Origin of the sequence: Streptococcus parasanguinis (assembly GCF_015556095.1) — a bacterium.
Taxonomy (GTDB): domain Bacteria; phylum Bacillota; class Bacilli; order Lactobacillales; family Streptococcaceae; genus Streptococcus; species Streptococcus parasanguinis_Q.
Map to the genome: position 1 here is coordinate 115,343 of NZ_JADNLT010000002.1, position 57,671 is coordinate 173,013.

Annotated in this window: 53 protein-coding genes (2 of these 53 running past the window's edge); 20 read left to right on the top strand and 33 right to left on the bottom strand. The window is 43.2% G+C overall.

Features of this window, described 5'->3' with window-relative positions:
- From dnaX to I2E70_RS03765, 7 genes are all read left to right on the top strand, one after another.
- On the top strand, positions 1-1,136 hold the 3' portion of the coding sequence (dnaX, locus tag I2E70_RS03735; RefSeq protein ID WP_195423511.1) for a DNA polymerase III subunit gamma/tau. 541 nt of this gene lie to the left of the window's left edge; the window shows 1,136 of its 1,677 coding nt (coding positions 542-1,677); its start codon lies beyond the left edge, outside the window; the stop codon is at positions 1,134-1,136.
- A gap of 38 nt (positions 1,137-1,174) precedes the next feature.
- A complete protein-coding gene (locus tag I2E70_RS03740) occupies positions 1,175-1,372 on the top strand; it encodes a DUF3272 family protein (RefSeq protein ID WP_049518722.1) in 198 nt (65 codons plus the stop codon).
- 206 nt (positions 1,373-1,578) lie between these two features.
- Positions 1,579-2,841: an ABC transporter permease gene (locus I2E70_RS03745; RefSeq protein WP_155169522.1), complete on the top strand. Its 1,263-nt coding sequence runs from the start codon at positions 1,579-1,581 to the stop codon at positions 2,839-2,841.
- A gap of 6 nt (positions 2,842-2,847) precedes the next feature.
- Positions 2,848-3,489 carry an ABC transporter ATP-binding protein gene (locus tag I2E70_RS03750; RefSeq protein WP_049472614.1) on the top strand — a complete coding sequence of 214 codons (642 nt, stop codon included), beginning with the start codon at positions 2,848-2,850 and terminating at the stop codon, positions 3,487-3,489.
- A gap of 12 nt (positions 3,490-3,501) precedes the next feature.
- A complete protein-coding gene (locus I2E70_RS03755) occupies positions 3,502-4,878 on the top strand; it encodes an ABC transporter permease (protein WP_070466196.1) in 1,377 nt (458 codons plus the stop codon).
- A 72-nt stretch (positions 4,879-4,950) separates the two neighbouring features.
- The gene (locus tag I2E70_RS03760; RefSeq protein ID WP_070466194.1) at positions 4,951-5,604 is read left to right on the top strand and encodes a response regulator transcription factor; all 654 of its coding nucleotides are present in this window, start codon (positions 4,951-4,953) and stop codon (positions 5,602-5,604) included.
- Entirely contained in the window at positions 5,601-6,926 is a 1,326-nt protein-coding gene (locus I2E70_RS03765; RefSeq protein ID WP_070466193.1) for a sensor histidine kinase, read from the top strand. Before I2E70_RS03760 ends, I2E70_RS03765 begins: the two co-directional genes overlap by 4 nt.
- A 184-nt stretch (positions 6,927-7,110) precedes the next feature.
- Here the strand turns inward: I2E70_RS03765 and I2E70_RS03770 are convergent, their stop codons facing one another.
- Positions 7,111-7,800 (bottom strand): ABC transporter ATP-binding protein, encoded by a 690-nt coding sequence (locus tag I2E70_RS03770; protein ID WP_070466191.1) that lies wholly within the window; start codon positions 7,798-7,800, stop codon positions 7,111-7,113.
- Between the two features lies 1 nt (position 7,801).
- Positions 7,802-8,905: an ABC transporter permease gene (locus I2E70_RS03775; protein ID WP_195423513.1), complete on the bottom strand. Its 1,104-nt coding sequence runs from the start codon at positions 8,903-8,905 to the stop codon at positions 7,802-7,804.
- A 641-nt stretch (positions 8,906-9,546) separates the two neighbouring features.
- Here I2E70_RS03775 and I2E70_RS03780 point away from each other — a divergent pair.
- Together I2E70_RS03780 and I2E70_RS03785 are read left to right on the top strand one after the other, a co-directional pair.
- Positions 9,547-9,795 (top strand): type II toxin-antitoxin system RelB/DinJ family antitoxin, encoded by a 249-nt coding sequence (locus I2E70_RS03780; protein WP_003007840.1) that lies wholly within the window; start codon positions 9,547-9,549, stop codon positions 9,793-9,795.
- Positions 9,792-10,091 carry a type II toxin-antitoxin system RelE family toxin gene (locus I2E70_RS03785; RefSeq protein ID WP_003007839.1) on the top strand — a complete coding sequence of 100 codons (300 nt, stop codon included), beginning with the start codon at positions 9,792-9,794 and terminating at the stop codon, positions 10,089-10,091. Before I2E70_RS03780 ends, I2E70_RS03785 begins: the two co-directional genes overlap by 4 nt.
- A gap of 1,655 nt (positions 10,092-11,746) precedes the next feature.
- Here the strand turns inward: I2E70_RS03785 and I2E70_RS03790 are convergent.
- Positions 11,747-13,003: an MFS transporter gene (locus I2E70_RS03790; protein WP_229060256.1), complete on the bottom strand. Its 1,257-nt coding sequence runs from the start codon at positions 13,001-13,003 to the stop codon at positions 11,747-11,749.
- Between the two features lie 729 nt (positions 13,004-13,732).
- Here I2E70_RS03790 and I2E70_RS03795 point away from each other — a divergent pair.
- The 4 genes from I2E70_RS03795 (at position 13,733) to I2E70_RS03810 (ending at position 17,454) form a co-directional block, all read left to right on the top strand.
- Complete coding sequence (locus tag I2E70_RS03795; RefSeq protein ID WP_195423515.1) at positions 13,733-14,353, top strand: tetratricopeptide repeat protein; 621 nt, start codon at positions 13,733-13,735, stop codon at positions 14,351-14,353.
- 249 nt (positions 14,354-14,602) lie between these two features.
- Positions 14,603-14,833 (top strand): hypothetical protein, encoded by a 231-nt coding sequence (locus tag I2E70_RS03800; protein WP_195423584.1) that lies wholly within the window; start codon positions 14,603-14,605, stop codon positions 14,831-14,833.
- 186 nt (positions 14,834-15,019) lie between these two features.
- Entirely contained in the window at positions 15,020-16,192 is a 1,173-nt protein-coding gene (locus tag I2E70_RS03805; protein ID WP_195423517.1) for a hydroxymethylglutaryl-CoA synthase, read from the top strand.
- Positions 16,192-17,454 carry a hydroxymethylglutaryl-CoA reductase, degradative gene (locus I2E70_RS03810; protein WP_049490609.1) on the top strand — a complete coding sequence of 421 codons (1,263 nt, stop codon included), beginning with the start codon at positions 16,192-16,194 and terminating at the stop codon, positions 17,452-17,454. Before I2E70_RS03805 ends, I2E70_RS03810 begins: the two co-directional genes overlap by 1 nt.
- Positions 17,455-17,501: 47 nt before the next feature.
- On the opposite strand, the gene I2E70_RS03815 is transcribed toward I2E70_RS03810, so the two are convergent.
- From I2E70_RS03815 to I2E70_RS03855, 9 genes are all read right to left on the bottom strand, one after another.
- On the bottom strand, positions 17,502-18,329 hold the full coding sequence (locus tag I2E70_RS03815) for a PrsW family glutamic-type intramembrane protease (RefSeq protein ID WP_101770618.1): 828 nt from the start codon (positions 18,327-18,329) through the stop codon (positions 17,502-17,504).
- Positions 18,322-19,983 (bottom strand): C69 family dipeptidase, encoded by a 1,662-nt coding sequence (locus I2E70_RS03820; RefSeq protein WP_031576305.1) that lies wholly within the window; start codon positions 19,981-19,983, stop codon positions 18,322-18,324. The genes I2E70_RS03815 and I2E70_RS03820 overlap by 8 nt, the downstream gene beginning before the upstream one ends.
- Before the next feature lie 412 nt (positions 19,984-20,395).
- Positions 20,396-21,400, bottom strand: a complete 1,005-nt coding sequence (gene fni / locus I2E70_RS03825; protein WP_195423519.1) for a type 2 isopentenyl-diphosphate Delta-isomerase — start codon at positions 21,398-21,400, stop codon at positions 20,396-20,398.
- Positions 21,397-22,404 carry a phosphomevalonate kinase gene (locus tag I2E70_RS03830; protein ID WP_049507528.1) on the bottom strand — a complete coding sequence of 336 codons (1,008 nt, stop codon included), beginning with the start codon at positions 22,402-22,404 and terminating at the stop codon, positions 21,397-21,399. Before I2E70_RS03830 ends, fni begins: the two co-directional genes overlap by 4 nt.
- Positions 22,394-23,344, bottom strand: a complete 951-nt coding sequence (mvaD, locus tag I2E70_RS03835) for a diphosphomevalonate decarboxylase (RefSeq protein ID WP_195423521.1) — start codon at positions 23,342-23,344, stop codon at positions 22,394-22,396. Before mvaD ends, I2E70_RS03830 begins: the two co-directional genes overlap by 11 nt.
- Positions 23,326-24,204 (bottom strand): mevalonate kinase, encoded by an 879-nt coding sequence (gene mvk / locus I2E70_RS03840; protein WP_195423523.1) that lies wholly within the window; start codon positions 24,202-24,204, stop codon positions 23,326-23,328. The genes mvaD and mvk overlap by 19 nt, the downstream gene beginning before the upstream one ends.
- 149 nt (positions 24,205-24,353) lie before the next feature.
- Positions 24,354-25,295 carry a serine hydrolase domain-containing protein gene (locus tag I2E70_RS03845; RefSeq protein ID WP_195423525.1) on the bottom strand — a complete coding sequence of 314 codons (942 nt, stop codon included), beginning with the start codon at positions 25,293-25,295 and terminating at the stop codon, positions 24,354-24,356.
- Between the two features lie 10 nt (positions 25,296-25,305).
- On the bottom strand, positions 25,306-26,073 hold the full coding sequence (locus I2E70_RS03850; protein ID WP_049507521.1) for a CppA N-terminal domain-containing protein: 768 nt from the start codon (positions 26,071-26,073) through the stop codon (positions 25,306-25,308).
- A 106-nt stretch (positions 26,074-26,179) separates the two neighbouring features.
- On the bottom strand, positions 26,180-27,457 hold the full coding sequence (locus I2E70_RS03855) for an HdeD family acid-resistance protein (protein WP_023919173.1): 1,278 nt from the start codon (positions 27,455-27,457) through the stop codon (positions 26,180-26,182).
- Positions 27,458-27,558: 101 nt separating this feature from the next.
- Here I2E70_RS03855 and I2E70_RS03860 point away from each other — a divergent pair, with 101 nt between their 5' ends.
- From I2E70_RS03860 to I2E70_RS03870, 3 genes are all read left to right on the top strand, one after another.
- On the top strand, positions 27,559-29,847 hold the full coding sequence (locus I2E70_RS03860; RefSeq protein ID WP_195423527.1) for a Xaa-Pro dipeptidyl-peptidase: 2,289 nt from the start codon (positions 27,559-27,561) through the stop codon (positions 29,845-29,847).
- A 104-nt stretch (positions 29,848-29,951) separates the two neighbouring features.
- Positions 29,952-30,446 (top strand): DUF536 domain-containing protein, encoded by a 495-nt coding sequence (locus I2E70_RS03865; RefSeq protein ID WP_125826623.1) that lies wholly within the window; start codon positions 29,952-29,954, stop codon positions 30,444-30,446.
- Positions 30,447-30,499: 53 nt separating this feature from the next.
- Positions 30,500-31,093 carry a 3'-5' exonuclease gene (locus I2E70_RS03870; protein ID WP_195423529.1) on the top strand — a complete coding sequence of 198 codons (594 nt, stop codon included), beginning with the start codon at positions 30,500-30,502 and terminating at the stop codon, positions 31,091-31,093.
- A gap of 205 nt (positions 31,094-31,298) precedes the next feature.
- On the opposite strand, the gene I2E70_RS03875 is transcribed toward I2E70_RS03870, so the two are convergent.
- From I2E70_RS03875 to I2E70_RS03885, 3 genes are all read right to left on the bottom strand, one after another.
- Positions 31,299-31,598, bottom strand: coding sequence for a YbaB/EbfC family nucleoid-associated protein (locus I2E70_RS03875; protein ID WP_195311629.1), 300 nt, complete (start codon positions 31,596-31,598; stop codon positions 31,299-31,301).
- Positions 31,599-31,779: 181 nt separating this feature from the next.
- On the bottom strand, positions 31,780-32,475 hold the full coding sequence (locus I2E70_RS03880; protein WP_003008843.1) for an LrgB family protein: 696 nt from the start codon (positions 32,473-32,475) through the stop codon (positions 31,780-31,782).
- Positions 32,468-32,848 carry a CidA/LrgA family protein gene (locus tag I2E70_RS03885; protein WP_041818372.1) on the bottom strand — a complete coding sequence of 127 codons (381 nt, stop codon included), beginning with the start codon at positions 32,846-32,848 and terminating at the stop codon, positions 32,468-32,470. The genes I2E70_RS03880 and I2E70_RS03885 overlap by 8 nt, the downstream gene beginning before the upstream one ends.
- A gap of 236 nt (positions 32,849-33,084) precedes the next feature.
- Here I2E70_RS03885 and I2E70_RS03890 point away from each other — a divergent pair, with 236 nt between their 5' ends.
- The gene (locus I2E70_RS03890; RefSeq protein ID WP_155124595.1) at positions 33,085-34,257 is read left to right on the top strand and encodes an NAD(P)/FAD-dependent oxidoreductase; all 1,173 of its coding nucleotides are present in this window, start codon (positions 33,085-33,087) and stop codon (positions 34,255-34,257) included.
- 121 nt (positions 34,258-34,378) lie between these two features.
- Complete coding sequence (gene gla, locus I2E70_RS03895; RefSeq protein WP_129824629.1) at positions 34,379-35,251, top strand: aquaglyceroporin Gla; 873 nt, start codon at positions 34,379-34,381, stop codon at positions 35,249-35,251.
- A gap of 44 nt (positions 35,252-35,295) precedes the next feature.
- Here the strand turns inward: gla and I2E70_RS03900 are convergent, their stop codons facing one another.
- The 6 genes from I2E70_RS03900 to tsaB form a co-directional block, all read right to left on the bottom strand.
- Positions 35,296-35,958 (bottom strand): hypothetical protein, encoded by a 663-nt coding sequence (locus I2E70_RS03900; protein WP_195423531.1) that lies wholly within the window; start codon positions 35,956-35,958, stop codon positions 35,296-35,298.
- Between the two features lie 102 nt (positions 35,959-36,060).
- Positions 36,061-36,387, bottom strand: coding sequence for an AzlD domain-containing protein (locus tag I2E70_RS03905; protein ID WP_195423533.1), 327 nt, complete (start codon positions 36,385-36,387; stop codon positions 36,061-36,063).
- The gene (locus I2E70_RS03910) at positions 36,374-37,069 is read right to left on the bottom strand and encodes an AzlC family ABC transporter permease (protein WP_195423534.1); all 696 of its coding nucleotides are present in this window, start codon (positions 37,067-37,069) and stop codon (positions 36,374-36,376) included. The genes I2E70_RS03905 and I2E70_RS03910 overlap by 14 nt, the downstream gene beginning before the upstream one ends.
- Before the next feature lie 169 nt (positions 37,070-37,238).
- Positions 37,239-38,249, bottom strand: a complete 1,011-nt coding sequence (gene tsaD, locus I2E70_RS03915; RefSeq protein ID WP_195423536.1) for a tRNA (adenosine(37)-N6)-threonylcarbamoyltransferase complex transferase subunit TsaD — start codon at positions 38,247-38,249, stop codon at positions 37,239-37,241.
- The gene (gene rimI / locus I2E70_RS03920) at positions 38,239-38,676 is read right to left on the bottom strand and encodes a ribosomal protein S18-alanine N-acetyltransferase (protein WP_195423538.1); all 438 of its coding nucleotides are present in this window, start codon (positions 38,674-38,676) and stop codon (positions 38,239-38,241) included. The genes tsaD and rimI overlap by 11 nt, the downstream gene beginning before the upstream one ends.
- Positions 38,673-39,356, bottom strand: a complete 684-nt coding sequence (tsaB, locus tag I2E70_RS03925) for a tRNA (adenosine(37)-N6)-threonylcarbamoyltransferase complex dimerization subunit type 1 TsaB (protein WP_195423540.1) — start codon at positions 39,354-39,356, stop codon at positions 38,673-38,675. Before tsaB ends, rimI begins: the two co-directional genes overlap by 4 nt.
- A 292-nt stretch (positions 39,357-39,648) precedes the next feature.
- Between tsaB and I2E70_RS03930 the strand changes: the two genes are divergently transcribed.
- Both I2E70_RS03930 and rnjA read left to right on the top strand, forming a co-directional pair.
- Entirely contained in the window at positions 39,649-39,879 is a 231-nt protein-coding gene (locus I2E70_RS03930; protein ID WP_003008866.1) for a DNA-directed RNA polymerase subunit epsilon, read from the top strand.
- A gap of 3 nt (positions 39,880-39,882) precedes the next feature.
- Positions 39,883-41,565: a ribonuclease J1 gene (gene rnjA / locus I2E70_RS03935; protein ID WP_003008868.1), complete on the top strand. Its 1,683-nt coding sequence runs from the start codon at positions 39,883-39,885 to the stop codon at positions 41,563-41,565.
- 253 nt (positions 41,566-41,818) lie between these two features.
- Here rnjA and glnA read toward each other — a convergent pair whose 3' ends face one another.
- The 12 genes from glnA to I2E70_RS03995 all read right to left on the bottom strand — a co-directional run.
- Complete coding sequence (glnA, locus tag I2E70_RS03940) at positions 41,819-43,165, bottom strand: type I glutamate--ammonia ligase (protein WP_155124590.1); 1,347 nt, start codon at positions 43,163-43,165, stop codon at positions 41,819-41,821.
- 39 nt (positions 43,166-43,204) lie between these two features.
- Positions 43,205-43,564, bottom strand: a complete 360-nt coding sequence (locus tag I2E70_RS03945) for a MerR family transcriptional regulator (protein WP_155124589.1) — start codon at positions 43,562-43,564, stop codon at positions 43,205-43,207.
- Positions 43,565-43,631: 67 nt separating this feature from the next.
- Positions 43,632-44,165 (bottom strand): FUSC family protein, encoded by a 534-nt coding sequence (locus I2E70_RS03950; protein WP_024055322.1) that lies wholly within the window; start codon positions 44,163-44,165, stop codon positions 43,632-43,634.
- Between the two features lie 264 nt (positions 44,166-44,429).
- Positions 44,430-45,629, bottom strand: a complete 1,200-nt coding sequence (locus I2E70_RS03955) for a phosphoglycerate kinase (protein WP_195423542.1) — start codon at positions 45,627-45,629, stop codon at positions 44,430-44,432.
- Positions 45,630-45,832: 203 nt separating this feature from the next.
- Entirely contained in the window at positions 45,833-50,623 is a 4,791-nt protein-coding gene (locus tag I2E70_RS03960) for an endo-beta-N-acetylglucosaminidase (RefSeq protein WP_195423544.1), read from the bottom strand.
- A gap of 234 nt (positions 50,624-50,857) precedes the next feature.
- Positions 50,858-51,868, bottom strand: a complete 1,011-nt coding sequence (gene gap, locus I2E70_RS03965) for a type I glyceraldehyde-3-phosphate dehydrogenase (protein ID WP_003003093.1) — start codon at positions 51,866-51,868, stop codon at positions 50,858-50,860.
- Positions 51,869-52,147: 279 nt separating this feature from the next.
- Positions 52,148-54,229: an elongation factor G gene (gene fusA, locus I2E70_RS03970; protein ID WP_003003071.1), complete on the bottom strand. Its 2,082-nt coding sequence runs from the start codon at positions 54,227-54,229 to the stop codon at positions 52,148-52,150.
- 303 nt (positions 54,230-54,532) lie between these two features.
- On the bottom strand, positions 54,533-55,003 hold the full coding sequence (gene rpsG / locus I2E70_RS03975; protein ID WP_003003105.1) for a 30S ribosomal protein S7: 471 nt from the start codon (positions 55,001-55,003) through the stop codon (positions 54,533-54,535).
- 19 nt (positions 55,004-55,022) lie between these two features.
- The gene (rpsL, locus tag I2E70_RS03980) at positions 55,023-55,436 is read right to left on the bottom strand and encodes a 30S ribosomal protein S12 (RefSeq protein WP_003003125.1); all 414 of its coding nucleotides are present in this window, start codon (positions 55,434-55,436) and stop codon (positions 55,023-55,025) included.
- Between the two features lie 205 nt (positions 55,437-55,641).
- Positions 55,642-56,214: a hypothetical protein gene (locus I2E70_RS03985; protein ID WP_049514802.1), complete on the bottom strand. Its 573-nt coding sequence runs from the start codon at positions 56,212-56,214 to the stop codon at positions 55,642-55,644.
- Between the two features lie 23 nt (positions 56,215-56,237).
- Positions 56,238-57,053 (bottom strand): pur operon repressor, encoded by an 816-nt coding sequence (purR, locus tag I2E70_RS03990; RefSeq protein ID WP_037599408.1) that lies wholly within the window; start codon positions 57,051-57,053, stop codon positions 56,238-56,240.
- 135 nt (positions 57,054-57,188) lie between these two features.
- A protein-coding gene (locus I2E70_RS03995; protein ID WP_049514801.1) for a 3'-5' exoribonuclease YhaM family protein crosses the window boundary here: on the bottom strand, positions 57,189-57,671 show its 3' portion. The gene runs 462 nt beyond the window's last position; 483 of the gene's 945 nt are visible here — the last part of the coding sequence; its start codon lies off the right edge, out of view; the stop codon is at positions 57,189-57,191.

The following is a 57,671-nucleotide window of genomic DNA, read 5'->3' on the forward strand; positions in this document are numbered from 1 at the left end:
ACATTGTCCAGCATTTGGGAAATATCCTAGCTACTGAAGGCATTGCCTATGAAGCAGATGCTGTCCAGATCATTGCTCGGCGCGCTGAAGGTGGGATGCGGGATGCCTTGTCCATTTTGGATCAAGCCCTGAGTCTGACTGCGGGTAGTGAGTTGACGACAGCAATCGCTGAAGAGATTACGGGCTCAATCAGCCTAGCTGCGCTCGATCAGTACGTAGCTGCCATCCTGGCTCATGATGCGACAGCGGCGCTGGATCAGCTGGCGATTATCTTTGATAACGGGAAGAATATGGCCCGTTTCGTTACGGACTTACTTCAATACCTGAGAGATCTATTGATTGTCCAGACAGGCGGAGAAAACACTCACGCTAGTGACTTGTTTGCGGTCAATCTTGAAGCTGATCAAGCCCGTCTTTTTGCCCTGATTGACCAGGCGACAACCAGTCTAGCGGATATCAAAAATAGTCTGCAACCGCGCATTTACACTGAAATGATGACCATTAAATTGGCTGAAAGCACGGGCCAAGTTTCTAACTCAGCAGCTGTGGAAGTTCCTTCCAATGTGCTAGCTCAGCTGGAAGACTTGAAAAAGGAAGTCGCTCAACTCAAGCAACAGTTAGCGCAATCAGGTAGCAGTCTTCCTGCTTCAAAACCGACAGTAGCTCGTCCAACCAAGTCGAGCAAGGGCTACCGTGCAGATCGAAACAAGGTCAACGCCATTTTACAAGAGGCGGTTGAAAATCCAGAGTTGGCACGGACCAACTTGATCCGTCTTCAGAACGCTTGGGGGGAAATTATCGAGAGCTTGGCAGGTGCGGATAAGGCCCTCTTAATCGGATCCCAGCCGGTCGCTGCCAATGAAAATCACGCTATTTTAGCCTTTGAGTCTGCCTTTAATGCTGAACAGACCATGAAGAGGGACAACCTCAATACCATGTTTGGAAATATCCTCAGCAATGCTGCGGGCTTCTCACCAGAGATTTTAGCGGTTTCGATGGAAGAATGGACCCAAATCCGGGCAGAGTTTTCGGCTAAGGCGCGTGGACAAAAAGCGGAAGTGGTAGAAAAAGAGGAAAGTGTCATCCCTGAGGAATTTCACTTTTTATCCGATAAAATCACCCTGCAAGACGATTAATACATGAATTTTTTACTGAATCATGGTAAAATAATTTTATGAATAGAAAACAATTTGCAGTGATAGCAGTCTTTACTGCTATGGAGACATACTTTTTCAATGAAGCGACCATGGCGGGTCAAATGCTCTTTGCATGTTTTTGGGCCCTCTTGATCTTGCGCAATCTCCAGACAGCCTATATGGTGGAGAAGATTGCTAGTGCCATTGAAAAAGAAATCAACAAGAAAAGAAAATAAAACCTTTGAAAAGGAATCCTTTTTCAAAGGTTTTTTCTATGGCTATAGATAAAGTAACTCTAAACGACTGTTCAGTTTTCCTAGATTTTTCTAGGAAATTTTTTCTATTTCATAAACATTTCACATTTCTTTTCTATAATAACTATAACAAATGATGAAAGCGTCCACATTGTATCGCCGTGGACCTTGAAATGGAGGGTAAGATCATGCTCTTACAACAGGCAATCGCCTATATTTCTCGGAAAAGAACGAGGAATCTGGTTCTCTTTCTGATTCTCCTCTTGATCCTCTCTTGCTTGTATTTCTGTTTTTCACTGATGCAAGTGGGTGAAAGGTTGGAGGACCATATCAAACAGTCGGCTGGGACCAGTTTTGCCCTGACCAGTAAGCAAGGGGCTACTCCCTTTGCTCTGAAGGAAGCTGAAAAGGTGCAGCAACTAGCTGGGGTGGGAGCTATGGTTCCTCAATATGAAAGTCCCGTTCGCATTCTTGGTAAAGAAGCGGTGACGGGACAGCAGTCGGTGGAGCGAGACGATTTGGGGCAGGAAGCCAAGCAAGCGCTAGGCGCTGTCTTTACCCAGAAGACAGACCAGCACCTGGATTTCCGGAGTAGCAGTTTCCAACTGGTGCAAGGCAAGCACTTATCCGACAAGGCTCGCGGCCAGATCTTGATCCACCAAGAGTTGGCTAAGAAGAACAAGCTAAAGGTCGGAGATTCCTTGACCTTATCCAGCTTTCAGATGGGGGAGACTCCCGCCAAAGAGCAAACCTTTAAAATCATAGGGATCTTTTCGGGTAAGAAACAGGAAAAATTCACAGGGATGACCTCTGATCTGAGTGAAAACCAAGTCTACCTCCCTTATGAGGATGCGACTAAGCTACTTGGTCTCAGTCAGCAAGAAGTGACCCAGGTCACCTTTGGCGTCAAAGATCCTGAGAAAATCGATGCCCTCTTGAAGCAAGTCAAAAGCTTGGATCTGGATTGGCAATCTCTACGCGTGGTCGAAGATCGCAAGGCCTTTGACCAGATGAAGGAATCCTCTCAGACCCTAGAAGGCCTGGTGCGGATCATGATGATCGTCCTCCTAGTGACGGGAGCCGGTGCCCTATCGCTCTTACTCAGTCTTTGGACACGGGAGCGGATCCACGAAATCGGGGTCCTCTTATCCATTGGGAAGAGCAAGGGCCGGATCTTTAGACAGTTCCTCTTGGAAGTGGTGCTGGTATCCTTACTAGCGGTGATCCCAGCCTTTCTCATCGGGCGGATGGTCAGCCATCGTTTCTTAGAGCAGTTTGTCGGACAGACCGGTCAACAGCAGACCCTAGAATTACTCAACCAAATCCCTCAAGGCCTTTCCTTAGGAATCGCCTATGCTAGCCTCTTGTGCTTGATCCTTCTGTCGCTCGGTGTAACGACCAGCATGATCTGGCGCAAGAGTCCAAAAGAAATATTAACAAAAATGAGTTAAGGAGAAATGACATATATGCTAGAACTCAAACATGTATCCTATAGTTACCAAAGCTACCAAGAAGAGATCTTCTCAGACGTGAACTATCAGTTCAAAAATGGGACTTTTTACAGCATTATCGGTCAGTCTGGAGCAGGGAAATCAACCCTCCTATCCCTCTTGGCTGGTCTGGACAATCCCAAGAAGGGACAGGTTCTCTTTGATGGGGAGGACATCCAGACCAAAGGGTCTAGCTACCACCGCAAGCACCATGTCTCCCTGGTCTTTCAGAATTACAATCTGATTGACTATTTGACGCCACTTGAAAATGTTCGCCTGGTCAACAAACAAGCTGGGAAAGACATTCTCTTGGAGTTGGGATTGGACGAAACGCAAATCAAACGCAATGTCCTACAACTATCCGGCGGGCAGCAACAACGGGTGGCCATTGCGCGTGCGCTTGTTTCAGAAGCACCTGTCATCTTAGCAGATGAGCCGACAGGAAACTTAGATGAACAGACAGCTGGTGATATCATTGCCATTTTGAAGAAGTTGGCCAAGGAACGCCAAAAATGTGTCATCGTCGTCACCCACAGTAAGGAAGTGGCAGAGGCCTCCGATGTGGTCTTGGAATTGAGTCGCCGTAGCCTCGTTGAGAAGAGTAAGTAAGGAGGGAATGTTATGTTGCGCAATGCTTTTGCTTATATCACACGTAAATGGCCCAAGTCCCTCTTGCTCTTTGCCATCATTCTCCTCATGGTGACCTTGAGCTTGATCGGACTCTCCATGAAGGGAGCGACCCAAAAAGCTTCGTCGGAAAGCCTGGGATCCATCACTAATAGCTTCTCCATGCAGATCAACCGCAGGACCAATCCAGGAACCCCACGGGGAGCTGGGAATCTCAGAGGAGAAGATATCGAAAAAATCAGCCAGGTAGAGGGGATCACTTCCTCCATCAGGCGGATCAATGCCATCGCAGATATCCTAGACCACGAGATCATTGAGACTGAAGAAACCCTGCAAAATCAATCTCCAGAGCGGGCCAAATACTTTAAAAACACCCTGATGGTGACGGGGGTCAATGACTCTTCTAAAGAAGATAAGTTTGTCTCTGGAGCCTACAAGCTGGTCCAAGGGGAGCACTTGACAGACAAGGACAAAAACCAAATCCTCATGCACGAAGATTTGGCGAAAAAGAATGGCCTCAAGGTAGGTGATAAGGTGCGTCTCAAGTCTAATCTCTACGATGCTGACAATGAAAAAGGGGCTAATGAAACTGTCGAAGTGACCATTAAGGGTCTGTTCTCAGGGAAGAACCAAGCTCCTCTAACCTACGCCCAAGAGTTGTATGAAGATACCCTCATTTCTGACCTGGATACAGCTGCCAAGCTCTACGGCAATACTGTTCAAACAGCTACCTATGAGGATGCGACCTTCTTTGCCAAGGGGGATCAGGACCTGGATCAATTGATCGAAAAAATCAAAGCACTCGACATTGACTGGAACCTCTATGACTTGGTTAAGAGCTCTTCCAACTACCCGGCCTTGCAAAAATCCATCAGCAGCATGTTCCAAGTGGCGGACTACTTGTTTATCGGTAGCCTCATCTTTGCTAGCTTGCTTCTCACCCTTCTCCTCGTCTTGTGGCTCAATGCCCGTCGCAGAGAAGTGGGTATCTTGCTAGCTCTGGGACACTCCAAGGTGCAGATTGCAGGGCAATTCGTGGCAGAATTGGTCATGATTTCCATCCCCGCCTTCCTCCTCTCCTATGGAGTTGCAGGACTTCTTGCCAAAACAGTCGGAGATACGGTACTCAAGAACGTAACCAGTGGCATTGCCAAACAAATGGCTCAAGAATCCTCTGCAGCCAACCTTGGTGGTGGAGCTGAGGCAGAAAGCTTCAGTAAGACCCTGACAGACCTCCATATGGACATCCAACCGAGCCAATTGTTGGTGATTGTTTTGGTTGGCGGCCTCCTCTTGATTCTCGTATCCATCCTTTCTTCTCAATGGCTCTTGCATAAGAAACCAAAAGATCTCTTGGTGGATGTCGAATAAGAGATTGTTTCCTAAAATAGAAATAGGGTATAATAGGAGGTAGAAGAAGTTTCTTAGATAAAAGGAAAGTGTATGAAGATACTAATCGTAGAAGATGAAGTCCTGATTCGCGAAGGGATGAGCGACTATCTCATGGAATGTGGCTATGAGGTCTTTGAAGCAGGTGATGGGCAGGAGGCCTTGGACCTCTTTCACAGAGAGGCGCCAGATCTGGTCTTGCTGGATATCCAGCTCCCTATCCTCAATGGCTTGGAAGTGCTCAAGACCATCCGCAAGACCAGCTCGGTTCCTGTCCTCATGCTGACGGCCTTCCATGATGAGGACTATAAGTTGACAGCCTTTGGAGAGTTGGCAGATGGCTACCTGGAAAAACCCTTTTCCTTGTCCCTCTTGAAGGTCCGTATCGAAGCTATTTTTAAAAAGCTCCAGCCTTCACGGATCTTCACCTATGGAGAGGCACGGGTGGATTTTGAGAGCTACACAGCCAGTCTAGCTGGGCAAGCCATCTCCATGAATGCCAAGGAGTTGGAAATCTTGGAATACTTGCTCCAGCATGAGGGTAAGGCCCGGACCCGCTCTCAGATCCTCGATGCCGTCTGGAAGGAGACAGAGGAGATTCCTTTTGACCGGGTGATCGATGTCTATATCAAGGAACTACGAAAAAAACTAGAGCTGGACTGTATCGTTACGGTGCGCAATGTCGGCTATAAATTGGAGAGACCATGACCAAACGGAGTATCTTTGCAAAGATCTTTCTGATCACCTTTGCCCTTTTTAGTGGCTTAGTCATCCTTCTACACGCTTCGGTTTACTTTATTTTCCCATCGACCTATATCGAGTCTCAGCGCCAGACGATTTTGAAGAAATCACAGGCCTTGGCCAAAAGTTTTCAAGGCCAGGAAGAAGGGACCATTGAGTCGGTCATTGACCTTTATTCCAAGACCAATGATATCAAGGTCTCGATCAAGGGCAAGGAAAAACAAAATGCCCTAGAGGTCAAGGATGACTTGCTCCTGAACCCGGATAGCCAGAACAATTCCCTGGTCATTGAGGAGCGAAAGATCCAGACTAAAGAGGGGAAGGACTTGACCTTGCAATTCTTAGCAACTGTCGATTCCCAAAAGGAAGCGCGGGACATCAGTCTGGGCTTTCTTCCCTATAGTCTCCTCGCTTCCTTTGTTCTGTCACTGATTGCCTCCTATCTCTATGCCCGCCTGATTTCTGCTCCGATCCTTGAGATCAAGCAGATGACCAAGCGGATGAAGCGACTGGATCGGACGGCCAGTCTTCCCATTCATTCGCAGGATGAGATCGGCGTCCTCAAGCAACAGATCAACGACCTCTATCACCATCTCCTAGAAGTGATCGACAATCTAGAGCAGCAGAAACAGGAAAATCTGAAGTTGGAGCAGATGAAGGTCGAATTCCTACGGGGGGCCTCGCATGAGCTCAAGACGCCGCTAGCCAGCTTGAAGATTATCCTAGAAAATATGCGGGATAAGATTGGCCGCTACAAGGATCGGGACCGCTACCTGTCGGTCTCCCTCGATATCGTCGATGAGATGAACCAGATCGTCCTAGAAATCCTGTCCCTGTCCTCTGTCCAAGAATTGGCCGGTAACAAGGAGTGGATCCAGCTGGATCAGGTCGTAGAGCAGATCCTCGACCAGTACAAGGTCTTGGCTCAATCCCGCGCGCTCACGATTGACAATCAGATCCCTGACAAAGCCGTCTATATGGACCCAGCGATTCTGAAATTGGTTCTCTCAAATGTCATCAGTAATGCCGTTAAGCATTCGGATGCGGGTGGAGAGATCCAGCTCCGTCTCGAAGAGGAAGGGACGCACTTGGCGATTGAAAATGCCAGCCAGGAAATGGTAGAGACCGCCGAGCTGCCAATGACCGCTAGCCGTCAGAAGAAGGAAGGAGGTCTGGGACTCTTCGTGGTCCAACACTTGCTAGACCATGAAGAACTGGCCTACCAATTTGATAAAACAGCTATGGGCTTGCGCTTCCGTATGGAGCTGCCCAAGGAGCCACAAGAATAAAAAGAGGCTGGGACAAAAGTCCTAGCCTCTCAATTATTTTTGGATTGTTTAGCAAGACGCAGTGGTTGAGTGGGCTCTACTACGCTGATTTCATCAGCTTTTACAGCCCTACTCAACTGTGCGGAGGTGGGACGACGAAATCGAATTCTAACGAATTACCGATTTCTGTCCCACTCTCTTGTATTTAATCAACCTTTTCTACCTTATGCAATTGGCCGTGTTTTAATTCATAAATGGTATCCACATAGGTCAGGATGGAGCGGTCATGGGTGACCATGATGGCGCTCTTGTTTTTGGATTTGACTTCTTTTTGGATCAATTGGGCGATTTCTTGCCCTCGATCTGGGTCTAGGCTAGCGGTTGGTTCATCGGCTAAGATGACCTGTGGATTTCCGATGAAGGCGCGAGCGATGGCTGCCCGTTGTTTTTGTCCACCCGACATCTGATTCGGGTATTGGTGGTAACAAGCTTCGATGCCAAGATCTGCCAACAAAGCCTTGACTTCCTCTTGGCGTTTTTTCTTGTCCTTTTCCCCTTTTAATTTGGCCACCAGTTCTAACTGGTCACCGATTTTCATATAGGAGAGGAGCTGGTGATCCTGAAAGATAAAGCCGAGCAATTCCAGCCGTTTTTGCGTCCACTGGCCTTGGTTGAGTCCAGTCAAGTCTTGGCCTGCGATGCGAATCCGCCCCTCATCCGCTGATAAAAGCAAGCCAGCGATGGCTAAAAGCGTGGACTTACCAGATCCTGAAGGGCCCAAGATGGCGACAAATTCATTGGGTTCGACGCTTAACTCTAGCTGGTTGAGGACATGGTGCATCTGGCTGCCATCGGCGTAGGATTTTCTGATATTTTCTAATGCGATAATGGCCATCTTATTCTCCATTTCCACCAATGACTTCGATTGGATCTACTTTTTTGATTTTGACAAGGGACAAGGCACCACACAAAATAGAGGTCAGGATAAAGCTAACCGAGATGATGAGATTGTCTTTCAGGGTCATAAAGGAAGGGACGCTATTGGGTAAAAATGGCGCCATCATAGTTGCCAAACCAAGCCCCAGCAGTACTCCGATGAGGGAGATGATGGTGAGCTGGGATAGTTGGACATAGGTAATCTGGCTCATGGACATGCCAATGGCCTTTAGGACACCAAACTGTTTCAACTTTTGCAGGGTCAGGATATAGAAGAAGACCCCAAGGATAGCAGAAGAAGCGAGTAAGAGCACCCAAGTGATCATCCGTAGCGTCAGGTTTTGAGCCTTGTAGCCAGGGATTTTATCGATCACCTGCTTCTTATCCGCCACCATCAAGTTGCTGGCTAGATCGCTAGAAGTGATGCTTTTCTTGGTCACAAGGGTTTGGGCTTGCCATTGATAGCTTGGATCTGTTTTTTGCCGCATGCCTGTGTAGGTATCCGAGCTGATAAAGCCAATCTCGCTATAACCGTATTTAGCATTTTTCGCGAAGGCCACGACCTTGAGTTTTTGCTTAGAAGTTTTGTCGATCACGTGATCGCCGACTTGGATCCCCTCATCCTCTTTGAAAGAACTGTCCAAAATGACCTCGTTTTTCTTTAAGTCGGAGATCTTGAGGTCTGCATCGTCTATGATTGGATTGAGGATTTCCTCTTCATTGTGATCGGTCGCGAAGTAGGTGATATCCAGAGTGTTGGAATCCTCTGATTTTGAGACGGTTGCCCGCTGGATGGACAAGCCAGAATAGTCCATCCCCTCTATCTTTTGGACCTCATCTACGTCTTTCGCCGTAATAGTTGAAAAGGGAATAATCCCTTCTGAATCTGTCGAAAGGATGTAGTGCAGGGCCCCATAGTTATCGATTTGGGCCGATACCGACCGGCCCAGTCCATTTGTCAGCCCGGACAAGAATACCACCATAAACATGAGAATGGTAATGAGGAGTTCAATCAGGATAAACTTCTTGGGTTGGTATTTCATTTCATTCCATGCGATTTTCATATTCGTTCTCATTTTAGCACGGAGGTGCTCAAGTAGCTTGGCACCTAAACATACTCTACCATCATACCACAAGTGGGGGGAGAATAGGGGGATGGTGTTTGGGGAGTATGAAGGAATCGGATTTGTTTCTCAATTATTAATTATTAATTGTTAATATATACAAAAAAGAGATATGCTATAGACAAACAAAAAAGCTTTGATTTCAAGGCTTTTTCCTGTTGATTTAGATGCCCCCTGCATGAAATCCTTCATTTTAGTGTAGAAGAAAATAGCAATAGAAGCTTGAAATTGAGGGGTTTTATTAAAATCTTTCTTCGAATAAAAGTGATTTGAAATACAACTTGGTACAAATAAACTTCAATTTTATGAACATATAAGTTTATAAAGTTTATAATTATATGTTTCCGAAAAACATATCTTTTTCAGAAAGTGGAACAATAAGCAAAAAAACAGCCCCAACGGTTGGGGCTGTTGGTGTTTCTGATGAAATATCTTAATCATTTCAATTTAAAATGTTCCAAAATAATTATTTCAACATTAATTTTTGATAATTTATACAAAAAAATTCTCAATGAGAAAAAATAGTTTGAAAAAATCTGTTTTTTTGTGTATAATGTACACAAAAAGATGAGGTGATTTAAATGGCTATTACAACTACAAAAGCAAGATTGAATCTAAGTATTGACTCTGAATTAAAACAGGAAGTTGGTGAGGTCTTGAAGGAGATTGGGCTTGACTATACTACAGCAATTAATTTATATTTCAATAAAATCAGACGTGATCGTAAAATTCCATTTGAACTTGAAGCACGAAAAAATTTAACTGTCGATGAATTTCTTGGTTCAAATTGGCGTGAAGGTTTGGAAAATGTAGAGGACGGTTGGGATTGAGTTATAAAGTTGAATTGATTCCTGAAGCGCAAGATGATTTTTATAAATTAGATAATAGTCAACGTCTTCATGTTAAAAAGTCACTTATCAAGTTAGAAAATCAAGGGATGCTTGCCGGAGAGGCTCTTCACGGTAATTTAGCAGGTTACAGGAAGTTAAAACACAAAAAATTGGGCCTGAGAATTGTTTTTCATGAAACTGTCAATGCAATTGAAATTATTGAAGTCATTGCTATTGGTAAGAGAAGTGATAACGAAATTTATACAATTTCTGAAAAACGTATAAAAAACAGATGAAGCTATTTTAACCAACCTGCATAAAAGAAAGAAACACCTACTAACATATTCAAGAAATTAAAAGTAAATGAGATAAGAAAACTGGAACTACTTTCACATATAAAAAATGGAATTTCATTCAAATTAAAGTATAATAAAATAAGAAAAAGTTGTTACTAAAGATAAAATTTTTAGAATAAAAAATTACCGTAACTAATTAATATTTATATAAGAAAGTGGATGATTCCAATGTGCAAACTATAATTATCAATTCTTAAGCTGTAAATAGTAATGCTTCAGGTCAAATTAAAGCAGAGTTGTTAGGAGCTGGTTTTAATTTTGGAGGTATTGTTGGAGGCAAAACTTATTATAGAGTCCCATTTAATCAAAACGGAACTATTAGTCTATACTAACTTAGGAGATAATCGATATTATGAATGAAAAAAATCGTACATATTTTATTTGTGCAAGTATTATTATTTCATCTATAATTTTAGGACTCTTTATTTATAACGGAATTTATAACGGATTTGACGTTTTGGGTCAATATATAAACGATGGCCTCAGGGTAATTAATAGTAATTTACCTAATATTTTTAGGTAGTTAATAGTAATAGAATTTAAATAAAAAACGGTAATTTAGTGAATGCTGATTGCCGTTTTTTGTTTGCTAATTCCAATAACCATTGATAGTGTAAAAAAGAATGTAAATGTTTAACAAAAGATTTGACAAATGGCTTGTACCGAAAAAGTCAGATTGGTTTTAGGAAATTATTCAAAGAAAATTAAAGTTACGTTGAAACATGATGATATTGGGGGGCATCAAATCTTTCTTCTTTTAAGTTTTACAAAACAACATTTCAATATGTTCTACTAATTGACGGCTATTTTTTAGAAAACAACCGTTGCCACCAGCTTTTTTAGTTTCTAACAATAATGTTTCATCGTGAGAGCTCCAATAAGCTGCAGCTGGCTGTTGCTTATCCAATCATGACGAAGTATTAAAAAAAGCTTCCAACACTATTAAAGCAATTAAAAGTGGGAAAACTTAATCCGTTTAGAAAGATAAACATTTGTCTTTTTTCACATTTTTGCATCGTCTAAATTAACTATTAAATAGTGAAAGGGGGTAGTAAATGGATAAAGTGATAAAAATCGTTGGCGTGTCTTAACGCTTTTATCGGTTGGCTTTTCGTCTTCTTCTATGAGACTGACCTAGTTTATAGTGTCACAGTGCCTCAGATATGAACGATAGCCTTCAAATAAAGATAATCAACAACAAAATAAACAAGAATAGGGAAAAGTCTTTAGGATCAAAAAACGCATAATATTAGGTTTTGAAGAACCTTGATACTATGCGTTTTATTGTGGGGAGATTTACTTTATTTTCTCCTGAAATTGAGTTTTTACCTAGTATCGTTTTACTTCCGATTAGAGATAACAAATTTATCAATGAATAGTAAGTGATATAATGCAAGTACAAATCCCCAGAAACTACCACGAAGAGAAAATTCTTGATGATTAAGAGGAAGCAAATCACGGTTTCCTATATAGATGCATGTCAAAATCACAAATAGAATCCAAAATAAATCAGTCCATTTATATTTTGAAAAAAGACAAGGTGTTTTATCCTTGTCTTTTTCGTTTTACGTTTTAGTACTGCTTTTGTTTCAATGTCAATAAATGTGTTCTTTTTGGAGTATTCTATAGATTCGAGGTAACATTATCACGGTATAGATCAGGAGAGAAACACCTCCAAATATGAATATAAGACCTCCGTTTATGTCCTTTTGAAATAGATAAGTAAATACAATGGTACCTATCGGCATGATAGACGTATTTAGTGTGAACAAAGTACTCATTACTCTTCCTAAATAATTTGTTTCAATGCTACTTTGAAGATAGGTCATGACGACAATATTTAGAATAACAAGAGTGAATGCGATAATTCCCATAAATAAACCGCCAACGGAAGAAATAATCACTTGGGTGTTAGTAGTTGCAAATGTAATACCCAAACCAACGATTGCGATGGTTAGAAGAAAAAGTGGAATGCGAATTCTATTAGAGAGGAGTGTATTATTTTCTTTTTTGTCTGGCAATAGTGACATAGACACACTGGCTAATAACATTCCAACTGCAGACATTGTTTCTAGGATACCTACTGTTGCATTATCTAATAAGAGTTGCTCTTTGACTACAAATGGCACTCCAATGCTAATGGAAGTATAGAAAAAATTCAGTACAACACTAACAAGAATAATATATTTGACAATCTGATTTTCTTTTAAGAATTGGATAATTTCTTTGACCCCGTGTTGATGCTTTTCATTCTGTTTAATCTTAGCTTCTTGCTCTTCGTGTTCATAGAAGAATTTCATGGTAAGTAAGACACCTAAAGAAAGGATATTTGCAATGATTTCTATAAGAATAAAGCCTGAGAAGCCTAACCAATTATAAAGAATGACTCCAATAGCTGGGGAAAGCATGGTTGCGATAGCAATGGCGGTTTGTGTAACAGAGCTTAATCGTTGAATTTTTGTATCATTTACTAACTCGTGGATAGAGGCTGAATAACAAGTATCATTGATGTTAACTGTGACAGAGTGAAGTATGACAAACGGAATTACTAAATATAAGATAGTAGATGAATTCGTTAAAAAATAAAATGCATAAAACAGAAGAAAGATAATAATTCTAAAAATAAAATTATAAATTAAGATCTTTTTATGACGGTATCGGTCTACTAAATTACCGATTGGAACCAAGAAAATCAAACTAACTAAAGGATAGATGATCATATTGATTCCAAAACTCATTGCCGATTTTGTTTGGTCCAGTAACATTAATCCTAAAGCAAAATTAAAAGCTTTTCCACTTAAAGAACTAATAAAACTACTAATAAAGTCTTTGATGATTTGTCTATTAGACATTTGATCACTTATTAAATTCTTAATATTAGCCCCCTCCATTCGTTTCAACATTACTTCGGTTATCTAATCCTATTCAATCAACCTGTGTTGTAAGGTAATTGGGATAGTAGATAGACCATAATTTTTATTAATTAAGATTTTACCAATTATACTAATAAAAGTATAATAAAAAATGTAAAAAATATTGTCTTTATGTTTACTAATTATATTTCTCTCTTGCTTTGACATTATCTAAATTGATAACTTCTTACGTACCTCTTCTAAAATAGGATATATTTTACAATCGTTAAAGGATTTTACAATCGTTAAAGGATTTCAAAATGGAACAGATTGATTTATTTTGCTTTTTATAGGCTTTAACTTCATTCTAGATGTTGATACTATTTGTCACAACTCTTGACACCGCTTTTGAACGGGAGTACAATAATATTGAGGACAAGATGGTTAATCTCTTTTATTTGGGAGGTGTCAGATATGCAAATCTATTTTGTTTATTCTATTTTCTATCTATTATCACGCGTAGTAGCACTTGTAGTTCTAGCTTATCTTATTAAGTTACTCATTGCTCGTTTAAAAAGAAACTAAGTAACATTTTGCCCAAATAGTAGTTATTTGGGCTTTTTGCTATACTTTAGCATAGTGGATTAAATTTATAAAGATAGGATTTAGCATATTCTTATTGAGTGATTTTATTTTATGAAGGTTGTTTATAGGTAAGGGGGAAAATAGATGGTTTCTAAAATTGATGTGGCTTGGGACTTGTTTCTGGAGGGAAAAACATCAGAAGCTAAAAAGTTGGTTGAACAAGATTTTTCCATTGATACCTGTACAGATTTTAGCCTTTTAAATCTGATGGGGTATTTATTATTGGCAGAAAAAGACTATGCCTCGTGTACCCATATCTTTGAGAAATACATTTTATTAGCTCAACAAAATGAAGATAAAGAACATGAACACATTGGATTACATCAATTAGCAATGATCTACAGAGATCAGGGTGATTTTCATAAGGCTTTAAAGCTCATTGAAAATGAAGAGGAGATAATTGAAGAGCATTTCCCCAATGATAATCTAAAGAAAGCTGTGAATAACTACGAACAAGGCTATTTGAGATTGAAATTAAACAATCTTAATGAAGCTCTTACATTCATGAATCTGTCACTGGAACAATCTTTAGAGACTGATGATGTGATTTCTCAAGCTTGTAGCTATAGAGGGTTAGGTGAAATCTATTTAGCCTTGGAAGATACGGAATTATCCAATAGACATTTCAAACGAGCTATAGAACTTTTCGAAAGTGTTGGAGAGTTTGAAGGGGTAAAGGAAATTGAGGAATTGATTAATCGATGATTTTGCATTTAGTTTTTGTTATTTGTTTGCTTAAATAAAGTACATAATTGACAATGATTAGCTCAAAAAATTTTTTGGTTACTAAAGTAATCGCTTCACTTATCTTAAAATAGTTTTTCTCCATTCAAACTAATGCAAAATAATATTCGTTTTTCAATTTCTCTAAGTGTTATCGCTTGCATTTTTACTTAAAAGGGATACAATGATAGTGAAAAAACAAATCCTTTAAAGTATGCGAGGTGCTGTATGATGATAAGCAAGTATATCAAGTATCTTCCTTGGATGATCCTAGGAACCCTCTCCTCCTATCTATTAGCAACTGATTATGCCCGCAATTCATTTGACTTGTTCTATCTGACCTTGAACTTTCTGATTGTGTACATCGCTTTAATCGTCTTCTACGAAAATGTTCTAAGAGACAAATGCAAAGAACTCTTCATACGAATCATGAGCAATCCTAAAAAAGATAAGCAAGGATAAGAGTTGAAAAGTCATCTAAGGATGGCTTTTTTTATAGATTTTCTATTTTTTCTATGAAACATTGCAAAATCGGTCCCGAGAATGATTTCCTTGCTGATCTAGTTTTTTCAAGGGAGTTTTACCCTTAAATATGGTAAAATAGTAACGAAATATACTAGTGGATATCAAATAAAAAAGAGGTTAAGAATGACAATTGGGATTGATAAGATTGGTTTTGCGACGAGCCCTTATGTCTTGCGTTTAGAAGATTTGGCTACTGCTCGTGATACCGATCCCGAAAAACTGAGCAAGGGTCTTCTCTTAAAAGAACAAAGCGTGGCACCGATCACAGAAGACATCGTCACATTGGCTGCGACTGCAGCAGATGATATTTTAACAGATGAAGATAAAGAAGCGATCGACATGGTGATTCTTGCGACAGAATCTGGAATTGACCAGAGTAAGGCTGCTGCTGTGTTTGTCCATGGCTTACTAGACATCCAGCCTTTCGCTCGCTCTTTTGAAATGAAAGAAGCCTGCTATGCTGCGACTGCTGCCTTGGATTATGCTAAACTCCATGTTGAAAAATTTCCACAGAGTAAGGTTTTGGTCATTGCCAGTGACATTGCTAAATACGGAATTGGAACTCCTGGAGAACCAACACAGGGGGCTGGAGCGGTTGCTATGCTGATCAGCCAAAATCCTCGTATTCTATCTTTTAACGATGATAATGTTGCCCAAACACGCGATGTCATGGATTTTTGGCGTCCAAATTATGCGACAACTCCCTTCGTGAATGGGATTTATTCAACGCAACAATATCTAGATTCTCTGAAAACAACCTGGGCGGAATACCAGAAACGGACTGGCCTTACCTTGACAGACTTTGCGTCCGTCTGCTTCCATTTACCTTATCCAAAATTAGCTCTCAAGGGCTTGAAAAAAATCTTGGATAAGTCAGTATCAGAAGAGAAAAAAGATCAATTACAATACAACTTTGATCAATCGATTCTATACAGCCAACGCGTGGGAAATATCTACACTGGATCTCTTTTCCTAGGCTTGCTATCACTACTGGAAAATCGTCCCCAACTCAAAGCCGGGGACCGAATCGCCCTCTTTAGCTATGGAAGTGGAGCGGTTTCTGAGATCTTTAGCGCCAATCTCGTTCCTGGTTTTGAGCAACTCTTAGATCACAAACGCATGGAAAGACTGGACCAACGTACGGTTCTTAGTGTTTCTGACTACGAACGACTATTTTATGAGGAAGTAGATCTAGATCCTAGTGGCAATCAAGTGTTTGAGCCTGCTACGCTTCAAACTTATGCTTTGACAGAGATCAAGGAACACCAACGCACTTACCAGAAAGTAGAAAAATAATGGCACGATTACCAGGTTTTGCAAAACTTTCGCCCACTGAACGCATAGAGGCCTTACTGAAGGAAGGCCTCTTAACTTGGGATGAAGCACAGATCTTAAAAGAACAAAAGGGACTCCCCCTCTCTATTGCAGATCAACTGACGGAAAATGTCTTGTCGACCTTTGATCTGCCTTTTAGCCTCGCTCCTTATTTTCTGATCAATGGTCGTGACTATGTCCTTCCTATGGTCACAGAAGAGCCTTCCGTAGTTGCTGCAGCCAGCTTTGCAGCCAAACTCATCCAACGTTCGGGCGGTTTCACCACCCAAGTGCACCAACGCCAAATGATCGGTGAGATTGCTCTGACAGATGTTAAGGATGTGGAAATGGCTAGCAAGCGCATCCTAGAAGACAAGGAAACTCTTCTTCAGCTAGCTAATGAAGCCTATCCTTCTATCGTCAAGCGTGGAGGCGGAGCAAGGGATCTTTGGGTCGAAAACAAGGGGGACTTTCTCATTGTCTACTTGGCTGTCGATCCTAAAGAGGCCATGGGGGCCAATATGCTCAACACCATGCTGGAAGCGCTGACCGATCGCATCCAAGAACTCTCTAGTGGTCAGGCCTTAATGGCGATTTTATCCAACTTGGCCACGCGCTCTTTGGTGAGTGCACGGTGCACTATCGATTTTAAAGCACTGAGTCGAAATCCTGAGGAAGCCATTGAGATTGCTCACCGGATGGAGCTAGCTAGCCAACTGGCTCAAGTGGATCCTTACCGTGCAGCCACTCATAACAAGGGAATTTTTAACGGGATTGATGCCCTGGTCCTTGCGACAGGTAATGACTGGCGGGCCATCGAAGCAGGAGCCCATGCCTATGCTGCACAAAGTGGTTCTTACAAGGGTTTGAGTCACTGGACAAGTCAGCCGGAAGAGAAAAAACTCTATGGAGAGATCACCCTACCAATGCCGGTTGCGACAAAAGGAGGCTCGATTGGCCTCAACCCAACGGTTCAAGTCAGCCACCGTTTGCTAGGAGAGCCTTCTGCTATTGAATTAGCAGGTATCATTGCTTCGCTCGGTTTAGCGCAGAATTTCGCGGCCCTCAAAGCCCTAGTCACCACAGGAATTCAAGCAGGACATATGAAACTCCAAGCACGCTCCCTAGCCCTTCTAGCAGGAGCAAAGGAAGAGGAAGTTCCCCGATTGGTTAACCAACTCCTTGAAAACAAACCCTTTAACTTAGAAAAGGCACAAACACTCTTACAAGAATTGAGAAAATAAAGAACTAAGACCGACGTCTTAGTTCTTTTGTGTTTGAAAAGATTTTCTTATTGTTTTAAAAATGGCAACTCGGGATGTTTCTTGGTATAGAGCACCACTTCGATAAAAGTCCCTACTTGGACGGCAAAGAGCAGTCCGACGAGAAGATTAATCCGATGGTCTGTTTCATAAAACGGAGAGTTCCATAAGAAGTGATTGGCTACTGTCGAGAGAACACACCAAAGCCCAAAGAGTTTTTCCTTTTGCTGGGTTACTTGAGACAACAAGAGGAAGATACCAACAGATACAACAGCTGTATAGAGGGCATGTGAAGCTAATCCACCAGAAATCCGGTTAATGGCCTCAGTAACGGCAGCTAATTGGCTGGATTTTGTTTGGCGGGCAACGTACCCTAAATCCTCAATGATTTGAAAACCAAAGCCAGAGCCCAAACCTGCAATTAGAATCGCTTTTAGATCTTTCTTGCCAACCATCAAGACAACCCAAAAGGCAACCAGAGCCTTAAAGAATTCCTCTGAAAACGGGGCCGTCAAAGCATCGGTCCACTTGTTAAAGACAGTGGCATCCTTGATCACATGGCTATTCATAATATCAATCAAGCTATTGCCTGAAAAGCTCAACCAGCCTGCTACGAAGGCTCCTCCAAACATGGCAATCCATAGGATGTAGGTCGGTACAGACAACTGCTTGGTCAATCGTTTTGAAAAGAGATAGAGTGGGATAATAATAGCAGCTAAGACCGACAAGTTTAAGACCAAATCTCTGCCGGCAGACTGGCTAAATTCTTGTTGAGAAAGATGACCGAGTTCAAACTCCAAGCCAATTCCTGCAAACAGTAGAAAAAGATAGATTGAGGCTCTTTGAATTTTAGTCATCTTGTTTTCCTCCCTTTTGTTTCTTTGAGCGAATCAGGTAGATCACAATCGCTAGAAGGGTTGCCCCGAACAAGCCTGCTGCTAGAATGTAATCATAGTCAAAATCAACGAGATCAATCTTCTCTTCATAAGCAGCATCTTCTTCGTCATCTAGATCCTGCAGGGCACTTTTTCCGTGTTCATCTGCTACCTTTTGTTCTGCTTCTTTTCTGATTTCTTGCAAGCGTTCGAAGGTTTTCTCAGCTCTTGCCAAGCTTTCCTCTGTTGCCTTCTCACTAGCTTCTTCAGGCTGAGAAGCAAGGGCAATTTGTTCCTTATCACTCAGATCTTGTTCGACCATCCACTGAGACTCCAACCGTTCCATTTCAGTACGAATCGCCCCATCTTCGAATAAATCTGGATACTTGGCCACAAGGTCATTGATTCTTGAAATGGTCCAATACCAAGAGCGATCATTGTAATGATCCCCTAATTCTTGGTAGGCTTGATAGGTGTTGAGAATATTGCCATAGTAGGGTAGATATGGAGCATTTCGTGGACTACCCATCGACAGCCACATGGTGCCCCCACCCGCACTCGCTGGGACATCGTCTTTCAGTTGGAAAATATGGGCCTCCATGACATTTGGATTGGAAATAGGGTATTTATAAACCGCATCAAACTCCCCTTTTTTCGGAATACCTTTTCCATCCAGCTCCATTTGATCCTGTGGTTTATATTTGGTTCCTTCCAAACGATTGCGTTGGAGATTCATAGCATCGCGGAGAGTTAATTTCCGATCGGTTGTATGAAGAAGGTCAAAGGACGCATCGTCATATTTAACAGGAGAGCTTGGGTCTAGCGATTTGATTCCCGACCAAACCCGAGAGCGATCTGCTTCTTGCAAAGGCGGATTATAGGATTGAGAAACGTGGAATTTTCCGTCCACTTCCTTATAGCTATTGGCTTCTTTGGCGACTTTTTCAAGATCTTTTGAAGCGATCGTGCGTTCGGTATCCGACAGATCTACATGCCCTAAGAAGAAGGTATTTGGAAAGACAGCAAACCTATCCTCTGGGAAGAGAATCGCTGCATATTGATGGCCAGATAGGATTTCCATATACCAGACGCCTTCTTTATCGGCAATGGTCACAATATTTCCTTCTGCAGCGCCTTTTTCTTCGACGATTTTAGCAATGAGTTCAACCCCTTCTCTTGCGGTTTTCACACTAGGGAGAACGATACTAGTCAAGCCCGATTCTGCGAGGCCATCCTTGACATAGGGATCCACTTTTTGGATCTTGTCATTTGCTGAAGCAGATACAGTGGCAGAAATGGAAACCCCATATTCATTGAATCCTGCTTCGTCAAAAATTCCCTGATCAGGGGTGACATCTGGAACCGCTGTATACTTATAGCTAATCTCAGGTAAGGGATATTGAAAACCGTTGGCAGCATCCTCAAAGATGGCTCCTTTTTTATTGTAGACACGCTCTCTGACCACAAAATTTTTATTATGGTTGGGCTCTAAATCTTCGGTACGACCTACCAAGGTCGAACCGTCGGCCGTCAGTTTCTTCCCGATGATGAACCCTGTACAAGCCTCAACAGGTTGAGCAATCAACAAAAGCGGAAGCAAGGCTGCTACAGCTGATCGAAAATAGTGCTTCTTCATCCTAAACTCCTTTTTAAAAATGTTTTTCCTTATTTAGTATACTCTTTTACAAGCCTATTTTGCAAGCGATTCCAGCAACCGTAAACGATTCGTAAACTATCAGAATTTTTGAGGAGAACACTTTTTCAAAAAAAAGAAAAAATTGGCTTATTTTGTCAATCCTAAACGAATAGGAACTAATTTTTAAGTAAAATAAGTTAAGTGATTCTTCAAAGAACTATAAAAGAGTTCTAATTTTCAAAATGAATCATAATATACGAAAACTTTCCGCCGTGAGAAAAGTGCCTGAAACGTTTTTGTTTCAGGCACTCGGGAGTTTTGAAACCTTAGGTTCAAAACTAAGTCATGGAACTTCGTAGAAGTTCGCTGACGTCCGTACTCACCTAAGGAAAGTTTCTAAAATGATTTTTCTTCATTTTTTCTGTTGCTGAGCTTGCCATAACTTTCCATAGAGGAGATAGTCGACTTCACGGACCTCTTTCAGGTTCTGACAACCGAGCGCACAAAGGAGCAATCTGAGGTCTTCTTTCCAGCCTTGGACAATGGCGATTACTTCTTCAATACTCTTAGTCTCTACCATCTCAAGAAAAACGCGGGAAAGTCCTACGCCACGTGCTCCAAGGGCCAAGGCCTTGACCATATCAAGAGGATGACGGATGCCCCCACTTGCGAGGACCTCAACCTGATCCATCTGATCCTGTAACTGTAAGAGACACTGCGCAGTTGATTGTCCCCAATCATCCAGATAAGCGCGATTGCCACCACGACGATTCTCAATATAGGCAAAACTAGTTCCACCACGACCAGAAATATCGACGGTTTTGATCCCAGCATCTAGCGCAGCCTGAACTGTTTTGGGATCCATACCAAAGCCGACTTCCTTCAGGACTACAGGTACTGGAAAGCCCTGCCCATAGCTCTTGAGATGGTCTTTCCAAGTGTGGAAACTCCGCTCCCCTTCAGGCATGAGCAACTCTTGCATCAGATTCACATGGACTTGAAGAAAGAGAGGGTGTAGCTCTTCCACTGTTCGCAAGCCCAAATCTGGCTCTTTATCGATGCCAATGTTGGTCGCTAAAAGAAGATGAGGATGGTCTTTTTTGACCGCATACGATTGATCGTTCGGATCCTTCAGCCCTGCGCTGTAAGAGCCAGTCACAAAGAGAAGCCCACAGGCTTCGGCTACTGCTGCCAACTTTTGATTGATCTCTTTGGCTCGTTTACTCCCGCCTGTCATGGCATTGATGTAAAAAGGAAACTCCCAATCACGCCCTGCGAAATGGGTTGTCAAATCAATCTCCGCTAGATCCACAAGGGGGAGGGATCGGTGAATCAGCTCGATCTCATCAAAGCTATTATAGGAGGAGCTTTGCTCCAAGGCATAACGAATATGCTGGTCTTTTCGATTTTCGCTCACGAATCTCCCATCCTTTCTTGGTAAATGACTTCAATATTCTTTTTCTTCCAGCGGTCTATCAAGGTCTGAGTCTCAACTGGATCAAAACTAAGGGCGATCCCACAGTCGCCTCCTCCAGCACCACTGGATTTGGCACAGGCAAAAAGGCCCTCTGTCGATTCTTGTAGCTCTTTTAGAGCTGGGGTATAGATCAAAGGGTTCAAAGACTTTAGGTTCTTATCGGCGCGTTTGATACTGGTCTCAATGTCCTTTTGGTTCCCTTCACGGAGGCCTTTTTCAAGATTTTTCACTGCGCTCTGGCTCTCCTTGAGAAAGTCTTCCTTGATCGCTCCCTTGACCTGACGGATCAAATCACTTGAAATCGCTGGTTCCTTGGTCCAACCAACCAGAAAATCATAAGAGATGGCTGGCTGGATCGAGCAGATCTGGTAGTCCCAATCCAGGTCTAAAACTTGTGAAAGAGGCTGAGAAGTCAAGACTTCATGCAACCAAGCCCGATCAAAGGATTGGTAATAAATCAAGTCCTCGTAAGCGATACAAGCCAAATCGCCCATGGAACCATTGTCCCCTCTTTGCACCAAGACCACTGCTGCTAGTCGAAAGAGCAGATCTGGATTTAAGTCTAACTCATACAGAGCAGCCATGGCCTTGATCACGAGCAAGACCACACTTCCGCTGGAACCAATCCCATACTTTTTCCCCTCTTCGCCCAGTGTTCCTCTAAGGTGAAGATCAAAGGGTTTAGGGGCTATCCCCTGATCTTTCAGCCACTCTTCCATAAGCTGAATAGTCTCTTGAATCAAGGCGTAGTCCTTATTTGGGGTCAAATCTACCTTGTAACCAAAAAGGTCTGAGGCTAGCTGGTAGGCTGTTGCTTCTTGGATGGTAGCTGATAGATAAATGGGGATAAACTGAATCACTGCCCCATAGCCAGGTGTTAGCACCGCGTATTCTCCAGCTAGATAGAGCTTACCTCCAGTCTGTACCTGATACTTAGTCTTCATCTTGAGGGTCCTTTGTTTTAGATACGATGGTCCGATAGCGGGCATCAAATAAAGGCACCAGCTGATCCAAGTCTTCTTCTAAACAGAGAACCTTAACATTCGGCCCTGCATCCATGGTAAAGTAACAAGCATGGCCTGCAGCGCGAAGCTCACGGACAAAGTCCATAGCTTTGTGGCTTTCTTCTGTCAAGTAGCTAAAGGCTGGAGTGGCTGTTCTAGTCGTCGCATGCATAGCAAGGGCATTGCGCTCTGTCAGCTGACCGACATGTTCAAAATTATTGCCAGCTAGATAGTCCAGCATATCCTTATAATCTTGTCTAGACTCTTCGATCCATTCTTTGAAATTAGTCGAAGTCTCCATGCAGCGTTTCATCCCTTCCCGGCTGGAAACGGGCTTTTGCTTGTCATTGAGAACCAGCATGATCATAGCCAGTTTCAGGTCTGTTTTAACCTTATAAATTTCTCCACTTTCTTTGTCCCAGGCTGCTAAGGGTCCAAAGAAAGACCGTGAAGAAGAACCCGAAGCAAACTTGGCTTTTTGAACTAATTCCTCCTGACTCAAGCCCAAATCATAATACCGATTGCAAGCCTTGACGAGAGCAGAGAGACCACTCGAGCTAGAGGACAAGCCTGCTGCTGTTGGCATGTTGTTGCTGGTATCCACTCGAACAAATCCCGCTTCATTTGCTGGCTTCAAGCCATCAATCACAGCTCCAATTTTGGCTTTCTCAGCTGGATTTTGGAATTCCCCATCGATGTAAAATTCATGCGCAGTCGCATTTGCTGGCAAGGGAGAGAGACTGGTCTCTGTATACATATTTTCTAAGGTCAACGAAATCGAACTGGTCGAAGGGACCATCTGTTTGGCATCTTCTTTTCCCCAGTATTTGATAATCGCGATATTGGCATAGGACTTAGCCTTTACAGGTTTTCGATCCATGTATGGTGCGCTCCTTCTTTTTCTAATGCATGAGCAATGGTTGCTGCTTCACGAGAATCCTTGACGAGGGCAATCACACAGCCACCAAGACCGCCTCCGCTCATTTTAGCGCCTAAGGCCCCATTCTCAAGGGCAACGGCAACCAGGTGGTCTGCTTCAACACAGCTGACACCCACGGCTCTCAAGTGCTCATGGCAAGTAGTCAAAGCCTGTCCTAGGTTCGTTAGATCATTCATTTTCAGAGCCTCTTCCACCTGCTGAGTCAACTGACCAATCTCATGGAAATGGGGCAAAACTTCCTGCCCCTTGGCTTCCACCTTTTGAATCGCCTCACGGGTATTGCCGTGAATCCCCGTATCCGCAATCACCAAGCTCGCTTTTATCCCCAGCTCCAGCGGGTAAAAGCCGACATTCCGGATGAATTTAATGGCTTGATCACTCAAACAAGTCTTGGCATCGAGCCCACTTGGATTCATATGGGCAATGGTTTCTGCTCGATTGACCAGGATTTCTAAGGTCTCATCATCCAGCTTCTCTTGATAATAGTCAAAGACTGCACGAATGGCTGCGATACTCACCGCCGCAGACGATCCCATCCCCCGTTTTTCCGGTACCATGGACTGAATGCGACAGCGAATCCGGGCCTCGCGAATCCCGAGGTGCTCAAGAGACGCAAAAACCGCCATGGACAAGGTGTCATCTTCAAACAAAATCCATGGACTGTCTGCCGGGACGATCTGGCAGATCACTTCGATATGATGGAGTGGCAAAGCAATAGCCGGATAACCATAGACCACCGCATGCTCTCCAATTAAGATAATTTTACTATGCGCCCTTCCGACGCCTATCTCTTTGTTCATATTCATCTCGCTCTATTAAGGTCATTACTATTTTAATATAAATCAGACAAAAAAGCGATGCTTTTGAAGGAAATCCAACCTAAGACGGAGTTGAGTTCTATCTGACAGATAGCAAAAAGGCCAGGATCCATCATCCTAGCCTTCCATTTCTATTTTTCACATTCTTGTTTGATCAGGTCCATCAAGGAGTTACGGTCCAGGATCCATTGGGCCCGTTCGTCCTTCTCATAGGTCCGGTTGGACAAAAAGATCACAGCTTCCTGCCTCTTTCGATTGTACATGATGAAGGTTCCTGTATAGCCCGTATGATCCAACCAGTCCCCCTCTAGATTCCATCCGATAGCGCGGGTCTTGCCCTCTTCACGCGCAAAATTCTGAGACAAGTCACGCGCAAAATCATCCTTCAGATAGTGCTCTAAGAAGCGCTCTAGATCTGGAACAGTTGAAAAAAGTCCAGCACTTCCCGCATGACAGCCCAATACTCTCGCTTTTGGATCATGGACACTTCCAGAAGCCACTCCACGAACCGTTGGCACCGCCTTTTCGACCGGTCCAAACCGTGTCTCCGTCATCTTCCAAGGTGTAAAAATCAGCTCTTCAAATAAACGATCCAAGGGCTGGTGAAACCTGTCTTCTAACCAAAAGCCCAGCAGAAGAAAATTGACGTCGGTATAATGAAAACTCTTGTCTTTTTTTAACTGCAAATTTTCAAGGGCTGTTTTCAACTGTCTCGCATCCAATTGATCCCGGTTGGGGATAAAAGGATCGAGCCCAGAAGTATGGGTCAAGAGTTCCCGAATGGTCGTCTTCTCATGAGCAAAACGTGGGTAAAGCTCTCTAAAGGGGCGATCGAGCGGAAGCTCCCCTTTCGCATACAGAAAGGCACAGATGGTAGCGACTCCGACGACCTTGCTGACACTGGCCAAATCATAGACCAGGTCAGCCACTACTGGCTCTCCTTTTTCAGGGTCCGCAAGTCCTAGATAGTGCTCACTCCACTGACCATCGCGGTAAAGCGCAAGAGAGGCACCTGGATAGATGCCTTCTTGGATTTGTTCGGTAATTTTTTCGATGATTGTATTCACGCTCATCACTCCATTCTTATTCTTCATAAGAAATATGGACCTGATCTTGATTGGCTTCAAACCAGAGTTCGATCTGACTTGGATCCTTGGAAATCAAGAAAGTTCCCTTACGGTGCACAAAATCGACAGCTTCTCCCAAGCTTTCTTTCAGAACTTCCACATCAAAAGGAGCCAATTCGACCTTGATCATGCCCAAATCCCAAGTGACTTTGTTCTCAACTTGGAGATCTTCTCCTCGGGCTTCCTGTAAATGGATAAAGTGGGCCAAAGCTGGCAAGTTGCTATAGAACTTCTCAGACTCAGCAAAATCGGCCACATTAACCTCAAGAAAGTCCACATCAAAGCTCGTCAAACCTTTGAAATCTTCTGGCACGTCAACAAGAGGCGCTTTCTCCAAAGGTTCTAGGCTTTCAAGATTTTCTTCAGCATGCACGAAAATGGTATCTCCTTGAGGAGACACAACTTCAAAGGCGCGACCATTAGCTCCTTGGTAAAGGGCGCTTGTTTCTGGCTGGCGGGCCAACAAATAATCAATTTCTTGAGCTTGTGCCACTTTCACCACAATGCGACCCAATTTCTTTGGACCTTCGACCTTACGCGAACGCATACTCGGTGACTCTTCTAAGACGATTTTTTCTACTTTTGAGGCATCCCCTAAAGATAGGAGAGCTCCTTCTTCCACTAATACTTTCATTCCCAATGTCTCTTCATAAAAGCGTTGATTGACATTTCGGTTATTCACTTTCAAGACTGGGATCACTCTTACGATCTGATTTGCTGTCATACTTTCCTCCAAGCACTTTTTATTGTAAAAGATTTTCTGGCTTTTTACAAGAAATCTTGTGCAAAAAAGACAGATTTTTCAAAAATAAAAATCTGTCTTTCTTTTTTTAGTATACTGTTCGTGTATGGACCCGCCCGTTTGGAGCTTCAAATTCGTATTCTAAGTAATCCTGATAGGTCCCTGGTGCAATCACTCCACGCACATCTAATACAGCCGTTCCTGCCTGTCCCACAATGGAATCTGCTAACAGGCAGCAATTAGTAGACAGAACAAAGTAAGATTTAAAACGCGAAGAAGTAAATTTATATAGCTCAGCCCCTAAATCATATTTCAATTTGTAAGCGTAGGTCGGCTGACCGTCTTCCAGTAACCTCCTAGGTGGATCCCAAGGTTCTAACAACTGATCAATTTCAGCTAGACGCTTCTCTACTGCCTGATTCTCTTCTTCGGTAAGGGATAGGCTGTAGCCAAACAGCGTCTTTTGACTCTCTTTTTTACATAGTTCGATGTATGGTTCCTTATCCACTTTAAACAGTACGCCATCCCCAATCGTCCCAAATAGACGCTCTGAAAAGGGATCGTAACTTCCGTAAGAAATGACCTTCCCCTGATAACAAATATCTACATGCCCAATCGCTCCAAATAAGTTGCTGTCAGAAGTATGAACCAAAATTTCTAATTCCCTTGCCTCTTCTTCTTTTTTCACCAATCGATAAGGGCCTGTGTGTCCCGCCGAGCTCCCTTTTTGAAGAAACTGGTTAAACCGTTTTAACTCCTTAGCAGGGATAAAGGCTGCAAAGATAACCGGTAGGCTAATACGAAAGCGACGTTTTAACTCTTGGCCTTGTTGGTCTTTGTCAAATAAAATACCATCTCGAATATTAGAAATCCCCAACAAGACCAGATAAGCCCCCAAGAGGATAAATTGGAAGTGCCCATCTGAACCAGGTTCCAAGACAGTTGCTAGACCAAGCCCACCGTTTAAAAGCGCATCCCATAAATAGAGCCAGCCTCCTTTTACCCGATTGGCCTTATAAAGCCAAAATGTGATCCCATAGACAATGGCACTCCCCAACTGATATGCCCCTAAACAAATCACAACTAAGTTTACGGGCAGACTACTCAGTCGATTCAACCAGATCAACGCAAGTGAAAGAAAAATAAACCAAATAGAGTGGCTATAGGAAATAGACTTGCTACGTAACAAAAAGCGAAGAAGAAAGCTTCCTAGTCCATCAACTAAAAAGTAAATGGCTAATAGATCCAAGGAAAATTTGGTGAAACCAACGCCGTTTCGAAAAATGAGAATCCCAAAAATGACGGCAAGAACCCCAAACAATAAGGTCCGTCTTCTTGCAACTTGTTCAAAAGATATTTTTTTCAATATTCCTTCTCCTTATAGACGAAAGGTCTTTAGACAAATACTATTTTATCAAGTATAATATAAGAAGTAAAGAAAAAAGAAACTGATAAAAGGAGCAGTCTATGAAATACAATCAATATAGCTATCTATCTGTTGACCAAAAAGACATTCTTAAGGAACTAAAAGAAATTGGGTTTGACCTTCCCACCCACCTCCCAGAAAAAGAACTGTTTGAATGGTTTGTCCGCAAGGTTTACTTCACCTATAAAGATACAGATTATCCCCTCTCTAACCTAGTGGTGGATTCTAAAACAGACTTTTTAACGTATATCCAATCTGACTGCGAATGGTCTCCGAACATTTTTTACACAGTAGCCCTCCAATTACTCGGTTTCCGCTATTTTATTGATTTTGAAGATACGGATAGCTTCTTGAAAGAAGTCCAATTTCCGATTGAGTATGGAAACTTGGTAGAAAACCTCTATCACCTTCTCAATACTCGAACAGTAAAAGGAAATTTACTCATCGATCAGTTGGTCAGCGATGGCTTGATTCCTGAAGATAACCAGTATCACTATTTTAACGGCAAGAGCCTCGCAACCTTTACGAGCCATGATGCCATCCGCGAGGTCGTCTATGTGGAAAGTCGGGTCGATACCGACAAAGATGGTCTGCCAGACTTGGTCAAGGTCAGCATTATCCGTCCTCGCTATGAAGGCAAGATTCCAGCTGTTATGACCGCAAGTCCTTATCACCAAGGGACCAACGATAAGGCCAGCGACAAGGCCCTCTACAATATGAATGTCGACCTCGAGGTCAAAGAACCTCATACCATTCAAGTAGAAGTACCTCAATTAGAATTGGTGGATCCTGTCGGTTCAGCTGAGCTAGTCGATGAAGCTGAAGAAACTCTCACCCATATCAATTCCAGCTATACCCTCAACGACTACCTCCTTCCACGCGGCTACGCTAATCTCTACGTATCTGGAGTGGGGACAAAAGATTCGCAAGGCTTGATGACCAATGGAAATTACCAACAAATCGAAGCCTACAAGAACGTTATCGACTGGCTCAATGGCCGTTGCCGGGCCTTTACAGATCACACACGCAAACGCCAAGTCAAAGCTGATTGGTCTAATGGAAAGGTCGCAACCACCGGGATCTCTTACCTTGGAACCATGTCTAACGGCCTTGCGACCACAGGTGTGGACGGTCTTGAAGTCATCATTGCAGAGGCTGGGATCTCTTCTTGGTACAACTACTACCGCGAAAACGGCCTCGTGACAAGTCCTGGTGGCTATCCAGGTGAAGATTTTGATTCCCTTGCCGAATTAACCTACTCGCGCAACCTTCTGGGTGGGGATTATTTACACCACAATGCGGCCCACCAAGCCGATCTTGATCGCGTCAAAAAAGAGCTGGACCGAGCTTCTGGAGACTACAATCAATTCTGGCACGATCGCAATTATCTCCTACATGCTGATCGAGTCCAAGCAGAGGTGGTCTTTACCCATGGTTCCCAAGACTGGAACGTCAAACCGCTTCACGTCTTTAACATGTTCCAAGCCCTTCCAGCAAGCATTAAGAAACACCTCTTCTACCACAATGGTGCCCATGTCTACCTCAACAACTGGCAATCCATTGACTTCCGTGAGAGCATGAATGCCCTTCTCTCTAAAAAATTGCTGGGCTACGATTCAAGCTATGAGTTGCCAACTGTCATTTGGCAGGACAATACAGGAGAACAAAGTTGGACTTCCTTGGATGATTTTGGCAATCAAACAAGTCTACGGACCTTCCTACTCGGAGATGGTGAAAAAGTCATCCAAAACCGCTATGCAACGGAAGATTACGAGCGCTATGGTAAGGCTTATCCGACCTTCTTAAGCGATCTCTACCAAGACAAGGCACAACAGGTGACCATCGATCTTCCAATCGAAGAAGACCTGCACCTCAACGGAAAAGCTCGCCTTCACCTACGACTGCACTCCAGCACCAATAAAGGCCTTCTCTCAGCCCAACTCTTAGAGCTTGGAAGCAAGAAATACCTCCAACCCTATCCTGCAGTCTTATCGGTCCGTACGCTGGATAACGGTCGCTACCATATGCTAGACAACTTGACCGAGTTGCCATTCAAGGAAGCGGGCCAACGAATGATTTCGAAAGGTTATCTCAACCTCCAAAACCGGCATGACCTCTTAGAAGTTGAGGCCGTAACGCCAGGCGAGTGGATGGAATTTGACTTTGAACTCCAACCAACCATCTACAAGCTCGAAAAAGGCGCAACCCTTCGCCTGGTCCTTTACACGACGGACTTTGAAATCACTGTGCGTGATCAAACCGATTACCAACTCACCATCGACTTAGCACAATCAAGCCTCCATCTTCCTGAAATGACAGAGGCCCACTAATCGTGGTATCAAGGCTTAGCCTTTCTTTGCTTCATTTGACAGCTTAGCCTACTTATGTTACTATCAAATAGAGTATTTCATAGAAAAAGATATTAGAGGAAGTTATGGCGATTGAAAAAACTGTCAGCGAAATTGCTGAAATTTTAGGAGTCAGCCGCCAGGCGGTCAATAACCGTGTCAAGGCGCTGGCTCCAGAAGATACACAAAAAAACGAAAAAGGGGTTACCGTTGTAACCCGTAGTGGCTTGATCAAGCTCGAAGAAATCTACAAAAAAACTATTTTTGAAGATGAGCCAGTCAGCGATGATGTGAAGCAACGCGAATTGATGGAAATTCTGGTGGATGAAAAAAATTCTGAAATCGTCCGTCTCTACGAGCAACTCAAAGCCAAAGACGAGCAACTCGCTAAGAAAGATGAACAGTTGCGCGTGAAAGACGTTCAAATTGCTGAAAAAGACAAGCAATTGGACCAACAACAACAATTGACTTTACAAGCAATGAACGACCGCGATACCTTGAAACTTGAACTCGAACAAGCCAATGAAAAAGTTCAAGAGCAAGAAAGCAAAGGTTTCTGGGCACGCGTTTTCCGTCGATAATCCGGGGCTGGATCCTACCAGTCCCTTTTCTTTTCTACCACAGGAGATTTCCCATGAAAACATTAGAAGATTATATCGCCTTCGATCTCGAATTTAACCAATACGAAGGTGCCTATCAGATCATCCAGGTATCTGCCGTGCGTTTTACGGACGGTAAAGAAGTCGACCACTATGACTCCTACGTCTACACCGATAAGCCTCTAAAAAGCTTTATTAACGGCCTGACTGGCATTACCCAGGACAAGATCCAAAATGCCCCACAACTCGAGCAGGTCCTCGGCGAATTCAAGGCCTTCATTGGAGACCGCCCCTTGATCGGATACAATGCCAAAAAGAGCGACCTTCCCATCCTACTTGAAAATGGCTTGGATTTAGAAGACCAGTACGCTGTCGATGTCTTTGACCAAGCCTTCGAACGTCGTCCATCTGACCTTCATGGTATTAAAAATCTCCAACTCCACACCGTTGCAGAATTTTTGGGAGTTGCAGGAAAATCACACGATAGCTTAGAAGACGCCCGCATGACAGCTCTTGTCTACCAACAATTCCTCGAATTTGATCAAGGCCGTACCCTCCTTGAAGAGCAAGAGAACTTCTCCACCAATCCCTTTGGAGGCTTGGACTTATCCGGATTTTTTGATGAATAAAAAGAGAGAGTGGGACAGAAATCGGTAATTCGTTAGAATCCGATTTCGTCGTCCCACCTCCGCACAGTTGAGTAGGGCTGTAAAAGCTGATGAAATCAGCGTAGTAGAGCCCACTCAACCACTGCGTCTTGCTCGACAATCCAAAAACAAGAAGAGGCTAGGACTTTTGTCCCAGCCTCTTTTGAGTTGATGAAACTTTTTTTGCTTAAAATGGTAATTTCCCTGCGAAAGCACCGAGTTTTTTCTTGGTTGCCGCATCAATTTCTTCAATGGCAGCATTGATGGCTTGCACCGTCATATCAGAAAGCGTTTCTGTATCTTCTGGGTCGACCACTGCAGCGTTAAAATCGATGGAAATAACCTTCTTATCACCTGTAAGAGTCGCGACAACCAAATCCTGAGCAGATTTCCCTACAAATTGAGTTGCAGCTAATTCTGCTTGACTTTGCTCCATTTGCTTTTGCAATTTTTGAGCTTGCTTCATCATATTTTGCATATTCATCATAGTAATTACATTCCTTCCAACTTCTGAAATTTACAGTTCATTATACCATTTTTTAGACGCTTGGAAAAGCTTTGGATAGTAATCATGAAAAGCTTCTTTCACTCCGGATGGATTTTTAAGCTTTCACTACAAAATGAAAGAGAGCCTTTTTGAGCCTCTCTCAGAAAAATAATAAATTGTTTTAGGATAAAATCATCGAAGCCACAATTGGACTAATGAATACATACAAAATTCCTGTGATCCCAATTGCCAATCCTGCCATAGCACCGGCCACATGACCATACTTAAACGCTGTCCCTGTTCCTACTGCATGTCCTGTTCCGCCAAGGGCTAAACCAATAGCCACTGGATCTTTTATTTTTAACAGTTTCAATATCGTTGGGCCCAAGACACTTGTTAATAATCCAGTTGCTACAACTACCACAAGAGTGATGGTCGTAATTCCTTGCATTTTTTCAGTAATCCCAACTGCCATTGCAGTCGTAACTGATTTTGGAAAGAGCGAAATGGCTAGAAAGTACTTCATTCCAAATGCTTTCGCGATCAATGCTGTAAAAATCGTATTCACAATAACTGCCACTGTCGAGCCGATCAGAATACTCCGTGCATGATGCTTCATCAAATGGAAACTCTTATAGAGAGGAATCCCCAAGGCGACTGTCGATGGTCCAATCAACTGATTTAACAGGGAACCACCGACATAGTAATCTTTATAAGAAATTCCTGTAATCATTAAGAATAAGATAACGATAACTGTAGCCACTAAAAGTGGCGTTGTTATTGGATGAGGATACCTGCGGAAAATTAACATTCCAATCAAATAAGCCCAAATAGATAAGACAATCCCAAATAAAGGATTACTCGCAAAATTAGCCATGCTTGCGTCCCCCTTCTGGATAATCACCTTCAAAACGATTTTTTATAAAACTAACCACAATTGCAATTAAAGCCACATTGATAACCAAGGCTCCAACTAGAATCAACATGATCGGAAATAGATAAGGAGCAATCACATGAAATTTATCCATGATACCGACAGCAGGGGGAAGAAATAAAATCGTCATGTTTGCTAATAAAAAATTTCCTACCATATTGACGTGGCGCATGCGTAGTAACTTAAACTGCAATAATAAAAATAGGATCAACAGCCCGATCATACTTCCAGGAATTGGTAAGTGCAACCCATCCGAAATGATTTCACCAATTAATGAAATCGTGAATATAATCGTCAGTTGTACATATAATTTCATCTTCATCTCCCTTTTTTTGGATCATTTCCAATAAGGATTCGTATCCTCGCTTCTGCTTACTTAGAAGTAAACATCCATTTATCCCTATCAGTTTACTCCTTTTCGGAAAATTTGCAAGCTTTTTTCTAAAAAAATAAAACAAATTACCAAAAATTGAAGCTACTATTTTGATTCATGACATCCATTTTATGATACAATGAAACCAAAAACGGTTAAGTTAACATGAAAGGATCTACATGACTCATTTTCACACCATTGTCATCGGTGGTGGCCCAGCAGGTATGATGGCGACCATTGCCAGCGCCTCTTATGGCCAACCTACACTACTGATCGAAAAAAATAAAAGGCTCGGTAAGAAACTTGCTGGTACCGGAGGAGGTCGCTGTAATGTCACGAACAACGGAACCTTAGACGATTTGATGGCCGGTATCCCTGGAAATGGGCGCTTCCTTTACAGTGTGTTTTCCCAATTTGATAATCATGATATCATCCAATTTTTCACCGATAATGGCGTCAAGCTAAAAGTCGAAGACCATGGCCGGGTCTTTCCTGCTAGTGATCAATCTCGCACCATTATTCAAGCCTTAGAAAATAAAATCCTTGAGCTTGGTGCTAGCATTGCCACCAACTGTGAAGTGGTCTCTGTCACCAAGCCAGAAGACATCTTCATCGTCAAATCATCTGAAAACACTTGGACAGCCGATAAGCTGATCGTTACGACTGGAGGCAAATCCTACCCCTCTACCGGCTCTACTGGCTACGGACACGAAATTGCCCGCCACTTTAAACACACCATCACAGATCTCGAAGCGGCAGAAAGTCCTCTTTTGACAGATTTTCCACACAAGGCCCTCCAAGGGATCTCTCTGACAGATGTGACCCTCAGCTACGGCAAACACATCATCACACACGACCTGCTCTTTACCCATTTTGGACTTTCTGGCCCTGCAGCCCTTCGGATGTCCAGCTTTGTTAAAGGCGGTGAAATCTTATCTCTGGACCTCCTTCCGACCACTTCTTCTCAAGAGTTAAAAGACTTTCTAGAAGAGCATCGAGAAAAGGCGATTAAAAATAGTCTCAAAGTTCTGCTTCCTGAACGGTTAGCTGATTTCTTGGCGCAAGGATTCCCTGAAAAAGCCAAGCAACTCACTCCTCCTCAGACAGAAGAGCTCATTCAAAAGATCAAAGAGCTGCCCATCCCCGTCACTGGGAAGATGTCTCTAGCCAAATCCTTTGTGACCAAGGGTGGTGTCAGCCTCAAAGAAATCAATCCTAAAACCCTAGAAAGTAAGCTCGTTCCTGGACTCCACTTTGCAGGAGAAGTCCTCGATATCAATGCCCATACAGGCGGTTTTAATATTACATCCGCCCTCTGCACCGGTTGGGTAGCAGGGAGCCCTCATTACTGATAGAAATTCACTAACTTTATTCTTCATCTATTGAAATAAAATTTTTAAAAATTCTTTACAAGTTAGTATTTACTTGATAGAATGGATTGGTATAAAATTTATAAAGGAGATTATTAGAATCATGGATTTTGATTTTAGTGTTAAACTCTTTTCAGAGTTTATTGGAACGGCTTTGCTGCTTATCCTCGGAAATGGTGCAGTTGCAAACGTCGAATTAAAAGGAACAAAAGGTCATCAAAGCGGTTGGCTTGTCATTGCGATCGGATATGGGATGGGAGTAATGATTCCAGCCTTAATGTTTGGTAATGTTTCAGGAAACCACATTAACCCAGCCTTCACTCTTGGACTTGCAGTTAGCGGACTCTTCCCATGGGCAAATGTTTTACCATACATCGTTGCTCAACTTCTTGGAGCTATGTTTGGACAATTGGTTGTCGTTGCGACTCACCGTCCATACTACATCCAAACTGAAAATCCTAACAACATCTTAGGAACATTCTCAACGATTTCTAGTTTGGATAAAGGAACTCCTGAATCACGCAAAGCCGCTACCATTAATGGCTTCATCAACGAGTTTGCTGGATCATTCGTCCTTTTCTTTGGTGCCCTCGGCTTGACGAAACATTTCTTTGGTGCAGAGGTTGCAGGTCTTGCTCAAAAAGCTGCTGCTGAACAAGGAGGCGTCTTTGATGCTACCACATCAGCAGCAAAATTGGCTTTATCACAAGCACACGCTTCAGGTTTAGGAATTGCTCACTTGGCTCTTGGTTTCCTTGTTATGGCTCTTGTTACGTCACTTGGAGGTCCTACTGGACCTGGTTTGAACCCTGCTCGTGACTTTGGTCCTCGTTTGGTCCATGCCTTCCTTCCAAAATCTGTATTAGGAGAACACAAAGGGGATTCTAAATGGTGGTATGCTTGGGTACCAGTTGTAGCCCCAATTCTTGCTGCTATCTTAGCTGTATTATTGTTCAAAGTTATCTATCTTCGTTAATCTATCAAAAAAAACGAACTCGATTTTCCATCGAGTTCGTCTTTTTATTGTTCTTTGGTTAATGAAAAACGGAAATCATTGTATTTGGTGTAGTCAAATTCTGTATTGACAGGCGCTGTGAAAACAATCGGGGTATAATGTCCTTCTTCTAAGACAAAACCTGGCTCCAGTCGGAAGTTAGCTCCACCTAACCCTGTGATCCCAGGAAGCAAGGCATCAGCTCCATCCAATCCTTCTGACTCCCAATAGTAGATATTTCCAGTTGCTTTGACAGCTCTAGCCGTATAGGTCGCTGTCCGAGTTGGTTCGCTATCATTTTTGAAGCTAACCACTGTTGTCACATCTCCATTGGCATCGACGGTCATCTTGATCGCATCCGCTTGTGGACTAGATCCTACCCAAGTTCCCACCAATTCTGCAGGGACAGGAGCTTGCGTCGTAGTAGACGCATTCTCTGTCTTACCAGAGTCTTTTGAAGCTGTCGCGCTACTGGCTTGAGTCGAAGAGCTAGCTGTATCGTTTGCCTGAGAGGAAGATGCTGCACTCTTTTTGCTATTACTTTTGGCTTTTTTCTCTACCTTGCTGGTAGATGCTTTTGCGGATGAGGTAGCTGTCTTTTTATCCTTTGCACCACAACCACCGAGAGCTAGACCAAGTGAAGCAGCCACCAGAACAGCGGCACTCCAACGGAAGATTGATTTTTTCATACGATTACCTCTTTATCTTTCTGACTCCCATTATACCTCAATTATTACAAAAATCAAGTATTTTTGTAATAATTGTAATTTTTCTGTAACATATTTTTCCATTTAAAATGCCAATCGTAATAGGGCGATCAAGACAATCCCAAACAAAACGGTTCCCATAAGGTTTTTGTAACGAAAGGCTACAAAGAGACTGGGAATGGTCACTACTAGGTCCAACCAGTGGAGCTGCGGGAGACTTCCAATTTTTCCATCTACTAAGCTTGATAAAACCAAGGCAAAGATAATGGAAATGGGCAGGTATTTGAGAAAGCGGGTCACAGGAGCCGGCAGTCCCTTGTATTTGACTAAGAGGAAGGGCAAGATCCGAGGAATCCAGGTAACGAGGGCTGAGGCCAGAATGGCCATGAAGATATAACTATTCACACGCATCACAGACCACCCCCACAAAACAGCCGATCAAGGTCGCAGCTAGCACAGCTAGCGGTTGCGAAACAAAAAAGAGTAAGAGAAAGAAACTCACTGCTACTGCTAACAGCACCATGAGCATGGTCTTGGTCTTTTCTGTCAGTTGCATCCCTTGAAACTGGGCTGCAAAAATCCCAATAAACATAGCCACTAAGGCAAAATCAAGCCCAAAAGCCTTTGGATCAGGTAGGAGAGATCCTAGAGCCGTTCCAAGGACAGTAGCACCGATCCAGGCCACGTAGCCTACTAGATTGTTCCCATGCATCCACGGAACTGTAATGGTGTCCGTCTTTAGCTTCTCACTCAAATAGACCCCATAACTCTCATCGGTCAGGAGGCTTCCAATCCCGATGGTATGAGCGAGACTAGCATCCTTAAAGTCAGACGACGTATGTAGGCTCATCAACATATTACGGAGATTGATCAAACACACCGTCAAGGCCATATTCAAGATCGAAGAATGAGCCGCAATCAGAGAGATCATCGCAAACTGAGCCGCCCCAGCATAGACCAAGACACTCATCAAGGCCATCTCTAAAGGAGAAAGATAGGGAGATGCCACCACACCACAAGCCAGGCCAATACTGATATAGCCCAAAGCCGTCGGTAGCGCGTCCTTCACCCCCTGCCAAAAATCTTTTTCCACTCTCTCACTCCTTTCTGAATCATTGACCTCTATTATAACACAAGAAAAAAGGTTGAAAAAGGACCAATGAGAGAGAAAGCTTTATAATCCCTTCGCAAATCCGCTACTAGTTGGTGAGATCCCAGCAAAAAAGCCATTGGACCTTGCACATCCAATTGGCTCCTTTTTCTTATTCAATTCCTTCAAAGGCTAGGCTTGGTTTGGCATTAAGATCCCAGCCTGCGAAGTTTTCTTTGTTCCATTCGCTGACACTGGCATAGGCGATCATCCCTGCATTGTCCCCGCAGAGGCGCAGAGGCGGAATGATGACCTTGACATCGGTGATGTCAGAAGCCAGGCGTTCACGGAGACCTTGGTTGGCTGCAACCCCACCAGCGACGACTAGAGTTTTGACCGGATATTTCTCCAAAGCCTTCTTGATCTTGGCCATGAGAATGTCTAAGACGGCTGCCTGAAAACTCGCTGACAAGTCTGCATTGGAGAGGCTTTCTCCTTTTTGCTCGGCATTATGGTGCATATTGATAAAGGCCGACTTGAGCCCTGAAAAAGAAAATTCCAGATTGTCTTCCTTGATCATGGCCCGAGGGAAATCGTAGATATCAGCCCCTTGGTGGGCCAGCTGATCAATCTCACGTCCTGCTGGATAGGTCAAGCCCATGACGCGCCCGACCTTGTCATAAGCTTCTCCGACAGCATCATCACGGGTCTCTCCGACGATCTTATAATCACCCGCTTCACTGACGTAGACTAGTTCTGTATGTCCTCCACTCACCAGCAAGGCCAAAAGTGGAAATTCTAAGGGCTCGACGCTTTGAGCGGCCATCAAGTGCCCTGCCATATGATTGACAGGAATCAAAGGAAGTCCATGCGCCCAGGCAAAGGCCTTGGCTGCAGCTAGGCCGACTAAAAGAGCTCCAACCAGGCCTGGACCGTAGGTAACAGCCACAGCTGTGACATCGGCTTCTGTAATACCGGCTTCTTCCAGGGCTTCTTCAATACAAGCGGTGATGACTTCCACATGGTGACGAGAGGCTACCTCAGGCACCACCCCACCAAAACGCTTGTGACTTTCGATTTGACTGGCAATGACATTGGACAAGAGTTGGTCGTCATTTTTCAAGACAGCCACGCTGGTCTCATCGCAAGATGTCTCAAAAGCCAAAATATATCTATCTTTCATTTGGGTTCCTCTTCATGATCACAGCATCCTCTATGGGATCGTGATAGTAGTTTTTCCTCCGTGCAATTTCTTCAAAATGCATTTTTTTGTATAGACCTTGGGCCGGTTGATTGGACACGCGCACTTCTAAGAAAATCTCTTTTTGGTCCGGCAACTGCGCAAGTAACTGCTGAGCTAAGCCTTGGCCTTGAAAGGCGCGCTTGACCGCAATCTGTAAGACCTCTGCTTCATAGAGAGTCTCTTGAATAGCAACAAAGCCAAGGACTTGTTCTTCATCCACAGCTAGGAAATAGGAGGTCGATTCCTGCTCTAAATCAGCTTCAATCTGCTCCAACTTCCAGGGACTAGCTTCATAGACATCTTCCATCACAGCGAGAATGGCGGCCGTATCCTGGACGCTCCCTTTCCTGATTATTCCTTTCATCATAGACGCTTGATGTAGGAGGTCGATGATTCCGTATGGTCTTTGAGCCAATTTTCCTCTGCTTCGACCCGTTTGAGATAATGAGGGACAAAATCATGGAGGCTAACAGGCGCTTGTTTGAGACCGAGACGTCCGATTTTCACTGCATCTGGCAACGTTTCAAAGTAAGTAGCCCTTGGCAGGCTAGAGGCGATCTGCTCCTTAAAGGCAGTGACTTCTCCGACAAAGGTGACCTGCTCACTTGTCGCTGCACGCTCTAGGACTTCCTCAAATGGAAAATGCCCTTCTGGTGCGACCAGCTGATCATCTTGGTAAAAACCTGCATAAACGTTGTTTCGACGGGCATCCATGACAGGCACTACTAAACCTTCTAGACCATCTGGCACTAGGGCTAAGAGACTTGAAACCCCGACCAATTCAATTCCTAAGGTATGAGCCAAGGTCTTTGCCGTTGTGACCGCAATGCGCAGTCCAGTGTAACTCCCAGGACCTTCTGCCACCACGATGCGATCCAAGTCCTTGGGTGTCAAGTCGATTTGTTGCATCAAAAAATCGATGACCGGCATCAAGGTAATACTATGATTTTTTTTAATGGTTAATGTTGTTTCTGCAAGTAGAGTCTCATCTTCTAAAATCGCTACAGAAAGAGCCTTACTCGAGGTATCAAATGCTAATAATTTCATTTCCTACTCCTCTTGAACTGGATTATATTATACTACAAATTCCCTTTAAATCCCAGCGAAACTCTCCTCTAGAGCGCAGGATTTTCATATGCAAAACCGCTCAAAAGCTTCTCTATTATAGGTCTTTGCCTCTCTGACTTTTCCAGTCTATCTTTTACTTACGGGCGAATTTATGATATAATGATAATTAATTGTATCGAATCAGGTCCACTAGTTGCGAGTAGGAAACTCTAGTGATTGCACTCCTTCGCAGCTAACAAATAGACCGAAATAATGAAAGGAAAATTACTTCATGATTTACAAAGTTTTTTATCAGGAAACAAAAGACCGCAACCCTCGTCGTGAAACCACGCATGCACTTTATCTCGATATTGATGCACCGAATGAACGCGAAGGACGCATCCAAGCTCGTCAATTGGTTGAAGCAAACACAGATTTCAACATTGAATTTATCACACCACTTTCTGAGCAACACCTTGCTTACGAGAAAGAGTCAGGTGCTTTTGAACTAACGGAGTACTAATCCATGGCTTATACCTTAAAACCTGAAGAAGTTGGTGTATTTGCCATTGGTGGACTTGGAGAGATCGGGAAAAATACCTACGGGATCGAATACCAAGATGAAATCATCATTGTCGATGCCGGGATCAAATTTCCAGAAGATGACCTCCTTGGGATCGACTATGTAATCCCGGATTACTCTTATATCGTTGACAATATCGATCGCGTCAAAGCGGTCCTCATTACCCACGGACACGAAGACCACATCGGTGGGATTCCTTTCCTTTTGAAGCAAGCCAATGTCCCTATCTACGCTGGACCTTTGGCGCTTGCCTTGATCCGTGGAAAATTAGAAGAGCACGGTCTTCTTCGTGATGCCAAACTCTACGAAATCAACCAAAACACTGAGCTTCAATTTAAAAATCTTAAAGCAACCTTCTTCCGTACGACTCACTCGATTCCAGAACCTTTAGGGATTGTGATTCACACCCCTCAAGGAAAGATTGTTTGTACCGGAGACTTCAAATTCGACTTCACACCTGTTGGGGAACCGGCTGACCTCCATCGGATGGCGGCCCTTGGGGAAGAAGGCGTTCTCTGCCTGCTCTCAGACTCAACCAACGCAGAAGTCCCAACCTTTACCAACTCTGAAAAAGTAGTTGGCCAATCCATCATGAAGATCATCGAAGGCATTCACGGGCGCATCATCTTTGCTTCCTTTGCTTCGAATATCTTCCGTCTCCAACAAGCAGCTGAGGCCGCTGTTAAGACCGGTCGTAAGATCGTCGTCTTTGGACGCTCGATGGAAAAAGCCATCGTCAACGGAATCGAGCTTGGCTACATCAAGGTCCCTGCTGGAACTATTATCGAGCCAAATGAGATCAAAGACTATGCAGCCAATGAAATCCTGATCATGTGTACAGGAAGCCAAGGAGAGCCAATGGCAGCCCTCTCTCGGATTGCCAACGGAACGCATCGCCAAGTGCAACTCCAACCAGGAGATACCGTGATCTTCTCTTCTAGTCCGATTCCTGGAAATACAACCAGTGTGAATAAATTGATCAATACGATTTCCGAAGCGGGTGTCGATGTCATTCACGGGAAGATCAACAACATTCATACTTCTGGACACGGGGGGCAACAAGAACAAAAACTCATGCTCCGCTTGATCAAACCAAAATACTTCATGCCTGTCCATGGTGAATACCGGATGCAGAAGATCCACGCAGGACTTGCGCGTGATTGCGGAGTGGAAAAAGACAATATCTTCATCATGAGTAATGGTGATGTCCTTGCTCTTACAGCCAACTCTGCTCGGATCGCAGGAAGCTTCAATGCTCAAGATATCTATGTCGATGGAAATCGCATCGGTGAAATCGGGGCTGCTGTCCTTCGTGACCGGAGAGACCTTTCCGAAGACGGTGTCGTTCTTGCTGTTGCGACTGTTGACTTCAAATCGAAGATGATCCTGGCTGGACCAGACATCTTGAGCCGTGGTTTTATCTACATGCGTGAATCAGGAGATCTGATTCGTGAAAGCCAACGCATTCTCTTCAATGCTATTCGTATCGCCTTGAAGAACAAAGATGCCAATATCCAAACCGTCAATGGTGCGATTGTCAATGCCCTTCGCCCATTCTTATACGAGAGCACGGAACGTGAACCTATCATTATCCCAATGATTCTCACACCAGATGACGAAAATTAACAAAACAACCAGTTGAGACTACTGTTTCAACTGGTTTTATTGTTGCATTTTGAAGAGCAAAGAAGAGGCTGAGACAAAAGTCCTAGCCTCTTAATTGTTTTTGGATTGTTGAGCAAGACGCAGTGGTTGAGTGGGCTTTACTACGCTGATTTCATCAGCTTTTACAGCCCTACTCAACTGTGCGGAGGTGAGACGACGAAATCGAATTCTAACGAATTACCGATTTCTGTCCCACTCTCTTTGCTCTTGTTTCTTAATAAAGATCTAGATAGTTGTCTACTTCCCATTGTGATACGAAGGTAGCGTAGCTTGCCCATTCAATTCGTTTGGCTTCAAGGAAGCTGGTGTAGATGTGCTCACCCAAGGCAGCTTTCACCACATCATCTTCAGTCAAGGCTTTCAAGGCATTGTGAAGAGTTGAAGGAAGATCTGTGATTCCAGCGGCTCTACGTTCTTCCGGTGTCATCACATAGATATTTTCTTCAATCGGAGCAGGTGCTTCGATTTTGTTTTCAATACCGTGAAGGCCGACTTCAAGCAAGACTGCCAAGGCTACATAAGGATTGGCCATTGGGTCTACTGAACGCAATTCCAAACGAGTTCCCATACCACGTGATGCTGGTACACGTACCAATGGGGAACGGTTGCGGCCTGCCCAAGCGATGTAAACGGGTGCTTCATATCCAGGAACCAAACGTTTATAAGAGTTGACGGTTGGGTTTGTCACTGCTGTAAAGTTATAGGCATGCTTGATCAAACCACCCAAGAAGTGATAAGCAGTTTCTGACAATTGCATTCCACGTGGATCTTCTGGATCAAAGAAGGCATTGTTGCCATCTTGGTCAAAGAGAGACATATTACAGTGCATACCTGATCCGGCAATTCCAAATTTTGGTTTGGCCATAAAGGTTGCATACAAACCGTGTTTACGCGCAATGGTTTTCACAACGAGTTTAAAGATTTGGATCTTGTCACAAGCGCGGAGCACTTCGTCATACTTAAAGTCGATTTCATGCTGACCAACGGCTACTTCGTGGTGACTGGCTTCTACTTCAAAGCCCATCTTGGTCAAGACATTTACGATTTCACGACGAGTGTTATCTGCAAGGTCCGTTGGAGCCAAGTCAAAGTAGCCACCTTTGTCGTTTACTTCAAGAGTTGGGTCTCCATTTTCGTCCAACTTGAAGAGGAAGAATTCTGGTTCTGGACCAAGGTTAAAGGATTTGAATCCAAGCTCTTCCATATGACGAAGCGCACGTTTCAAGTTGCCACGTGGGTCTCCTGCAAATGGTTCTCCTTCTGTCGTATAGACATCACAGATCAAGCCAGCTACGCTACCATTTTCATCTCCCCAAGGGAAGACTGTCCATGTATCCAAATCTGGGTAAAGATACATATCTGATTCGTTGATACGGACAAATCCTTCGATAGAAGAACCATCAAACATGGCTTTGTTTGAAAGAACCTTGTCCAGTTGCTCATCGGTAGCTGGAATTTCGACGTTCTTCATGGTTCCCAAAATATCAGAGAACATCAAGCGAATAAAAGTAACATTTTTTTCTTTTACTTCACGGCGAATATCTGCAGCAGTAATTGACATTTTTGTCTCCTTAAAATAGATTACAAGCTTATGAAATGATCAACGAAATTGACCATATGGCGATGGGGAAGATGTGAAGCGACTTTGCTGAAGAATGTCGCGATGAAGAGCCTTACGAATGGCTTCTTGGCTGACCTCCTTGGTTTGCTCTTGCTCTTTTTCCGCATATCTCTTCTTGATATCCGCAATATTTAAGCCATCTGAGATATAATCTTTGATCTCAAGCAAGCGGTCCATATCATCCAACGAATACATGCGGCGATTGCCTTCTGTCCGATCAGGAGAAATCAATCCCTGATCTTCATAATAACGAATCTGGCGAGCTGTCAAGTCGGTTAACTTCATAACACTTCCGATCGGAAAGACTGCCAGCGAGCGTCGTAATTCCTTTTCCTTCATACCATTCCTCTTTCTATTCTATTATATCGAAAAAAAAATCTATGTCAAGATTAAATGTTACATAATCTTACATAGGTTTTTTGTACTTCTTGAGAAAATCTCGAATACGATCGACATCCGAATTGACCAAAATCGCAACAAAAACGCCGATAAAGGTCTCAAATATTCGGGCAAAAACATACAAGAAGGTTTCTCCGTTAGGAATCGAGAGGGTAATAATCAGCATTGCCGAAACTCCTCCGATAATTCCTGCTTTATTATTCATAGCGACATTTGTCATAATGGTTAACATGGTCGCAATTGGGACAAAAATCAGAGTCACCCAATACGCCCCATGAAAGAGCGTTTTTAAAAGGAAGAACAAAACAGCATAAAAGCCTCCGATACTATTGCCCATGACACGCGAAGCCCCGAAGTGGACACTCTTATCAAAGTCTTCCCTCAAACTAAAAACAGCTGTCAAGGTCCCGATCTGAAGGCCGCGCCAGCCAAATATTCCAAAAATAAGTAGTACAATAAAAACGGCAATACCTGTTTTAAAGGTTCTCATCCCCAAACGGAATTTGGACCAATCAAATTTGTGTCGTTTAAAGTAATCCATGGTCACCTATCTTTCTATCTCTATTATTCTACCATATTTTCAGAACGGAGAGAACAGTTAAAATAGAAAGAAAAGAGAGTGAGACAGAAATCGGTAATTCGTTAGAATTCGATTTCGTCGTCCCACCTCCGCACAGTTGAGTAGGGCTATAAAAGCTGATGAGATCAGTGTAGTAGAGCCCACTCAACCACTGCGTCTTGCTCGACGATGCAAAGACAATTAAGAGGCTGGGACAAAAGTCCCAGCCTCTTAATTCTCATTAGATTATTTATCTGTAAGAGCAGCCAATCCTGGAAGTTCTTTACCTTCAAGGAGTTCCATAGAAGCACCACCACCAGTAGATATCCATGAGAATTTGTCTGCACGTCCAAGGTTGATCGCTGCGGCAGCTGAGTCACCACCACCGATGATTGATTTAACGCCTGGTTGTTTCACGATAGCGTCCATCACACCGATTGTACCAGCTTGGAAGTCAGGGTTTTCAAATACACCCATAGGACCATTCCATACAACTGTTTTCGCACCAGTCAATTCTTGGTCGAATTTAGCAATTGATTTAGGACCGATATCAAGACCAAGGAATCCTGGATCTACTGCTTCACCTTCAGTGTCTTTCACTTCAGTGTAGTCAGCAAATGCGTTCGCTTCTTTTGAGTCAACTGGCAAGATCAATTTGCCGTTTGATTTTTCAAGAAGAGCTTTCGCCACATCCAATTTGTCTTCTTCTACAAGTGAGTTACCGATTTCGATACCTTGTGCTTTGTAGAATGTGTAAGTCATCCCACCACCGATAAGGACTTTATCAGCTTTTTCAAGCAAGTTTTCGATAACACCGATCTTGTCAGATACTTTAGATCCACCAAGGATAGCTACGAATGGACGTTCTGGAGCTTCAACTGCTTCTTTGATGTAAGCAATTTCGTTTTCAAGAAGGAATCCAGCAACAGCTTTATCAACGTTTGCTGAGATACCAACGTTAGATGCGTGTGCACGGTGAGCAGTACCAAATGCATCGTTTACGAAGATACCATCTCCAAGTGATGCCCAGTATTTACCAAGTTCAGGATCGTTTTTAGATTCTTTCTTGCCGTCAACATCTTCGAAACGAGTGTTTTCAACCAAGAGAACTTGTCCATCTTTAAGAGCGTTAACAGCTGCTTCCAATTCAGCACCACGTGTAACACCTGGGATAAATTGAACTTCTTGACCCAATTTTGCAGCCAAGTCAGCAGCTACAGGAGCAAGTGATTTACCTTCTTTATCTGCTTCTTCTTTTACACGTCCAAGGTGAGAGAAGAGGATTGCACGTCCACCTTGTTCAAGGATGTACTTGATAGTTGGAAGAGCTGCAGTGATACGGTTATCGTTAGTGATCACGCCATCTTTTACAGGAACGTTGAAGTCAACACGAACGAGAACTTTTTTCCCTTTCAAGTCAACGTCTTTAACAGTCAATTTTGCCATTAGATATGACTCCTTCTTTTTTTAATACATGATAATTATATCACAAAAGCTGTAAAAGAGGTAGAAAAATCCAATGCTTTTCCCTTCTAATTCGTAGGATCCGAACGACACTTCTAGATACAAGATCAAACCTCTCTAGTTTTCACCAGAGAGGTTTTTTTGAGAGTGACTTTTTAAGTGAACAAAAGAATCCTGTAAAAGCCTTACTCTTCTTTCTTCTTACCAGCCAAGAGGAAGCCGCCTAAGGCTGCTAGGAGAACAGCTTCAGCTGCAAAGGAAGCTTCTAGGCTTGCCGTATTTGGCAAGTGTTCCGATTGACTTTCTTTACTTGCATCTTTTGTTTCTTGCTGAACCGTTGGCTGTAAGTTCACTCCTTGGTGGGCACTTAACAACTGATGGATCTCTTGGTCAACCATATCCTTGTGTTCTTCCTCCTGATGACCCGCTTGAGTAGAAGTCGTTGGGGCCAACTGATCCACTTGAGAAGGCTCTGTAGGCTTCAATGGATTAGCTAGATCCGGAGTCACTGGGGTAGCTGGTTGAACAGGTTGATTTGGTTGAGCCGGTTGAACTGGCTGATCTGGTTTAGCCGGTTCTTCTGGTTGGATCGGTTGATCTGGTTCTTCCGTTTGTGCTGGCTTATAGACAATCGCATAGTGAGTAAAGTGAGGAGCTGTAAAAATGACCACATCTCCAACTCTCTCAAAGGCCAAGGATTGAGGTGCTTGACCTTCTGGGAAGAAGAGAACTTGCTCCACTTCTTTATCCTTATCCACAGGGATTTTCACAAGGGATGGATGGTGGGTATCGATATCTTGACCGCTGGCATCCACACCTTCAATATCAAAGACGATTCCTTCTCGGCCCTTCAGCTCTTCTTTTTCTGCCTGATTGGCTTCAACTTTTGCGACTTTTAGTCCTTTGACAACGGTTGGCTCTAAGTTGGAGAATTGGACTTCGACTCCAGTCGCAGGGTCTACAAAGACCGCTGGCTTGTCTTCTTTCAGGAGCGCAATCAAGGTCTCTAGACCTGTCTTAGCTGTTTCAAGCGCTTCAGGAGTGAGCTCTGAAGAAGCTAGGAGCTCTTTATTTTTCTCCAGGAGTGCCTGTAAAGCTTCACCAGAAGGGTGATTTGGCTTGCTTGCTAATAGAGCAGTCGCTTCTGTTGTTAGGGCAGAGAGAGCTTCTTTTTCTTTTGTTAGATTAGCTTGACCATCCAAGGCTTTCAAGAGAGCGGTCAATTGGTTCAACTGCTCATTGACTTGATCTTGTGTGCTGGTATCATGCTCTTTCAAGACTTTTTCAGAAGCAGACATTCCAGCTAGCAAAGCTTCTTTAACTTCAGGAGTGGCAAAAGTAAAGTCTACTTTGGCTTTTGCAGCTTCAGCTTCAGCCAATTTTTGCTTAAGGTATTCATCGTTGAGAGCTGGTTTTGGATTGACGAGGACATCAAAGCTTGTGCTAGCTCCTTTGTAATGGATAGTGATGGTTTGACGGCCTTCCTTGCTCGCATCAAATCCAGTTATTTCAACACCTTCATCGGTCAAGGCGTGCGTTTCGGTCGTTTCATCTTCAAAGACGACTGTAAAGCGTCCGCCTTCTTTCTCCAATGCTTCTCCGACGATATATTCCACTTTTGGTTTGTCGGTCAATTCTAGACCAGCAACTGCTTTTTCACCTGCTTCCTCTGCACTGACCACAAAAACAGTGAGAGTCTTATCCAATTTCTGACCAAGGTAAGAAACTTCTAGGTGTTGTTCTCCAAGCTTGCTACTGTCAAATCCATGAATCTCTACACCTGAGTTGGTGAGGTTGACCAGTTGATCTGCTTGGCCATCTTTATAATGAACTCGGAGAGTCGCCCCTTTCAAGGAAAGGGCATCGCCTTCCCGGTAGACCTTCTTGGTCAATCCATCTTCAAATTGGAGTCCCGCAATTTCTTTATCATTCTTTGGAACCTCGATCGCTAGAACGTTACTGATATCTTTGCCAGGTTCTTGCGCACGATAGTAGAGAAGAGATGGGGTTGATTCAAAAGCCAGTGGTTTAAAGATGAGATTTCCAGCTTGATCGGCTGTCATGGTCGCAATTGGACTGGTGGCTTCTTTATCGGCATAAAGAGTCAGTGTGGTATTGGCCGGAACATCTTTGAAGCCGACTTGGACAAAATGATTGCCCAAGTTTTGCGCTGCAGCATGTTTCATCGGGATGTTGACCGTTTCAGTATCCAGACTTTCATACATCTTCCAGTTGTAAATCCGGATGGCTTGCCATGGGGTGCCGTTATCTGCTGTAATGACATGGAGACGCCAGTCTTGAGCCTTGATTGGATGGTCCAGTGTAATGTCGGACACATGGGCTTTATTGCCACGAACTTCCTTAGCGAGCTTCCACTCACCCGCTTCGTCCTTGTAGTAAAGGTCGAAGTCACGGGTATTCATCTTGCCATCATCGACAGATTCCCCACCAGCACCGGCATGGTCCATGACCCAACGAACAATGGTCCGAGGTTGTGTCAAGCGGATATCGACGGTTCCACTCAATTGAGCAGAAGACCATTTATCTGAAAGACTGGTAATGGTCCCATTTAACATGCCTTCAATGCCTTCACTACCATCCGCATCTGGGAAGCTTGAACCGATCACTTTGGCTCCGATGACCACGTTTGGTGCTAAAACTTTTGGTAGACTGGTATCTGACACGGTCATGCCCCAATCAAAGGCCACGGTTCCCGCATCTGAACGTTGGCCGTTCTTCCCAACTGCCACAACCTTGAGTTCCTGAGTGGTTCCTTTGGCACTTGCTGAACGGCTAACTTTTGGTAGATAGACGGTTGTCGCAGAAGATCCTGTTAAGAGACGCCAGTTATCGCCATCTTTTTCATAGACTTCATAATAATCCGCATCTGCTACCCCTTTAAAATTGAGGACTGCTTCTGCTTCTTGCGCATTTTGTAGGCGTTTTGCCCGAACGGATACTTCTGCTGGAGTAGCTGGTTTCTCTTGGTTCGACGTAATCGACAATTGGCCGAGATTAAATTTGTAGTCTTTGACATCCGTATCATGGTCAAAGAACATCTTCACAGCATAAATGGTCTTGCCAGCCAAACTTCCCAAATCAAAGGTTTGAGTAGACCAATCTGCACTCGGTGTTAATTCTTTCCATTCGTATTCAGAGTAGTCTTCTTTGGTGGCAACAGCTACCCAGGCAGCTGCTCCGACCCCACCTTTATGACTGACGCTCAATTTTGTCGTTTCTGTCACAGGAATCTTGGTCGAATAGAGCATGACATTTTGACTGCTATTGGCTTTTAAATCTCCTTCAAAAGCTAGAGAATTTCCTCCATTGTAAGCTTGATCAAAATCATAGCGACCTTTTAATGGTGTACTATCTTCACTATGCTCTACCCACCAACGCCATGTTGGAAGGTAGCCAGAAACAGAACGGTAGTTCCATTCCCCTTCTTTAGAAATCTTGCCATCCACAAACCAGTGTTTTCCGTGACCAGTATTGAAGGAAGTATTGAAATCTTCACTAGTGATTGGGGTTTTGTCCACAACCAAATTAGACATTCCGTACCAAGATTGGTCTGCTGGTTTTCCTTTAGTCGGATCTCCTTGGAAACCTGTCCAGAATAGATCTTCATGAGTATGGTAACCTTCTCCAGTCTTTCCTAGACCTGTAATGGTATCTGGCGCATAAAGACCAAGAGATAGACGCAACTTGCCATGTTCATCTAAAATGGCATTCCAGTCTACATTAGTCTTATAAGAGCCACCTTTTTGGAGCTCAAGTCCAGCTAGAACATCATAAGGATTGCGCTTAATCCATTTGGCTGTACTGATGGAATAATCCACTTCTGATTTGCCCCAGTTAAAGTTAGCAAAGAAGGTATCCACTGGGTTTTCCCCATTTTCTGGCTGCATGAAATTGTAGTTGTATTCTCCCAGCGCATTCTCATGGTAACGGCCATATTCATAGGTCATAGCATCATACCAAGAATACTTAATCGGATAGTTCAGACTTTTCGCATATTCCTTGGTATAAAGAAGAAAATCTCTCAATTTTGGACCCAATGGTTCTACAAGATTTCCGGTCGTTTCTTGGTTGATAAAGTAACCATCAAAGCCATAGTACTTGGCAAGTTCGACTAATTTACGGGCGATCGGGAAAGTTTTAGAGCCTTCACTATCTTCTTTCAAGGTTTCTGCAAAACGTTCTTGATCCTTGATGCTGCTAGACCAGTTATAAAAGATTGTCCCATAAATAGGAACCCCATTTCGGTGGGCAGCATCGATCACATCTGCTGATGGGACCAGCCCTTCCCAAAAGACCATAGAATCCAAATATTGCCAGTAATCAAAAGCATAGGCCTTAAACTCTTCCCCGCCGACAGACGCATGATCCTTGGCTTTGGAGTTCATGTTTGACAGCGCTTGGATCTTCGCTTCAGGGTTGGCTTGTTCATTAATTTGTTTTCCTTGGAAACGACTCGCAAGTGGAACGCTTGCTCTGTTCATATCGTCATCCACTCGTTTTCCTGGTTCCCACTTCAAGAGATCGTCCCAGGTATCGAACTTAACTTCTTTGGGTCTTAATTGTTTTTCTTCATTGGTTGGTAAATCAGCCACTTTCTCAGCAGTAGCTTTCGGTTTTTCAGTCTCTGAAACAGCTGGAGTATCTGTAGTTGTCGAGCTAGCTTCTGTACTTGTAGGCCTAGCCTCTGGAGTGACCGCTTCTGCGGCTGGTTTTGCAGGATCAGCTGTAGGAAGTGCCGCATCTGCAGTATAGACACCAGCTTCTCTCACTAAATGATTGACGTCTTCGGTCGCTACTGAAGAGGTTTCTAAGGGTTGTTCACTAGTAGAAACCGCCTCATCTGCAGAGACAGCGCCTGTCCCTAAAAATGCTAACCCAATCAATGTGGAACAAACTCCCACACTGAATTTTCGTATACTAAATCGTTCTTTCTTTTCAAATAGATGACCTTTCATCTTGACCTCCTTGTATGGTTTTTTTCTTTTTCTTGAGCGATTTCCATTGGCTCCTTTCTCTACGACCTGTAATCGCTTTCATTTTCTTGTATTAGAAATCTCCAATCAAGAATAGGATACCCTAATCTATTTAGCACTGTCAATCTATTTTAGCAATTCCTATAATATGATGAGAAAGCCCTAAAAAAAGTACAAAAAAAGAGGAGGTTTCCCTCCTCTCATCATACGCATGAATTATTTAGCAATTTTTGCGAAGTATTCAAGAGTACGAACAAGTTGTGCAGTGTAAGACATTTCGTTGTCATACCATGAAACAACTTTAACCAATTGTTTACCGTCAACGTCAATAACTTTAGTTTGAGTTGCGTCAAACAATGATCCGTAAGACATACCTACAACGTCTGAAGAAACGATTGGATCTTCAGTGTAACCGTATGATTCGTTTGAAGCTGCTTTCATAGCTGCGTTCACTTCATCAACAGTAACGTTCTTGTCAAGAACAACTACCAATTCAGTAACTGATCCAGTTGGAACAGGAACACGTTGTGCAGCTCCGTCCAATTTACCGTTCAATTCAGGGATAACCAAACCGATTGCTTTAGCAGCACCAGTTGAGTTAGGAACGATGTTAGCAGCACCAGCGCGTGCACGACGAAGGTCACCTTTACGGTGTGGACCATCAAGGATCATTTGGTCACCAGTGTAAGCGTGGATAGTAGTCATCAATCCTTCAACAACACCGAAGTTATCTTGAAGAGCTTTAGCCATTGGAGCCAAGCAGTTTGTAGTACATGAAGCACCTGAGATAACTGTTTCAGTACCATCAAGAATATCGTGGTTAGTGTTAAATACGACTGTTTTAACATCTGATCCACCAGGAGCAGTGATAACAACTTTCTTAGCACCACCAGCATGCAAGTGTTTTTCAGCAGCTGCTTTAGTAGCAAAGAAACCAGTTGCTTCAAGAACGATTTCTACACCGTCGTTAGCCCAGTCGATTTGTTCTGGATCGCGTTCAGCAGAAACTTTAACGAATTTACCGTTAACTTCGAATCCACCTTCTTTAACTTCCACAGTACCGTCGAAACGACCTTGAGTTGTATCGTATTTCAACAAGTGTGCAAGCATAACTGGATCTGTAAGGTCGTTGATGCGTGTAACTTCAACACCTTCTACGTTTTGGATACGACGGAAAGCAAGACGTCCGATACGACCGAAACCGTTAATACCAACTTTAACTACCATTCGTGATTTCCTCCTTATGAAAATCAAAAAAATTTTTTGTGAAAAGAGTAACTTGACACAGCGCCAAACATCTTTTAACAGTCTCTATTATATACTTTATTGCATTAAAAAGCAACTATTTCCCAACGAAAAGCAAGATTTATCATAGATCACCACCTCTTTTATTAAAGTTTTTCACAAAGTCTTGATCGATAGGAAAAGCGCTATTTTACTTGTACTCACTTTTGGAACAAAGAAAAACTCTTCCCAAAGTGGGAAGAGTTTTTAAGCATTGGTAAATTAAGCTTCACCTTTAGCTTTTTTAATGATTTCTTCTTGTACTGATTTTGGTACATCTTCGTAGTGGTCAAATACCATCATGAAGGTACCACGTCCTTGAGTTGCAGAACGAAGGACAGTAGCGTAACCGAACATTTCAGCAAGTGGCACATAAGCACGAACGATTTGGCTTGCACCGTGTGCTTCCATACCATCTACACGTCCACGACGAGCAGTTACGTGACCCATAACATCCCCAAGGTTTTCTTCAGGAACTGTGATGGTTACAAGCATCATTGGTTCAAGGATAGCTGGTTGTGCAGTCTTAGCAGCTTCTTTAAGCGCAAGAGATGCAGCGATCTTGAAGGCAGTTTCAGATGAGTCGACATCGTGGTATGAACCATCGTAAAGCTTAGCTTTCACGTCAACCATTGGGTAACCAGCAAGGACACCGTTCGCCATAGATTCTTGAAGTCCTTTTTCTACTGCAGGGATGAATTCACGTGGAACCACACCACCGACGATCGCATTTTCGAACTCGAATCCTTTACCTTCTTCGTTTGGAGTAAATTCGATCCAAACATCACCAAACTGACCTTTACCACCAGATTGACGTTTGAAGAATCCACGTGCTTGTGTAGAAGCGCGGAATGTTTCACGGTAAGATACTTGAGGGGCACCAACGTTAGCTTCAACCTTGAATTCACGTTTCATACGGTCAACAAGGACATCCAAGTGCAACTCACCCATACCAGAGATAACTGTTTCACCAGTTTCAGGGTTTGTTTCAACGCGGAATGTTGGATCTTCTTCAGCCAATTTTTGAAGGGCGATACCCATCTTGTCTTGGTCTGCTTTAGATTTAGGCTCAACCATCAATTGGATAACTGGTTCTGGAACTTCGATTGATTCAAGGATGATTTTTGCTTTTTCATCTGTCAATGAGTCACCAGTTGTAGTATCTTTCAAACCAACGGCAGCAGCGATATCTCCAGAGTAAACTGTTTCGATTTCTTTACGAGTGTTGGCGTGCATTTGAAGGATACGTCCGATACGTTCACGTTTACCTTTAGAAGTGTTCAAGACGTATGAACCTGAGTTCAAGACACCTGAGTAAACACGGAAGAATGTCAAACGACCTACGAATGGGTCAGTCATGATCTTGAAGGCAAGAGCTGCAAATGGCTCTTCATCAGATGCTGGACGTTCTTCTTCTTCGTCTGTATCTGGGTTCACACCCTTGATTGCAGGGATATCAAGTGGGCTTGGAAGGTAGTCAAGGACCGCATCCAACATCAATTGAACCCCTTTGTTCTTGAAGGCAGAACCACAAAGTACTGGGTAGAACTCAACGTTGATTGTAGCTTTACGGATACCAGCTTTCAATTCTTCGTTAGTGATTTCTTCCCCTTCAAGGTATTTCATCATCAAGTCTTCATCAGTTTCAGCAACTGCTTCAACCAATTTTTCACGGTATTCTTGAGCTTGTTCAAGGTATTCAGCTGGAATATCTTCTTCAAGGATATCTGTACCAAGGTCGTTAGTATAGATTTCAGCTTTCATCTTGATCAAGTCAATGATTCCGCGGAAGTCATCTTCAGCACCGATTGGCAATTGAATTGGGTGAGCGTTTGCTTGAAGACGGTCATGAAGTGTGCTTACTGAGTAAAGGAAGTCAGCACCGATTTTATCCATCTTGTTAGCGAATACGATACGTGGAACTCCGTATTCAGTTGCTTGACGCCAAACTGTTTCAGTTTGAGGCTCAACACCTGATTGTGAGTCAAGAACGGTTACAGCACCGTCCAAAACGCGGAGTGAACGTTGAACTTCGATAGTGAAGTCCACGTGTCCTGGTGTGTCGATGATGTTTACACGAGTGTCTTTCCATTGAGCTGTTGTAGCGGCAGATGTGATGGTGATACCACGTTCTTGCTCTTGCTCCATCCAGTCCATTTGTGACGCACCTTCGTGAGTTTCACCGATTTTGTGAATCTTACCAGTGTAGTAAAGGATACGCTCAGTTGTAGTTGTTTTACCAGCATCGACGTGAGCCATGATACCGATATTACGAGTTTTTTCAAGTGAAAATTCGCGTGCCATGAGGTTTGTTTCTCCTATATTTTTTATTTCTATATTCTATTATAACATGATTTAATAAAAACGGATAGGCAGGACCTACCCGTTCTCAGTGTTTTCATGCTAAGTTTTGGTTCCAACTTGTAAGAAGAGTTGAATTGGGTTCAAGAGCTGACGAAGCTTAATTGAACTCGGGCTAAAGTTAGTTAGCCGATTTGAGCCGGAACGGGATGCTGTGTGAAAAAGATAAACTTCCTTGTATTCATCGAATACTGCGTCAGTTTCCTATTTTCACTTTGCATCCTTGCCGTTCCTAGCATCATGATCTTACCAGCGGAAGTGTGCGAATGCACGGTTAGCTTCAGCCATACGGTGAGTATCTTCACGTTTCTTAACAGCTGCACCAGTGTTGTTCGCTGCATCCAAGATTTCTTTTGCAAGACGATCAACCATTGTGTGTTCACCACGTTGACGAGCGATTGTTACCAACCAACGAAGTCCAAGTGTTGTACGACGTTCTGGACGAACTTCAACTGGGACTTGGTAGTTAGAACCACCGACACGGCGAGCACGTACTTCAAGTACAGGCATGATGTTTTCCATAGCTGTTTCGAATACTTCAAGAGCATCGTTTCCAGTAGCTTCTTTAATTTGTTCGAAAGCTCCGTAAACGATTGAAGCAGCTGTACCACGTTTACCATCAAGCATAACGCGGTTGATAAGACGAGTAACTAATTGTGAATTGTAAAGCGGATCTGGCAATACATCGCGTTTAGGCGCACGGTTTTTACGACTCATTTTTCTTTATCCCCTTTCCTTATGCTTTTGGTTTTTTAGTACCGTATTTAGAACGGCCTTGTTTACGATCGTTTACACCTGCAGTATCAAGTGCTCCACGGACGATATGGTAACGTACCCCTGGAAGGTCTTTTACACGTCCACCACGAAGAAGAACCACGCTGTGTTCTTGCAAGTTGTGTCCGATACCTGGGATATAAGCAGTTACTTCGATCAAGTTGCTCAAACGTACACGGGCAAATTTACGAAGGGCAGAGTTAGGTTTTTTAGGTGTCATTGTTCCAACACGAGTTGCAACACCACGTTTTTGTGGTGAAGAAACGTTTGTTTGAACTTTTTTATGACTGTTGTAACCAACGTTCAAAGCTGGTGATTTAGATTTTTCTACTTTTGATTTACGCGGTTTGCGAACCAATTGGTTAATTGTAGGCATCTACATTCTCCTGTGAAATTTTTTATTTTTGGTGATGGTACACTTGGTGACAGCTACCATCTGTGTGTACTTTTGCAACATTTGTCAGCACGTCCCTGTACACTCTTGAGAGACCAAAAGTAAAAAGTACCGTCTATTATTATAACATGACGGCACTTTGATTGCAAGATGTTTTTTTATTTTTTAAAGAAGTCGAAAAAGTTCATTATTGACCAGCTTCAGCAGGTACTTCTGCCCCTGCATCTGCAGCCGGAGCATACTGTTGTTGCTGTTGTGGTTGAACTGTCGCATTGGCTCCAGCTACTCCAGCATTGGCATTGGCATTAGTATTTGCGTTCGCGTTCGTGTTGGCATTAGCGTCTGTTTGAGTCTGCTGTGTTGCCGCTGTGTCGCTCTCATAGGTCAGTCCATAATAGTTAGCGATGTATTGGATACGGGCCTCAAGCGATTGCTTTTGAGTCGCATCTTTGACTTTTTTCACAGCAGCTTGGGCAGCGTTCACAGAATCTTGACTTGGAGTTGTTTCCATTTGAACGACTGCTTTTTCAGCAGCTTCTGTATTTTTCTTTTCTTCCTTCTTTTCTTTTTCTTCCTTTGTTTCCTTTTTCACTGGAAGGGAACCTGTTTTTTTAGCAGGTTGAATTTCTGTCGTTACCTGGGCAGCTGTATTCTTTTTAACGGTATACAAACCAGCTACCAAAATAAAGGATAGAGACAGAACTGTCACCAAGCGAATCCACAAAGGACTATTATCAAATCGATCTAAAATTCTTTTCACTTTTTGATCCTCCTTTGTTGCTCTTAATCAAAGATATTCCCAACTTCGACACTCAATTTATTTTCTTTTACATCGATGTTGGTCACGCGCAATAAGGATTTGTGTTCAAAGAATTCACGGTCGGTTGCAGCATTATCCGCAAAGACAGCTACCCCTGCTAATTCAGAATCAAATTCAGACAAGAGGCTGACCATCCCGTTAATCGTTCCGCCACCTTTAAGGAAGTCATCGACAATCAAGACCCGGCTTCCTGCTTTTAGGCTCCGTTTTGAAAGGAACATTTTCTCAATGCGATCCCCACTTGAGCCTGAAACATAGTTGACACTAACGGTTGACCCTTCTGTGATTTTCAAATCACGACGGACAATAACAAAAGGAACATTCAAGACATTGGCTACTGCATTGGCTAGAGGAACTCCCTTGGTCGCTACGGTCATGACAGCATCAATCTTCTTATCCCGGAAAGCTTTGGCAATGATGCGGCCGATGCGATTCAAAATCTTTGGATTGCTCAACAGATCAGACAGGTAAATGTAGCCACCAGGAAGGATACGATCACTTTCAGACAGCTGCTTGCAAAGATCCTCGACGATTTCTTTGGATTCTTGATCTGAGATAGACGGTGTAAAGATAACACCTCCACCAGCTCCTGTAATGGTCTCAATATTTCCGATTTCCATCTCTTCAAACGCACGCTTAATGATCACGATATCTTCTGAGATGGAAGACTTGGCAGACTCATACTTTTCCGCAAACGTATTGAGGCTCGTCAATTCATAGGGATGGTTGATCAAGTAATTAGAAATCACGACCATCCGTTCACTTCTTCTTAATTTCATTTTCTCACCATGTAGTTTTTTCTATCATTATACCATAAGAAGCGAAAAAAACGAACATTCTGATTTACAGAAGGCCGTTTTTTCCTGATTATTTTATTTTTGGCAGAATCATTCCCGTATTTATCTCTGTTTTTACTAGTCGAGATTCGGTTTATAGAAGGAACGATTTTCCATCGCAAAGATTTTATTGGTCATTTCGCCAGGACCAATTAAGCCAAGTGCCGTTGTCATCATCATCATTTCTGCATCCAAATTATCGATCATATGAATAATCTCTGCTTCCATGATCTTTGGACGAACAGGACTACCGTATTCGAGCAAGCCATGGTGACTCAAGATCACATGGCGAAGAACGATGACATCTTCTTTTTGGTCATCAATCTTCAAGTCTTGCAAGACCTTGGTGATTTCTTCATCGATGAGTGCAATGTGGCCGATGAGGTTGCCTCGAACAGTGTATTCTGTATTTTCAGGCCCCGTCAACTCGATCACTTTGGCCAAATCGTGTAACATAATCCCTGCAAAGAGCAAGCTCTTATTCAACTGAGGATAGATATCACCGATACTATCTGCCAAGCGGACCATGGTCGCCGTATGATAAGCCAGGCCTGCTTCAAA

What these genes read in the sequence shown, in the direction of transcription:
- I2E70_RS03740 (WP_049518722.1), top strand. Translation starts at nt 1,175, where the DNA reads ATGAATAGAAAACAATTTGCAGTGATAGCAGTCTTTACTGCTATGGAG.
- I2E70_RS03745 (WP_155169522.1), top strand. Translation starts at nt 1,579, where the DNA reads ATGCTCTTACAACAGGCAATCGCCTATATTTCTCGGAAAAGAACGAGG.
- I2E70_RS03750 (WP_049472614.1), top strand. Translation starts at nt 2,848, where the DNA reads ATGACATATATGCTAGAACTCAAACATGTATCCTATAGTTACCAAAGC.
- I2E70_RS03755 (WP_070466196.1), top strand. Translation starts at nt 3,502, where the DNA reads ATGTTGCGCAATGCTTTTGCTTATATCACACGTAAATGGCCCAAGTCC.
- I2E70_RS03760 (WP_070466194.1), top strand. Translation starts at nt 4,951, where the DNA reads ATGAAGATACTAATCGTAGAAGATGAAGTCCTGATTCGCGAAGGGATG.
- I2E70_RS03765 (WP_070466193.1), top strand. Translation starts at nt 5,601, where the DNA reads ATGACCAAACGGAGTATCTTTGCAAAGATCTTTCTGATCACCTTTGCC.
- I2E70_RS03770 (WP_070466191.1), bottom strand. Translation starts at nt 7,800, where the DNA reads ATGGCCATTATCGCATTAGAAAATATCAGAAAATCCTACGCCGATGGC.
- I2E70_RS03775 (WP_195423513.1), bottom strand. Translation starts at nt 8,905, where the DNA reads ATGAAAATCGCATGGAATGAAATGAAATACCAACCCAAGAAGTTTATC.
- I2E70_RS03780 (WP_003007840.1), top strand. Translation starts at nt 9,547, where the DNA reads ATGGCTATTACAACTACAAAAGCAAGATTGAATCTAAGTATTGACTCT.
- I2E70_RS03790 (WP_229060256.1), bottom strand. Translation starts at nt 13,003, where the DNA reads ATGTCTAATAGACAAATCATCAAAGACTTTATTAGTAGTTTTATTAGT.
- I2E70_RS03795 (WP_195423515.1), top strand. Translation starts at nt 13,733, where the DNA reads ATGGTTTCTAAAATTGATGTGGCTTGGGACTTGTTTCTGGAGGGAAAA.
- I2E70_RS03800 (WP_195423584.1), top strand. Translation starts at nt 14,603, where the DNA reads ATGATAAGCAAGTATATCAAGTATCTTCCTTGGATGATCCTAGGAACC.
- I2E70_RS03805 (WP_195423517.1), top strand. Translation starts at nt 15,020, where the DNA reads ATGACAATTGGGATTGATAAGATTGGTTTTGCGACGAGCCCTTATGTC.
- I2E70_RS03810 (WP_049490609.1), top strand. Translation starts at nt 16,192, where the DNA reads ATGGCACGATTACCAGGTTTTGCAAAACTTTCGCCCACTGAACGCATA.
- I2E70_RS03815 (WP_101770618.1), bottom strand. Translation starts at nt 18,329, where the DNA reads ATGACTAAAATTCAAAGAGCCTCAATCTATCTTTTTCTACTGTTTGCA.
- I2E70_RS03820 (WP_031576305.1), bottom strand. Translation starts at nt 19,983, where the DNA reads ATGAAGAAGCACTATTTTCGATCAGCTGTAGCAGCCTTGCTTCCGCTT.
- I2E70_RS03830 (WP_049507528.1), bottom strand. Translation starts at nt 22,404, where the DNA reads ATGAAGACTAAGTATCAGGTACAGACTGGAGGTAAGCTCTATCTAGCT.
- mvaD (WP_195423521.1), bottom strand. Translation starts at nt 23,344, where the DNA reads ATGGATCGAAAACCTGTAAAGGCTAAGTCCTATGCCAATATCGCGATT.
- mvk (WP_195423523.1), bottom strand. Translation starts at nt 24,204, where the DNA reads ATGAACAAAGAGATAGGCGTCGGAAGGGCGCATAGTAAAATTATCTTA.
- I2E70_RS03845 (WP_195423525.1), bottom strand. Translation starts at nt 25,295, where the DNA reads ATGAGCGTGAATACAATCATCGAAAAAATTACCGAACAAATCCAAGAA.
- I2E70_RS03850 (WP_049507521.1), bottom strand. Translation starts at nt 26,073, where the DNA reads ATGACAGCAAATCAGATCGTAAGAGTGATCCCAGTCTTGAAAGTGAAT.
- I2E70_RS03860 (WP_195423527.1), top strand. Translation starts at nt 27,559, where the DNA reads ATGAAATACAATCAATATAGCTATCTATCTGTTGACCAAAAAGACATT.
- I2E70_RS03865 (WP_125826623.1), top strand. Translation starts at nt 29,952, where the DNA reads ATGGCGATTGAAAAAACTGTCAGCGAAATTGCTGAAATTTTAGGAGTC.
- I2E70_RS03870 (WP_195423529.1), top strand. Translation starts at nt 30,500, where the DNA reads ATGAAAACATTAGAAGATTATATCGCCTTCGATCTCGAATTTAACCAA.
- I2E70_RS03875 (WP_195311629.1), bottom strand. Translation starts at nt 31,598, where the DNA reads ATGATGAATATGCAAAATATGATGAAGCAAGCTCAAAAATTGCAAAAG.
- I2E70_RS03880 (WP_003008843.1), bottom strand. Translation starts at nt 32,475, where the DNA reads ATGGCTAATTTTGCGAGTAATCCTTTATTTGGGATTGTCTTATCTATT.
- I2E70_RS03885 (WP_041818372.1), bottom strand. Translation starts at nt 32,848, where the DNA reads ATGAAATTATATGTACAACTGACGATTATATTCACGATTTCATTAATT.
- I2E70_RS03890 (WP_155124595.1), top strand. Translation starts at nt 33,085, where the DNA reads ATGACTCATTTTCACACCATTGTCATCGGTGGTGGCCCAGCAGGTATG.
- gla (WP_129824629.1), top strand. Translation starts at nt 34,379, where the DNA reads ATGGATTTTGATTTTAGTGTTAAACTCTTTTCAGAGTTTATTGGAACG.
- I2E70_RS03900 (WP_195423531.1), bottom strand. Translation starts at nt 35,958, where the DNA reads ATGAAAAAATCAATCTTCCGTTGGAGTGCCGCTGTTCTGGTGGCTGCT.
- I2E70_RS03905 (WP_195423533.1), bottom strand. Translation starts at nt 36,387, where the DNA reads ATGCGTGTGAATAGTTATATCTTCATGGCCATTCTGGCCTCAGCCCTC.
- tsaD (WP_195423536.1), bottom strand. Translation starts at nt 38,249, where the DNA reads ATGAAAGATAGATATATTTTGGCTTTTGAGACATCTTGCGATGAGACC.
- rimI (WP_195423538.1), bottom strand. Translation starts at nt 38,676, where the DNA reads ATGATGAAAGGAATAATCAGGAAAGGGAGCGTCCAGGATACGGCCGCC.
- tsaB (WP_195423540.1), bottom strand. Translation starts at nt 39,356, where the DNA reads ATGAAATTATTAGCATTTGATACCTCGAGTAAGGCTCTTTCTGTAGCG.
- I2E70_RS03930 (WP_003008866.1), top strand. Translation starts at nt 39,649, where the DNA reads ATGATTTACAAAGTTTTTTATCAGGAAACAAAAGACCGCAACCCTCGT.
- rnjA (WP_003008868.1), top strand. Translation starts at nt 39,883, where the DNA reads ATGGCTTATACCTTAAAACCTGAAGAAGTTGGTGTATTTGCCATTGGT.
- glnA (WP_155124590.1), bottom strand. Translation starts at nt 43,165, where the DNA reads ATGTCAATTACTGCTGCAGATATTCGCCGTGAAGTAAAAGAAAAAAAT.
- I2E70_RS03945 (WP_155124589.1), bottom strand. Translation starts at nt 43,564, where the DNA reads ATGAAGGAAAAGGAATTACGACGCTCGCTGGCAGTCTTTCCGATCGGA.
- I2E70_RS03950 (WP_024055322.1), bottom strand. Translation starts at nt 44,165, where the DNA reads ATGGATTACTTTAAACGACACAAATTTGATTGGTCCAAATTCCGTTTG.
- I2E70_RS03955 (WP_195423542.1), bottom strand. Translation starts at nt 45,629, where the DNA reads ATGGCAAAATTGACTGTTAAAGACGTTGACTTGAAAGGGAAAAAAGTT.
- I2E70_RS03960 (WP_195423544.1), bottom strand. Translation starts at nt 50,623, where the DNA reads ATGAAAGGTCATCTATTTGAAAAGAAAGAACGATTTAGTATACGAAAA.
- gap (WP_003003093.1), bottom strand. Translation starts at nt 51,868, where the DNA reads ATGGTAGTTAAAGTTGGTATTAACGGTTTCGGTCGTATCGGACGTCTT.
- fusA (WP_003003071.1), bottom strand. Translation starts at nt 54,229, where the DNA reads ATGGCACGCGAATTTTCACTTGAAAAAACTCGTAATATCGGTATCATG.
- rpsG (WP_003003105.1), bottom strand. Translation starts at nt 55,003, where the DNA reads ATGAGTCGTAAAAACCGTGCGCCTAAACGCGATGTATTGCCAGATCCG.
- rpsL (WP_003003125.1), bottom strand. Translation starts at nt 55,436, where the DNA reads ATGCCTACAATTAACCAATTGGTTCGCAAACCGCGTAAATCAAAAGTA.
- purR (WP_037599408.1), bottom strand. Translation starts at nt 57,053, where the DNA reads ATGAAATTAAGAAGAAGTGAACGGATGGTCGTGATTTCTAATTACTTG.